Here is a 57,671-nt window from a genome sequence, read left to right on the forward strand (position 1 = left end):
TTCCTGAAGCAAGAGAAGCGTTGAATCGTGGCGTAATATTTGATGTGGGCCATGGTACTTCCAGTTTTAGTTTTGCCACGATGCGACATGCACTCAAGCAGGGTATCAAACCAAAAACGATTAGTACCGATATTTATTGCCACAATGTTGATGGCCCTGTACACAGCATGGCGATCACAATGACCAAATTAGTTGCGCTTGGAATCTCCCTAGAGGAAGTAATTGAAATGTCAACAGCAGCACCAGCACGTATTCTGAACCAAGCTAACCAACTAGGAACGCTTCAAGAAGGTACAATTGCTGATTTGACAATCATGAAGCTTGTTGATGAACCAATTACTCTTATCGATTCTGAAAAAGAGGAGTTGGTAACACCACAATATATAAAACCGGTGATGACCGTAAAAACAGGGAAGGTATTTACATGCACATGCTAAACCAAGTTGTAGAAGAGGTTAACAATGTTTCACCTATTGAGGATTCTGAGTTAGATTCTTTTATGAATCTATTGCAGGTAGTTAAAGAAGAGACTGAACAAATTAATTTGGAGATATCCGTAGATCGTTGGACTTTAATAGGAGTGCATTTGCTAGCATTTACACGACGTATCCGTAACAAAGAAACGTTACCACCGATTGATCCTGCAATGCTAGAAGAAAGCAATCAAGATTTTAAAGCGATTTCAAAAAAAGTACTACAGATCTACGGTGATCAATATAACACTGAGATTGAACCGATCGAGGTTTTCCTCATGCAGGTTCATCTAGAGACAGCAAAAGCTCTACAACAAGAAGCCTAGGAGGTAATGAATCATGAGTAAACAAGTTAAAGTAGTAATCGGGGATCGTTTGGGCAAAGGACAAAACATTGCAAAAGGTATTGAAGCTGCTGGTGGGATCGCGATTCTAATCCCAGGCGTAGGTGCAGATATGAAAGTAGGAGACACGATGAAAAAAGAAGAAGCAGACTTCGGACTTTCTTTCTGCGGTAGCGGTGGAGCAGGCGCTGTAACTGCAAAAACAAAATACGGCTATGACATCGAATTTGGTCTTCGCTCTGTAGATGCAGGGATCACAGCTCTTCGTAACGGTAAAAAAGTAATCGGTTTTGGATTCATGGATATAGAAGAACTAGGAAGACGCATGACTGAAGAGTATATCAAACTTCAAGGCTAGGAGGAAATCAAGATGAGAGAGTTCGATCAAACAATGACACTTACAGGAGTAGGTGAAACCAAAGAAGCTGCATTTAACCAAGTGTTTAGTCAAATCAAGAACAAAGTATCAAGAGAAAGCAATGATATTATTTTCCGAATAGAACCAGTGGATATAGAGGTGCTGTCTGCTTCTGTTCTTACCTATAAAGAAAGATTTCTTGGTATCTTTTTCCCACGGACTCGCACTCGGTATACTGTCAAGGCTCGTGTATCTGTACGTCTTTGTGCCGTCGAACTCTCTAAAATTGATTTCAAGGAAGAACAACGATCTACAGCAGATAAAATGCTGGGACTGAAGAAGAAAGCAAAAACCCAGTAATAGAAATGAGGGAAAGAGATGGGTATTACTTTAGCCATCGTATTAAAATCCATTATTATTGGTGCCTTGGTTGGTTTTGGTGTTGGAGCCGGAGCCGCTCGTATGTTCCACGCACCTAATGTTCAAGGTATGGGAGCTTTTCGTACATTTGGAGAGCTAAATGCATGTGAAGGAGATCCAATTTCTCACTTCTCGTTCGGTTTAGGATTCCTGTTTAACGCATGGGCATCTGTAGTAGGTGCTGGTGCCTTGACACAAGACGTTGATCACCGTATTATCCCGAACTGGGCTGCTGCAGCTTTGTTATGGAAAAATCGTGATGTTACGAAAACTCTACATGATCCGAAAAAAATGGCGTTTGCTGGTGCAATTGTAGGTATATTTGTTGTTACATTGCTTAACTCTACTGCATCAAGCGTTCCAGCATCAATGCAAAGCGTGGCTACACAAGTACTTGTTCCTGCAGCAAACTGGCTGATCAATCCTATCATGCCGATCGTATTCTGGATTGCAGCGATGGATGCTGGAAGACGTACAGGTATCTGGTCTACTGTTCTTGGTGGAATTGGTCACCTGATCATGGGTAACGCTGTTCCAGGTATCGTTCTTGGTATTTTGATTGGTAAAGGTGTAGATGACAGCGGTTGGAACAGAATTACGAAAACTCTCGTTATTGCTGTTGTAATCCTTTATGTACTAAGCGGATTCTTCCGTGGTTTCGATGTAAACTTACTGCATAGCTTTTACCTAGATATTCCTCAATGGTTAATTGACTTGCACGCATTCTTTGGATCTGAGGTGAAGTAAGATGACTGATCAATCTATCAAAAATCAAGGTTTCTGGTTATCTGAGTGGGCTTTCCCAATCTTTGTTGCTACACTTTGTTCTGGTATATTTGCCGGTACACATATGTACTATGTATACCATGTAGGGGCATTTAATGATATTGCCATTGTTGCGATGCTGGAAGCAGGTATTAAAGGTGGAAGCTACGGAGCTGCCGCAGCGTTTGGTGCAAGTTTCTTGTTTGCTCGAATTCTGGAAGGTCCACTGGTTGGTATCCTGGATATAGGTGGTTCCTTACAGACAGGTATTGGTATCGGTGTTCCTGCTCTCCTTCTTAGTGCAGGTATCACGGGTCCAATCGAAAACTTCGGACTTTCTTTGATCGTTGGAGCCATTTGTGGTCTATTAATTGGTTTGATTATCATTTTGATTCGTCGTTACACGGTAGCAGGTGCGAACTCTACGTTCGGGGCTGATGTGATGATGGGAGCAGGTAATGCATCAGGACGTTACCTAGGCCCACTGATTGTTATTACTGCAATCATGGCTTCCATTCCTGTAGGTATCGGGGCAACCATAGGGGCAGCAATTTTTTATGCTTACAAAAAACCAATTGCTGGTGGCGCAATCATTGGCGCAATGATTATGGGAGCACTTTTCCCAATTCAAATTGTATAGATAGATAGAAAGGGTGGAGAAAGTGTCCATATATCAAAAATTCGGCTTAAAGCAAGTAATTAATGCGAGTGGAAAAATGACGGCGCTGGGAGCAAGCGCCGTCCACCCTGAAATAGCAGAAGCAATGGGTAAAGCTGCCATGGATTATGTTGATATCTCTGAACTGATGGCAGAAGCAGGCAGACGTATTGCCAAAGCTACGGGAGCAGAAGGTGGATGCCCAACACTAGGAGCTTCAGCAGGTATCGCCATTTCAACTGCAGCTGTTATTGCAGGAACAAACTTGGTTGATATAGAAAGAATGCCTCATTCAGAAGGCTTGGCTAATGAAATCATCATTCAAAAAGGACACTCCGTTCATTTTGGTGGTGCAGTTCATCAGATGATTGCAATTGGTGGCGGGAAAGTAGTAGAAGCAGGTCACGCTAACCAAGTTGAACGTGCTCATATCGAGGGTGCTATCACTTCAAACACTGCTGCTCTTTTGTATGTTAAGTCGCATCATGCTGTCCAAAAGGGAATGCAATCATTTTTGAGTATGCTTGAAATCGCACATGCAAACAAGCTGCCACTAATCGTAGATGCGGCAGCTGAAGAAGATTTGCACTACTACATCGCACAAGGTGCCGATTTGGTTATCTATAGCGGTGGTAAGGCAATTGAAGGGCCAACTTCTGGACTAATTTGTGGTAAGGCAAAATACACTCAAGCATGTCATGCACAATTCAAAGGTGTTGGTCGTGCGATGAAAGTAGGTAAAGAAGCGATTATGGGGCTGCTTACTGCTCTTGAACGCTATGAGAATAAAGAGTCTACAGGGGAAGAGCAAAAGAGAAAAATGAACGAATTGCTCCAGGCATTGGCAGACGTTCCTGGTGTTCAGGGACGAATCGTGCAGGATGAAGCAGGTCGCGAAATATATCGCGCTCATTTAACGATTGATCCTGAAGTGGCAAAGCTAACTGCGAAAGAATTGATTTCCGAATTAGAAAGCGGTAATCCGGCAATCTATACACGTAATCACTATTCGAATCTTGGAATTATCAGTATTGATCCAAGACCACTTTTAGTAGGGCAAGAACAAATCATTGCACAACGGTTGCAAGAACTTTTGAAATAGATGACTGGAGGTCATATTCGAATGAAAGCACAAGTCCGTATTAATCTATTAGCTAAAGATGCAGAGAATGCTACACAAATTCAAGAAGTTTTGGAAGGTAAAGCTTTGGTTGGTGTAATGGTAAAACCTTTCCCGACAATTGAAGAAGCGGTGAAAAAAGTTGAGGAATTCCATGAGGCCAATATCCCTGTCTCCGTTGGTTTGGGGGCAGCTGATCCAACACAATGGAAAAAAGTAGCTCAGGTAGCAGTGCTTACGAAACCAGTTCACGTTAATCAGGTTTTCCCTGCCGCTGGCTATACGATTGGTCTATTGGAACAAGCTGGTGCAGAAACCATTTTCGTAAACGCCGTTATTGAACCGAGCGGTACTCCAGGTAAAGTATACGTAACGACTGGTGAGAAAAGCCAACAATATAAAGAGGCAATCTCATGTGAAGCAGCCGCAGCATTGATGAAGGATTCCGGTGTAGTTTCTGTTAAGTTCTTTCCATTGAACAATCGTTTGGATGAGTTAGTACCTATGGTAAAAGCTGCAGTAGCTCAAGGCATTACATGTTTTGAACCATCAGGTGGTATTACGATAGAGAATATGGCTGAGATCGTTGGTATTTGTGAAGAGCATGGTTCTACGGAAGTGATCCCTCACATCTATACATCTATCGTCGATAAAGAGACAGGATTAACTCGCATTGAAGATGTAAAAGCAATTAAAGAAAATCTTAGCAAATACTGGAACTAAGGGTAGTTCATAGGGAATAGCAAGAAATTTGCCTACAAAAAGCTGTTAAACACCGAAGTCATCTTCTTGTGTTTGACAGCCTTTTTGGCTTATCTAATCATACCTAATGCTTCAAAAATAAAAGCATTACATCAAAAAAATACGCTTTCCCATATAAATTGGAAAGGCGTATTTACTGTTAGGACTCTTTTTCGAATTGGAATGAACGTGCAATATAAATGACTGGTGTCGAAGCAGCAGATACGATGAATTTAATTAAGTAGGTCGTAATCAAAATATCAAACCATACATCCATTGGGAACTTGCCTAGGAATGCGATGGTACAGAAGATCAACGTATCAACAAATTGACTAACCACTGTGCTTCCATTATTACGAATCCAAAGTTGATCAGGGCGTGGTGCAACTTTTTTCAACCAGGTAAAAAGCCTAACATCAAGAAATTGGCTAATATAGTAAGAGACCAAGCTACCAAGTGCCAAGCGCGGCATGAATTCAAAAATAGTTGCCAATGCGTCATGTGCTATATCAGATGGTTGTGGTTCAAATAATAGCACCATTTGCATGATGATAGTAGCAGCAAATAACGTAAAAAATCCGAACCAAACGCCTTCTTTAGCAGACTTTTCTCCGTATTTTTCATTCAGAAGGTCTGTACATAGATAAATGGAAGCATACATCGTATTCCCTAAAGTCATTGCGAAACCAAACATCTCAATCGTTTTTACAACCTGGATATTAGCCAATATGGTTGCAAAACCAATCCAGGCGTAGATACCCATTTTACCAAATGAGCGGTAACAAATTAGAAACAGAGTAAAATTGACCAGTACAAAGCCGATCCCAAGCCAAAAATTATACATGTTGTCCTCCTAGTTTTGATAACGCGGGAGTTTTTCGAACCGCGAGAATCTATGAAGTTGTCACAATTAAGAATTGTAACTAATTTAACAGATTGTCGCAATTCTTTTTTACGTACTTTAATCAAATCATAAGCAGGAGTAGGTATAACTGTTATGGCTAGTTTTGGGTTACTTGCTTTGTTTCATGCAAAGATGTTTATGTATGGACAGATCCAGACGTTGATGCAGCAGATAGCCATACACGACCTGCAGACTCTTCCAAGCGAATGGGTACATCAAAAAATGACTGGAGTAACTTTTGGCTAAGCAACTCATTACGTGTACCTTGAGCAAACACACCACCGTTTTTTAAGAGTAATACATGTTCAAAACAAGGTAGTAGTTCTTCAATGTGATGGGTAACATAGATAAGGGTTGGGCAATTTTCTTGCTCGGTAAGTTCTTCAATCATCTTCAAAAAGTCTTCTCGAGCAATAAAATCTAAGCCTGTTGTGGGCTCGTCTAAAATGAGTAGGCGAGGAGTAGGCATCAATGCACGTGCAAGTAACACTCGTTGTTTTTCACCTTGAGAAAGAGTAGCATACGAACGAGTTCCTAGATGTGCGATTTTAAATTGTTCTAACAGCTCACGTGCTCGCTCGCGTTCCTCTATTGTAATCTCCCCATACATTCTTAGTGCAGCATGCTTCCCGCTTACTACAATTTCTTCTGCATTTGCTTGGTCGTGTAGCTGTTCTTGTAAAGCACTACTTACCAGCCCAATTTCTTTGCGAAGTAGACGAAGGTCATTTTCACCAAAACGTTTGCCAAGTACGATGACTTCACCGGAAGTAGGATATTGATAGCCGGTAATAATTTTTAGCAGGGTAGACTTTCCCGAGCCATTTAAACCTAAGATGCATGTATGTTCTTTTTCACCAACTTGCCAATTTACAGTGGATAAGATAGGTTTCTGATCTCTACTCCAGGTCACATCTTTTACGGTAATCAATGGAGTACCCTCCTCGGATTTTTATATATGTTTCATTATTCCATATATTTCTGATGACGGAAACTAGGAAAATATTCGTGAAATCTAGTGAAAAAGCCATGTGAAATATAATTTTTACGAACAAAATATATTATTAACAAAAAAATGTTCGTTTTTAGGGTTGATTCTTTTCAGCCATGTCGTTATAATCAAAAAGGTTTTCTAATTAGCGTTCCAAGGAGGCAACTTTATGAGTTATGATGTAATCATTGTTGGAGCCGGACCTGCCGGAATTTTTACGGCATATGAACTTATTCACAAAAATCCTCAACTTCAAATTTTACTTGTCGAAAAAGGACATGATATATATTCTCGTCGTTGTCCCATCCTTGAGAAAAAAATTAGCAAATGTCCACCTGCAACTGGGCGAAAAGAATTCAGTGGATGTTTACCAGCCTGTTCCATTACGAATGGGTTTGGTGGAGCAGGTGCGTATTCAGATGGGAAATTTAACATCACAACCGAATTTGGCGGATGGATGACTGACTATTTAATGCCATCTGAAGTCCTGGAACTGATTAAATATGTAGATGAAATTAACTTACAACATGGTGCAACAACGAATATTACAGATCCAACCACGGATGAAGTTAGAGATATTGAACGTAAAGGTGCTGCGGTAGGACTGAAATTGCTTCGTGCGAATGTTCGTCATTTGGGAACGGAACAAAATCTGCAAATTTTACAAAGTATCTATGAAGAATTAAAAGAGAAGATCACCATGGTTTATAAACAAGAAGTAGCAGATATACTGGTTGAGAAAACAGAAGAGGGTAAGAAAATTACCGGTATCGTGACCAAGAAAGGTCAGGAGTACCACGCGAGAAAAGTTGTGGTTGCACCTGGTCGAGACGGTTCACAATGGTTTGGGGAAGTGTTAAAAAAACAAAGACTTCGTTTGAGTAACAATCAGGTTGACGTAGGAGTTCGAGTAGAAACGACCAATGTAGTCATGCAAGAAATTAACAAGCATTTATATGAAGGAAAGTTTTTATATAAATCTTCAACAGACCAGATCATTCGAAGCTTTTGTTCCAATCCAAGCGGTCATGTAGTAGTAGAAAACCACAGTGGGGTGATGGCGGCTAATGGTCATGCCTACAAAGATGAGAAGCTTGGATCGCAAAATACCAACTTTGCACTGTTGGTATCACACATCTTTACTGAGCCTTTTGACAAACCGAATGAATATGCTAAGGAAGTTTCAACCAGAGCAAATGATTTATCGAATGGATCTGTCATTGTTCAACGTTATGGAGATATTAAGCGGGGAAGACGCTCTACAGAGAAGCGTATTAAAGAAGGTTTTGTAGAACCTACTTTAAAGGAAGCAGTACCTGGGGATCTTGGACTCGTTCTTCCCTATAATACGATGAAAAGTTTAATTGAGATGGTAGAAGCCTTAGACCATGTGACACCGGGGATCGCTAGTGATCATACTTTGTTTTATGGGGTAGAAGCCAAGTTCTACTCTGCAAGGCCTCATCTTAGCAATAATTTTGAGACTGAGATCTCAGGTCTTTATGCTGGTGGAGACGGAGCTGGATTAACCCGTGGACTGGCTCAGGCAGGTGCGTGTGGCGTGCATATTGCCCGTCATATTCTTGTTAAACTGTAATAGTTTTAGGCAAGTAGTCTGGACAACATAATAGGATACGAGAAACCGCCTCGCTAATAGAGTGCGGTTTTTTGTGTGCATAGAATGCCATTTATAGAGAAAACTGTAAATACGAATTGATACAGATTAGGTGATAGGCATGCCTCAACATCCGTTTTTTGACCGCAGTTTTTCTAGAAGTAGCAAAGCACGTAACGCTGAACAGACTATACCATTTGTACAAAAATCACTAGAGAAGAATCTGCAGTGGATACAAGACGAATTTCATACTATGCCAGATCTTCAAATCAAACGTTTTATAACGAATCAGGGGATAAATGCTGCTGTTATTTATTTTGAAGAGATATCAGACAAAATGATGATCTTTAACGATATTATCAATCAATTGGTGCAGCAGGGTAGTTCTGTACAACAGATACAATCCTCTACTGTAATTGCAAATAAAGGAGAAAATACCTCGTCATTAATTGACGTGGAGCAGGCGGTGCTCAAAGGTAAAAGTACATTGTTTATTGAGGGGTTATCTTCAGCTTATGTCTTTGATACGGCTGATTTTCCGATTCGCAATATTGAAGAACCAAATGTGGAGCGTACAATTAAAGGGTCCCATGATGGTTTCGTAGAGAGTCATGGGAAAAATATTGCGTTATTACGCAAATACCTTCCATCTCGCCAGTTAAAGATAAAGCAGATGAAAGTGGGGAAACGAGGAGAGATTAAGGTATCTCTCATGTATTTGGAGGATGTAACCCGTCCAGAAATATTGCAGGAACTGGAAAGACGAATAAGTCAAATCGATATTGATGTAATTATTAATATTGGTGAATTACAGCAGCTGATTTCAGATAACAAATTTACGGTCTTACCGCAATTTTTGGAAACAGAAAGACCAGGTACAGCTGCTATGGAAATTCTGGATGGTCGTGTAGCCATTATTATGGATCGTTCACCCAGTGTTTTGATTGCACCCATACATTTTATTGGTTTTTTGAAAACGAAAGATGACTATAACATTAACTGGATCATAGCTTCCTTTGTACGGTTCCTTCGATATATATCCTTGGCGGTCGGGATTCTGTTACCAGCTTTTTATATCGCAACCATTTCTATGCATTTTGAAGTAATCCCGCTTAAATTGTTGTTATCCATAGGAGAATCAAGAGAACGGGTGCCATTTCCTCCTTTACTGGAAGCGTTACTTATGGAATTTGCTCTAGAAATGTTGCGTGAAGCAGGCCTTCGTCTGCCAACCTCTATTGGCCAAACCGTCAGTATTGTGGGGGGGATTGTTATCGGTCAGGCCGCTGTTCAGGCTGGTGTAGTGAGCAATATAATGGTTATTGTTGTTTCCTTAACCGCCATTTGCTCCTTTATCATTCCTTACTATGACATGTCAGCAGCAGTGCGAATTATTCGGTTTCCCATGATGCTCTTGGCTTATCTTTTCGGTTATGTGGGAATTTCAGTTGGGATAATGTTTCTTTTGATTCACATAATCAGTATGAATTCAATTGGTGTTCCATATGGCTTACCGGTAACTCCTATACGGCTTTATGATTGGAAGGATGCTTTTTTCAAACTTCCGCAGCGCTTTTTGACAACTCGGCCAGACAGTGCGAGACCAATTCAAAAAAGAAAAAGTCAACTAAGTAAGAGGGGGAGGTGAATCAATCTGTATGAGCCACATGCAAAGTAATAAAATATCTAACTTACAATTCACTTTGTTCATCGCCAGTACGCAAATTGGATTGGGTATTTTATATATTCCAAGAGATTTAATGCGTGTAGCCGGTACAGATGGGTGGGTATCTGTTATTTTGAGCTGGATTCTTGCTACTACAGCTAATCTAATCATCATTCAGTTGATGAAGCGGATACCGGGCCTGACCATTCGGACAGCTCTACAAAGATATTGTGGAAAATGGATAGGGGGCTTGTTTTATTTATTTATCATTGCATATTTGATCTTCTTCTCGTTTCTAATCGTTTCTGCTGCCGTTTTTATTGTCCAGGTTTGGATTCTACAACGAATTCCAGCTTATTACATTATGTTGTTATTGGTTGCTCCTATTTTTTATCTTTGTTGTAAAGGGGTAAAAATAATGGGAAGATACGTTGAGATTACAACGATGATATCAATCTGGATGCCATTTTTGTTGTTTATACCACTTTATCGCGGAAACCTACTCTATTTTCTACCACTAATTAAGGACGGACTTCTACCCATTTTAAAAGGGGTTGGAAGCACACTTTTTTTCTTCCTTGGCTTTGAGATGACGATGTTTTTATATCCTTATTTGGAAACGAAAGAGAAGGCATCTTTCAACGTTATTGTTGCCAATACCATTTCTATGTCTGTGCTAATGCTTGTTACGATAGTAAACTTTTCCTATTTTAGTCCCACGCAATTAATGGATACACTCTGGCCTACTTTAAGCCTGTTAAGAATAATTACGTTTCCATTTCTTGAGAGACTGGAGGTTATCTTTCTCTCCTTTTACCTCGTATCATTTTCAACGACTTGGGTGACATATACGTTTTTCTCCATCTACGGCTTAACTGGTTTATTTAAAAGAAGCTTATTACCAAAACATTTTTTCTATTTTCTAGCCTTATTTGTAATTAGTAGTTTCTTTTTCACTCTTAGTTATAACGATATCATGAGATACGTTAAGTACAGTAATATACTGGGTTTTTTTGTTGGTTATGTATTTCCTATTCTGTTCATTAGCTACCTTTACTTCTTTCAAGATCGTATTGACAGGCGGCGACAAACATGCGACCAAAAAAAATGATTTTGTTACTTACAATCCTTTCGCTTTTGCTGGTTTCATGTACCAAAACAGACATTGAAGATCAAACATTTTCACTCCTTAGTGGAATTGACAAAAAAGGAAACCAGCTCTATTTTTATAGCGTCGCGCCCGTTTTTCACGCAGAAGCCAAAAAAAAGATCGAGGAGTATGAAGTGAAATCGCATACCATGCGTACTGCACGCAATGAATTTGATTCTCGTGCAACTGCTTTGTCAATGGCCAACAAGCTACAGTTGTTTTTGGTCGGGAAAGGTTTGGTAAAGGAACATAATATTTTCGCTTTAATGGATGTATTGTACCGTGATGTAACTAGCGGAAGTAACGCACGTGTAGTTATGGTAGACGGTCCTGTCAAGGATGTCATCAAGTTTGCACCGGAAAACAGGCCACGACTTCCCATCTATTTAACTAAGCTAATTGATGCAGCTTATTTGCGGAACTTAACCCAGAGAGTGACACTGCTTGAATTCCAATGGCAAATGATAGAACCAGGAATCACTCCTTACATTACCGAAATTATGCTTGATAAGCAGGGCATTAAGCTAAAAGGAATTGCTTTGCTAAACAATCATGGTAAATATGTGAACTCGCTTGACTTGAATGAAAGTGTCATGCTTAGCATGCTTATGCGGAAAAAGCAAGGGACCTATTCATTAACCGTGCCAATCAAAAAAGGCGATGACAAAGTGATGAACAAATATATGTCAGCTACCTATACTAGTGTTAAAGATAAAGTGAAAGTCAGCATGAGAGAGGGGCATTTTCATTTTGACGTCGAGTTGAAGATGGATGCCAATATAACAGAAAGTATCCATCTTGTTACACGGGATAGAAATTACTTGCAGGTTGAGAAAAAGTTAAAAAAAATATTGGATAAGGACTTCAAGATCCTCATAAAAAAATTACAAAAGAATAAAGTTGATCCAATCGGTTATGGGTTGTACGCTCAAGCTTATCAGTATAAAAACTGGAAAAAAATAAAGGACCGGTGGCCTGAAGAATTCGCTAAAGCTACGTTTTCATTAAAAACCAATGTAAAATTCAAATACCCGGGGAGTGTCCAAGAATAAGTTTTTTACAGGCGGCGACAAACATGCGACGAAAAATAATGATTTTGTTGGTTACAATCCTTTCGCTCTCGTTGGTTTCATGTACCAATATCCAGAGAATAAACATTGAAGATCAAACATTTCAACTCATTAACGGAATTGACAAAAAAGGAAATCAACTCTATTTCTATAGCGTCGCACCCGTTTTTAGCAAAGAAGCCATAAAAAAGACCGAGGATTACGAAGAGAAATCGCATACTATGCGTACTTCACGCCAGGAATTCGATTCTCGTGTAACTGCCTTGTCAATAGCTGCCAAGCTGCAGGTGCTTTTGGTCGGGAAAGGTTTAGCAAAGGAATATAATGTTTATGAATTAATGGATGTATTGTACCGGGATGTAGGAAACGGGAGTAACGCACGCGTAGTTCTGGTAGATGGTCCTGTTAAGGATGTCATCAGCTTTTCACCGGAAAACAGGCCACGACTTCCCATCTTGTTAGTTAAGTTAATTGATGCAGCTTATTTTCGGAACTTAACCCAGAAAGTGACACTGCCTGAATTCCAATGGCAAATGACAGAACCAGGAATCACTCCTTTCGTGTCCGAAATAATGCTTGATAAGCAGGGCATCAGGTTAAAAGGAATGGCTTTGCTAAACAGTCATGGTAAATATGTGAACTCGCTTGATTTGACTGAAAGTATTATGTTTAGCATGCTTGTGCGGAAAAAGCAAGGGACCTATTCATTAACCGTGCCAATCAAGAAAGGCGATGACAAAGCAACGAATAAATATCTTTCAGCTACCTATGATAGTGTTAGAGATAAAGTGAAGGTTAGCATGAGAGATGGACATTTTCATTTTGATATTGAGTTGAAGATGGATGCCAATATAACAGAAAGTATCAATCTTGTTACAAGGGATAGAGATTACTTACAAATTAAGAAAAAGTTAGAAAAAATATTGGATAAGGACTTCAAGATCCTCATAAAAAAATTACAAAAGAATAAGGTTGATCCAATCGGTTATGGCTTGTACGCTCAAGCTTATCAGTATAAAGAATGGAAAAAAATAAAGGACCGATGGCCTAAAGAGTTTGCGAAAGCTACGTTTTCATTAAAAACAAATGTAAGGTTTAAATACCCGGGGAGTGTTCAGGAATAGGGACAAGTGAAAAGACATTTAGTTTACATAAAAATATTACAGTAAACCTAATGTCTACTGCATTATAAATAATAGTATAATCTGCAACTTTTTTTTCCTAACGAATGTCTATAGGATTGGTTGTGGAAGAAGAAGGAATTTTTCACACCACGCCATACATTCTGTTTGTATCCTTTACTATCTTATCCATTACTAGAAAAACATCTAGTGCATGCCTTATGCATATGGGGTGGTGCTCACAATGGATATAAGTGTATAGTAGCAATCTGGTTCGTATGGAACGGGAAACTCAGGTGATGTTGAATATAGATTTACATTACATCCCATGAATAACGTCAAACAGGACAGTCAAAGTACATGTGATGATGCGTCTTCTCCTTAAAGCCAACTACTGAATGGAGAGATAAGAAATAGTAAACCATCTACCTGATTCCCATATACATGTAGCCGTGCTGCCACCACAGCACGGCCTTTTTTTCTGTAATAGAAAGTATGAACTTCGTGGAGTTACTTTCTTTCTTCTTTCCTATTATTAATTGGGAGAACGTTCACTTTCCTTAAAAGAGGGTTCTTGTTTCTGAATCGATAGGGGATGGATCAAGTTTGTTTTGACTGGATATTGATTACGTATTGCAATTAATTCTGATACAGTAACGAAATGATATCCCTTCTTTTCTAACTCGGGTAGAATTTTTTCTAATGCATGTACGGTTTGTTCTCTACGACCCCCGAAATCATGAAATAGAACAATATCGCCGTTACGTGCATTTTTAATTACTTTATTTACTATTTTTGAGACGCCAGGATCGCTCCAATCACGCGTATCTTGGTGCCAAGACCACATTACGACAAGGTATCCCATTTCTTTTGCTGTTGCAATTACTTTTTGGCTGTAATAACCTCCAGGTGGTCGAAACAAGGTAGGCTTTGTTCCAGTAATATCTTGAATAATATTTTGTGTTTCCTGAATCTGTTTACGAATTTGATCTGTAGACAGATGTCGAAGGTCAGGATGGCTAAACGTATGGTTAGAAATTTCATGGTGCTGTAATGCCATTTGTTTGATAATCTCTGGATTTTTCTTTATCCGGTTACCCACAGTAAAAAATGTTGCGTGAGCATTATGCTTCTTTAATAAACTTAAAATTTGAGGAGTAATCTTCCTATCAGGACCGTCATCAAAGGTAAGGGCAATCACTTTTTTCTCAGTTGGAAGCTCCCAAACAACTTCCCCTTTTTTTTCATAATAATCTCTGTCCCTCGATTGGGAACCAACTTCAGAAGTTGGCAGCAATAGTAAGGCAATACAAATATGGAACATCATAACTATCTTTGGCTTCGAAAGCATGATCCTCTCCCTTTCTGATCGAGTTGAGCGATATTGTTAGGTTGTACAACTGTAGGGAAAAGTATGTTTGCCTGATTTCTTCCAAGCGTCACTCCAATATAGTTTGAAATAGTTTGGGAATTACAATAAAATGGTCATGAAATGCGGATGACAATTAGAATTGAATGAGGTAATAGTAAGTACAGGAGGAAGTATGTATAACCACGAAGCTGTAAACAGAGCAAAAACATATATCTTATCCAAAATTTCCAAACCTCCAACACTCGGGTTGGTATTGGGATCGGGTCTGGGTGATCTAGCTGAAGAAATAAAGGGCGCTTCCATTATTCCATATCAAGAGATCCCGCACTTTGTACGTTCCACTGTTGATTATCACGCAGGACAACTGGTAATCGGTGAACTGGAAGGGCTTACTGTTCTGGCGATGCAGGGGCGATTTCATTTGTATGAAGGATATAGTATGGATGAAGTCACTTTCCCGATACGTGTCATGAAAGCTCTTGGGGTCACTCACGTTATCATGACGAATGCTAGCGGAGGGCTTGAATGTACTCAGCAACCTGGAGATTTGATGCTAGTAGCCGATCATATTAATTTAATGGGAATGAACCCATTGATTGGTCCTAATCATAATCCGTTTGAGGAGCGTTTTCCCGATATGAGTCAAGCTTATTGTCCAAGGCTAAATGAACTGGCGAAAAATGTAGCGACCGAACAGCAAATTAATTTGCTGGAAGGGGTTTATGTCGCCTTCAATGGACCTAGCTTTGAGACACCAGCTGAGATAAGGATGGCACGTTTGCTCGGGGGACAAGCAGTTGGAATGTCAACCGTTCCAGAGGTAATTGTTGCTAATCATGTAGGGATAAAAGTGTTAGTGATTTCTTGTATATGCAATATGGCTGCAGGAATCCTGCCTCAACCCATTACGGCAGAAGAAGTATATGAAGCTGCTGGTAAAGCAAAGGATACGTTTGCGTCATTACTTCGAGGTGTCGTAAAACGTATCTCTTCCTAATCTGAATCTCAAAAACTAAAAATGAATGTTATTCAAAGTGTGATTTTGCTTTAATGAATAATGAGGGGAGATGTGATTACAGTGGCTGATTTTATTCAATCTGTAAAGTATGAGAATGGCAAACTTTATATTCTGGATCAAACCAAGTTACCGACTAGTAAGGAATTTCTGGAGATCGATCAAATAGAGGATGCTTGGGATGCGATTAAAGAATTAAAAGTGAGGGGAGCACCGGCTATCGGAATAGCTGCCGCATACGGTTTGCTAGTAGGTATTATGGATGCTCCAGAGAGTAGCTTTGAACAATTTTATCAGGTATTTACTGATAAAAAAGAATATTTGGCAACCTCTCGTCCGACAGCCGTGAACTTGTTTTGGGCACTAAATCGTATGGAAGAACGTGCAGTTCTAGAGAAGGAAAAGTCAGTTAAAGAGATCAAGGCATTACTGGTGCAAGAGGCTCACGCTATTCGGGATGAAGATGAAGAGACTTGTCGTTTAATTGGGGAACATGCTCTCCCATTATTTCAGGACGGAATGGGTGTTTTAACGCATTGTAATGCAGGTGGAATCGCTACAGCCCGTTATGGTACAGCCCTTGCTCCAATCTACCTGGCACAGCAAAAGGGAATGTCGTTAAAAGTATTCGCAGATGAAACCCGCCCTCTTCTTCAAGGAGCTCGCCTCACTGCTTGGGAACTACATGAAGCTGGAATTGATGTGACATTAATTACGGATAGTATGGCAGCGATGGTTATGTCCAAGGGCTTAATACAAGCAGTAATCGTAGGATGTGACCGGGTAGCTGCTAATGGAGATGTTGCCAATAAAATTGGTACCTATGGAGTTGCATTACTTGCTAAAGCACACAATATTCCTTTCTATGTGGCAGCCCCACTATCTACAATTGACATGAAAACACTCTCTGGAGGCCAGATACCGATAGAGGAACGCGATGGTGCTGAGATTATTGAAGGATTCGGCAAGAGGACAGCTCCGGCAGATGTTAAAGTGTATAACCCTGCGTTCGATGTCACTCCCCATGAATTAATAACGGCGATTATCACAGAAAAGGGTGTGAGTAGAGCACCTTACGACAAGTCGTTAGCAGAGCTATTTCACAAATAAATAAACCTAGAGTCGTCTTGTGACTTACGAAAATGAGAAGGAAGCAAGTATTAGCTTGCTTCTTTTTTCCTATGGGAAAATGAGTAGCAAAAAATGATGGATATTTGATAGACATGAAAATAAAATGTTAGCAAAATTACAGACAATATTAAAAAGTGTTGAAATGAAACTGGTACAAACTTTTATGAAAAAAACTTAGATAAAACCAGATTCTTGTGGTAGGATATAAAGTGCTCTGTTTAATTGGAGAAGTGTATAGGAGGGTAGGCGTTACATGGAAAACGTACAAAAAGGTAATATTTTTGCTAACAAATTTATCAGATATATCTTGCTGGCGGGTGTATTTGTACAAATTGGAACATGGGTTCGAAATTTCGCTATTTTATTATTCGTCATGGATTCTACACAAGGAAATTCAACAGCAGTATCCCTCATCTACGTTGCAGAATTCGCTCCTATCTTTCTGTTTTCATTTATAGGTGGAACATACGCAGATAGGTGGAGGCCCAAACGAACGATTGTATGGTGTGATATTTTGAGCGCAATATCCGTTTTTGCAGTATTATTTACGCTGATCTTCGGCTCTTGGAAAGCTGTTTTCTTCGTAACATTAGTCTCTGCGATCTTATCTCAATTTTCCCAACCTTCAATGATGAAGCTGTTTAAACAGCATGTACCACAAGATCAGTTACAAGCTGCTATGGCAATGTTTCAAACGCTGATGGCAATATTCATGATTATTGGTCCTGCAATTGGTACAATGATCTTCCAAAAGTATGGGATAACGGTATCAATTGCAGTAACAGGTATTTGTTTCTTGTTATCTGCGGCGGTGTTATACTTTTTACCAGCTGATCAAGCTCCAGTTCGTGAGCTAAAAGAAACAACCGTGCGAAAAGATATTATGGATGGTTTCAAGTATGTGAAGAACAGTTTCGCTCTTCGTATCATGGCAGGAGCCTTTTTGGCGGCTGGTTTAGCTGTAGGAATCTTGCAACCATTGGGTGTCTTCGTCGTAGTGGAACAATTGGGAATGGCAAAGGAGAACCTGCAATGGTTCCTTATGGTTAATGGTGGTGCCATGTTAGTAGGCGGAGCATTAGTCATGGGTCTTTCTCGGAAAATTTCCCCGCAGAAATTGCTTACGATCGGAATGGTAAGCAGTGCGATATCTGTAATAGGAATAAGTTTTTCAACCAGTTTCTTTATTGCGCTCTGTTTTCAATTTATTAATGGTTTACTCTTTCCGTGTATTAGTACGGGGATTAATACGATCATTCTCGGTTCTACAGACGAAGAATATGTAGGGCGCGTAAACGGGGTACTTAATCCACTCTTTATGGGGGGAATGGTGATCATGATGATCTTCTCAGGCTTGATCAAAGAGATGGGTTCCCTTCAACTTAGTTATCAGATGGCAGGCCTATTGTTTATTATAGGAGGTCTTCTTATCATACCGATGTATCGAGAAACGATTATTAAAAATGATTCTGTTACTACTACTTCTACAGCTACAAATGAGTAGAGTAGGCAGGAATAACCTACCGATTCATTAGCCATTTCACAGAAAAAGAGTGTTCGAAATGTGAATTTCACATAAACGAACACTCTTTTTCTGTGAAAAACGTCTCGACGACGTTTTTCATAAAATTGGATGTGACCGCTTGCGGTCCAACAAAACGGTCATGACCGTTTTGTTACGAATTCCTACATGTTCCACTCTAATTGACGCCCACCGACAATGTGGTAGTGAAGATGGAAAACAGTTTGCTGTCCATTTTTTCCAGTATTCGTAATGACACGGAAACCTTCTTCATCCAAATTCATTTCTTTTGCAATATGCTGAATGGCTAAGTGAAGATGTCCAATCAAATCCTTATCCTCAGCAGTGATTCCCATAACGGAAGGAATGTGTTTTTTAGGGATAATCAGAATATGTACAGGTGCCATAGGACTTATATCGTGAAAAGCATATACATGGTCATCCTCATATACTTTTTTGGATGGAATATCCCCATTAATAATTTTACAAAAAAGACAGTCCACGTATCATTACCCCTTCCAGATTGTGTTTACTTTCCATTGTAGACAAATCGTTTGCTCATGGCTAGTCTATAACCATAAATAGTAACAATATAAGAATATTTCCCTGGCAAGCGCATATTCCAACATTTTTCGTGTTAATATAATTGAGTGTCGAATAATATGCATGAAAACTATACATATAATACATAATTATTCATCTAATAATCTAAAGAATAACAAAGGAATATAAAGATTTCATAAATTTCTCCTTGAGATTTTTATAAAAATTCATATAAAATAGTATATAAATATAAATTAACAGATAGATAGGATGAAGAGAGAATGCTACAATACGACACATTACAACAAGAAAGCTTAAATCCGTACGAAATTGTTCAAGAACAAATTGAGAAAGCAGCAGCATTACTTAATCTTTCTCGAGAAGCGGTTGAGATTCTAAAAAAGCCGAAACGTGTACTTAGTGTAAATTTTCCAGTGAAAATGGATGATGGATCTGTTCGTGTCTTTGAAGGATATCGTTCCCAACATATTGATGCGTTAGGACCAACCAAAGGTGGAATTCGTTTTCATCCAGATGTTAACTTAGATGAAGTAAAAGCATTATCAATGTGGATGAGCTTTAAATGTGGTGTCGTTGAATTGCCTTATGGTGGCGGTAAAGGTGGAGTTATCTGTGATCCACACACATTTAGTGAAGGGGAGCTAGAGAGAATCAGTAGAGGTTTTATGGAAGCCATCTCTGATTTCGTCGGTCCTAATAAAGATATTCCTGCTCCAGATGTGTATACGAATGCAAAAATTATGGGCTGGATGATGGATACTTACAGCCGTTTGAAAGGCGAGGTTTCTCCTGGGGTTATTACTGGAAAACCAATCATCTTAGGAGGTTCCCTTGGTAGAAATGAAGCAACAGCTAGAGGTTGTGTTGTTACCATTATTGAGGCATTAAAACAAAAAGGTAAGGAGCCTACAAACGCTACTGTTGCCATCCAGGGATTTGGAAACGCAGGCCGTATTGCTGCGGAACTTCTTCATGAATTAGGTGCTAAAATTGTTGCAATCAGTGATTCCAAGGTAGCTTTGTATGCAGAAGAAGGTATTAATCTCCCGAAAGCAATTCAAGCAAAAGATATTGGAACACTTTCCGAATTGGAAGCTGTGACTAAAATTAATCATGCTGAATTGCTGGAGCTAGATGTAGACATATTGATTCCAGCTGCTCTGGAAAATGTGATTACAGCAGAAAATGCTGATCGAATTAAAGCTGAGATCATTGCAGAGGCTGCAAATGGACCAACAACTCCTGCGGCTGACTTGGTACTACGTGAAAATGGTAAACTGGTTATTCCAGATATCTTGTCCAATGCTGGTGGAGTTACCGTTTCATACTTTGAATGGGTACAAAACTTGATGAACTATTATTGGACCGAAAAAGAAGTAAACGATCGTTTAAATCATGTTATGGTTCGCTCTTACCATAATGTTTCTCGCTTGGCAGAGCAGTATCAAACAGATATGCGTACAGCTGCTTATATGCTTTCTTTACTTCGCATTACGGAAGCTATGAAAGCAAGAGGTTGGTGTAACTAATTATTTGGTAACATAGATATGAATCCCGCCGGCAGTTACGTGGCCGGCGGGTTTTTACTGTTCCCTCATTCCTGCAGGTGATTTATACTATGTATGCTGGGTAATTTGGCGTGAGCGCTTACACCAAACTTCCGCTTTCATCCTGATGTGTTTTCATCAATTTCTCTGATATCTGTAACGTAAATTGAGTGATAATCGTCTTTACATTATGACCTTTTCTCAGCAAGAACAAATGGTTCTACTGATAGATAGAAAAAGGAGGAACCAAATTACATGAATAAGATGTGCACATTTTCTGCAAGCTTATGGGCAATGTTGTTATCGGCAACAATTGTGACTGGTTGTCAAGCAGAAAACGAACCAACGCCTGAACAGCTTACAGAGAACACCAAGGCAGAACAACAAACAACCAGTGAAACGGATAAAAAGGAAGAACCATCTGCAACAGCACCTGATTCGAATGGTCAGACTGGTACCTCTACTCCTGCTGCGGGGATTTCAAGTAATCCTTCCAGCAATTCACCCAATCAATCTGGGGAGTCGGGCAGTTATAATCAAGTTAGTGCCCCCGAAAGTATCTCAGTTCTGGTTAACAAGCAAAACAAACTGCCTGACCAATACAAGCCTAAGGATTTAGTATATCCAGATGTCCCCTTTGTCTTTAGTGAAAAGATTGAGAAACGAATGATGAGAGCAGAAGCAGCAGGGGCGTTGGAAAAGATGTTCGCTGCGGCGAAACAAGATGGTGTAGCACTCGCAGGAGTGTCTGCCTATCGTTCAAATGCAACACAGACAGCTCTTTTTAATCGTTACGCCCAGAAAGATGGGATAGAAGCAGCACGTAAGTATTCAGCAGAGCCAGGACACAGTGAGCATGAAACAGGTTTATCCATAGATGTCTCAGGTAGTACAGGTGAATGTGCTGCACAGGATTGCTTCGGGGGAACAGAAGAAGCAATTTGGTTGGAGCAAAATTCTTGGAAACATGGTTTTGTCATTCGCTATCCAAAAGGAAAAGAAGCGATTACTGGCTATCAGTATGAACCATGGCATATACGTTATGTAGGTGAAGAGAATGCCAAAGCAATTCAGGATAGAGGGATTACATTGGAAGAATTTAGTGAATCACCTACTGCTTTCGCCCCATAATCAGTCAGAGGATGGACCTGTTGTCCACCATTATTTTCATTTTTTTACGTACAGATATCAGAACTGCCTTTCAAACAGATCTAGGTTTGAAGGGCAGTTCTTTTATAAGCTGATTTTGACTCTTTTGTATATATAAAAGTAGTTATGTGCATGTACCAAATTGTTCTCTTTCAGAGAAATACGAAAAAGTGAAACAAAAAGGTAGGGAAGAATGTCCTTATAGATAAGGCTTTTTGTGAAGGAGTGTATATTATGAAGAAAAGAACGAGCCAAATTGTTGCTTCATGTGTTGCAATCAGTATCATTACAGTAACACCTGGTTTATCTCATGCAGCAATTCCCAAGACAATAGAAATTCAAAAAACGATGCCAACACATGTTAAAAAATCATATGAAGCAATACAGAATCTGTTGCCGGATTTAGAATCCTTGAAACCTTCTAGCGTACGTTTGGTTCCATCTGACGATTTTCAAAAAGAAAATACTTGGCTTGTTCATGCAAGTGGGGGTACTAAACAATCGAACAGTGCAAGTGTAGAGATTAATGATAAGACTGGCGAAATATTGAGCCTGTCGATTTCACAGCCTGCTAATCAGTCTAAGGCGGAAGCGATTTCGGCTGAAAAAGCAAAGCAGAGTGCTCAAGAATTTGTAAGTGAAATGATGGGACAAAAGCTGGCAACCTATCGGCAAGAGCAACTTACCATCCCAAATAGCCAAAATGGCAGCCAATCGGTCACGTTTACACGTCTTATTAATGGCATTCCGTTCGACAACGATAAGATTATCGTCCAAGTATCAAATGAAGAGAAGGTCATCAGTGTAAATCGAACGACGAAGTTCGATCAAGATATACAGAGTAAACAGTTCCCTGATCCAACCAAGGTCATAACACATGAGAAGGCACAAAAAGCCGTTCAAAAAAATGCTTCCCTTTCACTTGTAGTAAATTCAGCTCAAGCTCAATTGGGTGATAAAGATAATACTGTGAGTAACACTGTAGACGAAAGCCAACCTGTTTTGAAATATGTTGCCAAGTATATTCCCATTATTGATGCCAGTACGGGAAAAGAAGTAGAGGGATATGGGAAACGAATAGAACGTGATTCCAAGTATTCTGTTTCAGGCAAAGGTGAAATCCCTATATTAGGAAATCAACAGGAAGCAGAAAAGATTATCGCTGAAATGGGGTTATCTACTGCGAAGAACACTTTCTCAGAAGGCACCGGTTTCTACCAGTGGAAAAGTGAAGATGGTAAGCATCAAATCGTTCTTCAGTTTGATCCGATCAGTAAAAAGCTCAGCCAAGTGAGTACCATTCAAAACAAACCTACAGAATCAACAGATGAAAAACTGTTACGTGAACAAGAAGCGATAGGAAAAGCTCTTTCCTTCCTTGATAATTATGTAGATTCTAAGCAAAAAAATCTGCAGCTTTATTCTGTATCAACAAATGAAGAAGCAGTTCCAGATTGGGTAGACCAGGAGAAATTACAGACTGCCATAGCGAAACCTGATGTGTATTATCTGTTATTCCGTGTAGTAGATAATAATATCCCTGTAGAAAACTCAGCTTATCGAGTATCAATTGATGCAAAAACAGGTGCAATTACTGGTTTTACTTTTCAACCATTACACACACCAGTTACGAGTAACCTGCAAATGAACCGGATTCTTTCTACGGATAAAGCAACTGATCAATTCGTTAAGAACTTAGAAATGGAATTGGTGTATGTTTGGGAGAGCTATCAAGATCAAAAAGCACCAGCACCTGTCTTACAATATCGATTAAAAGGCTATGATAAGAACGCCTATATAGATGCATATACAGGTGAGTTTATTCAAACTTCACAAGTGAAGTAGAAGTTGCCTGACATACCTAATAAAAGTGGCAAGCGATATCCGTCAACATATCTGACAGATATTCGCTTGCCATTTTTTACGACCATTTCTCTTTGAAATTCCCAACGATTCGTTTAATCGGGGAGACGGTGATAAACGCTTTAGGATCAGCTTTCAAAACGATTTTTTTAAGGCATGGCCATTGGTGCTTCACAATTACGCACATTAGCACTTGTTTTTTTGAATGAGTATAAGCGCCGCTTGCATCCCACAAGGTAACGCCCCGGCCTACTACTGATTGTGTGATGACGTCTGCCACTTCTTCACCATTGCGAGTAATAATGGTTACGGAGATGCGGTCCACATGATTCAAGATCAAATCTACTGTTTTCGCACCAACATACATCGAAATGATGGTGTACATAGCTAGCTCAGGAGTTCCATAATAGGAGGATGCCAAGACAATAAAACCGTTAATGGCTAAACTAAAAATCCCAATCGGAATTTGAAATGAACGGGCTACAATGCGTCCTAGTATATCAGTTCCTCCTGTGGAGCCTCCAAAGCGCATGACAATTCCAACCCCAGCATTAGCAATACATCCCCCAAAAATTGCTCCTAATAGCGCATTATCTGTCCAGATCTTTTCTTGTGGAATGATTGATAAAAAATAGGAAAGAATTATAACTGCAAATATTGTGTAAACAAGAAATTTCTTCCCGATTTTAAAGTATCCCAAAATAAGAAGAGGAACATTTAAAAGGAAATACAATACTCCGATTGGCATACCTGTAAGTCGGTATAACAAGGTACTAATACCAGTAATTCCGCCTGGTAACAAATGGTGTGCAGAGATTAAAGCATTTGCTCCAAATGCAAATATAAGACAGCCAACTGTAATCCCTGCAAGTTCGCCAATTATTTTTTTGATGTCTAGGTTAACATTTTTCTTTTGTGTGCTTGCTTCTGTTTGTGTACTCATAAGATGAACTCGACTCTTTTCTCCATACTGTTTTACTTTTTATGAAAATGTTTATATTTATATGTAAACAGCATTTCTGCCAAGATGATTGTAACGAATGATTTTCGAACAATCAATATGTGTGCTCGTAGGAATGGGTCAATGCGTTGAACTTTGTAAGAACTGACCAGAAGGAAATGTGTATAGAACCATCTGTTTGACTCCAAGCTTTCTGTATGACATCATATTTGAAAGGGGGTTTTACCTAGCGGTAACGTCAATGAGTTCCTTCTACAGATATTATAATTAGAAACTCAGTATACGCAATGTTAAATACTTACATAAAAGCGTTAATTTGGTGGGGAATAGTCGGTTTTTTTGTTAGTAGTATAGCAAGATCTACTAAAGCTTTGACCACCCATGTTATGATTTGCTAATGTAAGAAATTAAAAGAGAGAACTTAATTGGAGGTGAACTCCTTAATTCATTATTGAATTAAGGAAAACGGTTGGAGATATTTAATTTGCTCATGATTGCCTTACTGATTGCTTTGACAGCATTTTTCGTAGCTGCAGAGTTTGCAATCGTAAAAGTGCGAACGAGTAGAATTGATCAGTTAGTAGCAGAAAAAAAGTCTGGTGCGTTAGCAGCAAAAAAGGTTATATCTAATCTGGATGAATATTTATCAGCTTGTCAATTAGGGATAACGATTACGGCCCTGATTCTTGGTATGATAGGTGAGCCTTTTGTACATCATCTTTTAACACCGGTCTTTGAGAAAATGAATTTTCCACCTACAGCTGCTAGTGCGATTTCTTTCATTACAGCACTGGCTGTCGTAACATTTTTACACGTAGTTCTAGGGGAGCTTGCACCAAAAACATTAGCAATCCAAAAAGCAGAACAGGTAACTCTATCTTTATCTAAACCGTTGATTATTTTTTATCGTGTGATGTATCCATTTATTTGGGTTTTAAATGGGTCTGCTCAAAAATTTGCAGGACTCTTTGGACTGAAACCCGCTTCAGAACATGAGCTTGCCCACACAGAAGAGGAATTACGTTTGATTCTTTCTGAAAGCTACCATAGCGGTGAAATTAATATGGCAGAATTCAAATATGTTAATAATATCTTTGAGTTCGACAATCGAATTGCCAAAGAGATCATGGTACCACGTACAGAAATGACTGGTCTTTATCTGGATGACCCGATCTCAGAACATATTAAAATCTTGCGAACTGAAAAGTACACTCGTTATCCTGTCTTTGGTGAAGACAAAGACGATGTAGTTGGAATGGTCAATGTAAAAGACTTCTTTATTAATAGTCTTGGCGAGAGTGAGCTTGAAATAACGAGTATAAAACAATTTGCCCGCCCGGTTCTAAAAGTAATTGAAACCATGGCAATTCACGATTTGCTATTGCAAATGCAGAAAAAACGCATTCAGATGGCAATATTATACGATGAGTACGGTGGTACTGCCGGTTTGGTTACGTTAGAGGATATCATCGAGGAAATCATTGGTGAAGTGCGAGATGAATACGATGATGACGAGCGTCCGCGCATTCAAGATATCGGTAAGGACCATAAAATTGTTGATGGTAAAGTGTTGATTAGTGAAATCAATGATATATTTGGTCTTCATATCAGTGATCAAGAGGTTGATACGATAGCTGGTTGGATCTTGATGCAAAATCCTGATTTGAAAAAAAGCGTGCCGATTACTTATGATGGATTTGAATTCCGTATTCTGGAAAAAGAGGTAAATCACATCAAGAGTATTGAAATCAAGCCTGCTCCGAGTATGGAAGAAGCAGAGGAGCTTATCGAAAAAGAGTAAGTAATGACGCTGTATGTATAGTAAAAGAGGAGGTGAAAACCTCCTCTTTTTTAGTTATCTTGGAAAGTATAATTGAATTTTGATGATAAAACATGTAACATGGAAGAGATTAATATCGCTTATTTATCTAGAGTGAACTTTTGTAATGATACTGACATCCAGTGGGATGATCATTCAGAGTCTTACATATGTTATGCATGAGCCCTTATGGCTGCATATACAGAAGAAAGGTAAGCTCTCATTCCTCCAATCGGAAAGAGAGCTTTTCCATACTTATACGGATATAAAGGAGTTAGTAAAAATGAGTGTAACCATGGACAAAGTCGTTGCTCTTGCCAAACACAGAGGATTTGTTTTCCCAGGTTCCGAAATCTATGGGGGTCTAGCTAATACGTGGGATTATGGTCCACTTGGTGTTGAATTAAAAAACAATATTAAAAAAGCTTGGTGGAAAAAATTTATTCAGGAATCTCCCTATAATGTTGGACTGGATGCTGCTATTCTAATGAACCCAAAAGCATGGGTAGCTTCTGGTCATGTGGGTAACTTCAACGATCCGATGATTGACTGTAAAAAATGTAAGGCTCGTCATCGTGCTGATAAACTTATTGAAGAAAAATTAGCTGAGAAAGACATAGAGCTAGTTGTTGATGGTCTTCCATTTGAAAAAATGCAAGAATTAATTCAGGAACATGCTATTGTATGTCCGGATTGTGGAAGCAAGGAATTCACTGAAATTCGCCAGTTCAATCTGATGTTTAAAACGTTCCAAGGTGTAACGGAATCATCTGCTAACGAAATTTTCCTTCGTCCAGAAACGGCTCAAGGTATTTTTGTTAACTTTAAAAATGTACAGCGCACGATGCGTAAAAAGCTACCATTTGGTATCGGACAAGTCGGAAAGAGCTTCCGAAACGAGATTACCCCTGGTAACTTTACATTCCGTACACGTGAATTTGAACAAATGGAGCTTGAGTTTTTCTGTAAGCCAGGAGAAGACCTGAAATGGTTCGAGTTCTGGCGTAACTACTGCTTCCAGTGGCTTCTTGACCTAGGTGTTAAGGAAGAAAACATTCGCCTGCGTGATCATAATGCTGATGAATTGTCTCACTACAGTGCAGGAACCAGCGATATTGAATACAAATTCCCATTTGGCTGGGGAGAACTATGGGGTATTGCTGACCGTACCGATTATGACTTGAAGCAACATATGGAGCATTCCGGTGAGGACTTTAACTACCTAGATCCAGAAACGAATGAGCGCTATGTACCTTATTGTATCGAACCTTCTTTGGGAGCGGATCGTGTAACACTTTCTTTTCTTATTGATGCGTTTGAAGAACAAGAGCTAGAAGGTGGAGACAGCCGTACAGTTCTGCGTTTCCATCCAGCATTGGCACCATATAAGGCAGCCATTTTCCCATTGTCTAAAAAGCTGTCTGAACCTGCAACAAAAGTATTTGCTGATCTGGCAAAACACTTCGCAGTTGATTATGATGAAGCAGGTTCAATCGGTAAACGATACCGTCGTCATGATGAAATCGGTACTCCTTTGTGCATCACATATGATTTTGAATCTGAGCAAGATGGTATGGTAACGGTTCGAGATCGTGATTCAATGGAACAAACACGTGTAGCTATTGCAGATTTGAAACAATTCATTGAGGATAAAATCTCATTCTAATAAGAAGAAGCAGGGTGATCTATTGAGGTCATCCTGCTTTTATATGTAAGGGAGAGCTTATATGGATATGAAAATTTTTGAATCAAATGATGCACGATTCATTCACGAATTGATGGTGCAAGCATTTATAGAATATAAAGATGAAGAAACTGTACATAAACCAAATGGTAGTAATATAAAAGTCGTTTCTATGAAGAAACAGCTCTTATGAATAGAACCTATGTAATAAAGAAGTAAATTGGCTGAGCAGTTACATTCTTATGGGAAAAGTAAGAATTTTTTCTCATTAGCTGTGTTACAATTATTACATAAGGATATAAGAATGTAATGGATTTGTTATTGGTTTTCCATTTCTATTCCGTAATTTTCTTTTATAATATTCAGTATGATCGGTATCATAATCGGAAAGGAAGGATTACGATGTCAACACAATTATCACTGTTATCTGGCCCGATTTTATTATGTATCGCTATGTTGGGCTTCTGGATTTCCACGGTTACCGTAAAAAGATCGTTGCTCGCTCCTGCAACTACTACTGAAATGACAACAACCTTTGAGACGAATGATCATATAAAGCTGTTGAAAAAAATGGATGATGAAACGTTTGAAGAAGCAACGCTGAAAGCAGAAAAAAATCGCAAAAAAAGAAAAATAAAATAAAATTTGTGAAAGTAAAAAGCATGCTTACAGATAAATGTGTAGCATGTTTTTTGATTTTTAAGAAACAATATTTAAAATACTATATAATTGTTATATTATGTAAAGGGAGGTGTTGCTAATGAAAAAGAGTTTATGGTTAGTACTGATACTTATTTTCACTGTTGCAGGATGTTCCTATCAGCCGCAGGATGATGAAGTAAAACGTCTTGCTGAGTCCATGAAAAAAATTCAATATGAAGTAAATGATTTCACTGCTATTAATGATGATCTACAAGAAATGAAAAAGCGGAATGACAGTATTCGTCCGTATTTTACAGAAAAGGCATTTTATATATTTACTAATAATAATGAGGTTATTTTGCCAATTAAAGTAGCAGAGAAACAAAAAGCAAACATAGAAGTTGTCTCGATATCTCTTACATACGCATCTCAGATCAATGAAGAATTTACTTATACGTACGATTTGGTACTTAGATTGTCTTACCCTGAAGGTAAGCCTTCCAAGGAAATCAAGGCACAAGGTCAAATGGATGTAACGTTTGAAGAAAATCGATGGAAGATATCACGGGATTGGGACGGCTTCCCACTGATGCAAGAATATAACCCATAGTAGCTTTCGGACGGTGATAAAGGGAGCATCTCCAGAATGGAGCTGCTCTTTTTTCACAGAGATATTCCGTAACGGTACTTTGGAGTCATCATGCAAGTAATTTAGAAAGAATGTGATCTCTTTTGTATTCAATCGGTCAAGTATCAGAAATAACGGGAATCTCTACTCAAACGCTTCGTGCCTGGGAGAAGAGATATGAAATAATTTCTCCCAGGCGTACTAAAAGCGGCTATCGGTTATATTCCAAAGAACAGATTGATGAACTAAATTGGCTCACCTATCAAATGAATCTTCATGGAATAACGATATCCCAGGCAATTGAGTTGCGAAAAGTAATGCAGCAGCCAGAGTCAGAACAACATATTCCAGTCACCTTTATGGAGCTGCCAGCAATTGAATCGGCATGTCAGGAAATCATACAATCCATGCATAAATTATTGGTTGAACTACGCATACAGGAATTAACGAAGAAAATCGAGACTACTCTCCAAACATATGGTGATGATATATTCTTTTATCAAATTATTATTCCTTTTATGAAACAAGTAGGTACCTGTTGGCAGAATGGTGAACTCACGGTTTGTCACGAGCATCTGCTCTCACAACTCGTTATGCAGAAATTGTATACAACGTTTTCGCTATATCCAACCTCCCTAGAACAACCAAAAGTCTTAACTTATTGTGCAGAAACGGAGCAACATCAAATAGGATTATTGCTCTTCAGTTTATTTCTACGAAAAAGAGGTATATATGTAATCGATTTGGGTGGTAATACACCACACACAGAAGTTGATCATTTTTTACATTTACATCAGATTGATTGGATTTGTGTTTCTATTCAGCGTGTCGAGCAGGCACCTGTTGTATTGAATCTGATAGAGAAATGGATTAAGGAGTATCCACATTTGCAAGCAGTAATCGGCGGAAGCGGTACAACTCAACTGTGGTTGGAACCAGACAAGGTGGAGTACCTTCGAACGAAGGGAGTTCATCTCCTAACGGAAGATCCTGTAAATTGGCAAGAATGGTACCAGCAACAATTCATACAAAGTAAAGAGTAATTCCTAGATAATGGATGGCAACCCGTTCAGAAATGAAACGGGTTGTTTATATGATTATTTATGAAATAAGAAATTTATTTTACAATCATGTATAAGGTTTGTATAATTAGATAAATACTGATATTAATTATGGGAAGAAAACTGACATTCTATATATTGGCGCAAAGGTGATGGGGCATGAGGACATTTTTCAGAAAACCAGGTCTGTTCGGAAAAAAAGAGGAGAGAACGAATTCAATTACAGCAGCTACATTAGAAGAACCGACTGATTATGACGTGCACATTTCCTTGTACCATCCAGAATATAAGACACAATTGAAAATGATTGGATTAGGGATAGAAGATTTACGTATTGCTAAAATGATTCAACCAATTTTAATAGAGCACATTGATGATATTGTACATACCTTTTATCGAACAGTATTAGACGTACATAAACTGAAACAGATTATAGATAAGCACGGGAGTCTGGATCGATTAATAAAAAGCTTGGGACATCATTTGATCGGTATATTTGAAGGGAAAATTGACGAGGAATATCTACATAAACGATTCAGGGTTGCAGATGTTCATGTTCATATTGGACTGGAACCAAAATGGTACATTGCCGCTTTACAAAATGTCCAGTCTCATTTTACTACTATTATATTTAATCAATTGAATAATCAAGACGTGTTACTCAAAGCGATTCATGTCATATCGAAATTGTTTAATTTTGAACAGCAGGTTGTTCTAGAGGCGTATGAAAAAGAATACCGCAATAAAGAGCAAGCATATAAAGGGAAACAACAAATACAATTAAAAATGGCAGATATCAGCAAGGTTTTAGCAACTTTAAGTACGGAGACACAGACATCCCTTGAGCAGTTACTAGATAGCGGGCAAAAGATTACCTTTGGTGCTCGCCACAGTGCGGAGAAATCAAAAGAAACTCTTGTACTTGCAAGTGATGGTCAACAACGTGTGAAAGATCTGGAAAATCGCATTCAAGATATATCAAACAGCATGAGTCAGATGTCATCTGTTATTGAAAAACTTAACCAATCATCTGGTGAAATTCAGAAGATCGTAAAGCTTGTCCAGCAGATTGCTGGTCAAACCAACTTGCTCGCATTAAACTCAGCTATTGAAGCTGCTCGTGCGGGAGAGCATGGGAGAGGCTTTGCAGTTGTTTCACAAGAGGTTCGTAAATTATCCGAGCAGACAAGACAATCTGTAGCTGATGTCTCACTACTCATAAACCAATCTAATGAATACACGGGTCAAGTAATTGCTTCCATCAGAGAGATTCAACAGCTGGTGGTTAGAGGACAAGAAGAATCAGATCATACGGAGAAGGCCTTGAACCAGATTGTAACCTCTATGCAGGTTTCACTGGACGAAATAGAACAAGTAACGGATAGTATGAATCAGTTCATTGAGGATGTTGAAATGTTGAATACATCTTCACAGCAAGTCTCACATTCAGCTCTACAATTAAAAGAGCTTCAAGAAGAATTGAAGCAGTAGCAGGAGCAGCACTTTTCAAAAGAAATGATAAAAAAACTCTTGGTACTTCATAGAAGTGGCCAAGAGTTTTTTATTTGAACATACGAACTAGATACATGATAAGCGATAATACGATACTTAACAGAATACAGGTGACAATCGGAAAATAAAATTTTACGTTTTCCTTTTCGACGACGATATCACCAGGAAGTCTACCAAGAGGGAAGAAACGCCCTCCAACCTGCCAAAGTAAGCCGATTAGTAATAATGCACCGCCGATGATCATTAACGTTTTTCCCATGAGTGACTCCTTTTGTATGTGAAATGAGTGATCCAGCTGGATACTATTATACATTTTCTTAGCAAAGAAGGGGAGTAAGGTTATCTCGATGAAAATACGATTCTATTTCAGAAAATGCTTCCAATCTATGTATAAAAAATAACAATTTGGTTAATGAATGAAAAAATTGAGCATTAAGCACTATAGAAGTATTGCGGAATAGAAAAAGTAACCGTAAAATTTATATGATGGACATCAGGTATGAACAACTAAGGAGGAGTAAACGTGTTTTTTAAACCAAAGGATGACAAGCTATTTGATAAGATAGGACAGATCGTTCTCGTTTTAGGAGAGGCGACCAACTATTTTTCTAATTATGTGAAGTCAGACAATGTAACAATTGAGGTATTTGCATCTACCATGAAAGATTATGAGCATCAAGCAGATACATATATCCATGAAATTACCACCATACTTAATAAGGCATTTATTACACCAATTGAACGTGAAGACATTCAGGAGCTGGCTATTAAACTGGATGATGTGATGGATGGCATGGAAGAATTGGCTTCGCGCATGGAGATTTATCAGATTACCGAACGAGACGATTTTATTTTGGAGTTTACAGATATTCTTGTAGCAGCCTCTAATGAAATTGCTAACGCAACATCATTGTTGTTCCAACGTAACTTTTTAGCAATTGAGCCTCACATTATTAAAATCAAAGAGTTGGAATCTCAAGCAGATAAAGTGTTAAATAATTGTATTCGTCACGTGTTTAAAGAACAAAAGGACCCATTCCGTTTGATTCAGTATAAAGAAATTTATGAGATGTTCGAAGATGTAGCAGACAACTGCGAAGGTGTAGCTAATGCCCTCGAAACAGTTATTATGAGAAATGTGTAGGAAGAAGGAGTATCAGTGGACACCAGCTTTATCATATTAATTTTAATAATTGTTCTAGGGCTATCCTTTGACTTCATAAATGGATTTCACGATACAGCAAATACGATTGCCACATCTGTATCAACTCGTGCCCTGCAACCAACAACAGCGATTTTTCTAGCGGGTATTATGAATTTTTGTGGTGCGCTTCTTTTTACAGGAGTAGCTCAGACCATTACAAAAAACATTGTCGATCCCTTCAGTTTAGAGAATGGCTCGCTTGTTATTCTCGCTGCTTTACTAAGCGCAATTATTTGGAATTTGCTCACCTGGTTTTTTGGCATTCCGAGTAGTTCCTCTCACGCATTAGTGGGTAGTATCGCTGGAGCGGCTATTGCTTCTGCAGGCGTTGGAATCCTAAATTATTCAGGTTTTATCACGATTATTCAAGCACTAATTATTTCACCTGTGGTCGCATTTGGATTGGGATTTCTTATGATGAAGCTTTTTAAAATATTCTTTCAGCATGCCAATCTAATATCCACGAATAAGGGGTTCCGCCGTTTTCAGGTGGTAACGGCAGCTCTACAATCTTTTAGCCATGGAACGAATGATGCCCAAAAGACAATGGGGATTATGACGATGGCGCTGATAACAGCAGGCTATCAAACTACAACAGATATACCTCTCTGGGTTCGCGTCTGTGTAGCGTTAGCGATGGGATTTGGAACAATGATAGGTGGCTGGCGTATTATCAGAACTGTAGGTCGAAAAATAACAAAATTAAAACCGATTAATGGTGCAGCTGCTGATTTATCATCAGCCATTATCATCTTTGGTTTTACTAGTCTGAGGTTGCCAGTAAGTACAACACATGTCATCTCGTCTGCTATTATGGGCGTTGGTTCTGCTCAACGTTTTCGAGATGTAAAATGGGGAGTCGCCAGAAGAATTGTTGTAACCTGGGTTATTACTCTACCAATTACTGCGCTGACCGCTGGTTTGCTTTATTTACTAATCATACAGATCGGGTAGTACAAAACTACCATCACATTAGAAGAGACGGCACGGAATACGATGTATCTCACGAGTTTGAGATAATCTTGTTCCAGGCTGTTTTTTGTTTTACAAAATATATTTTTTAATGCTGGTTATATACCATTACTTGGTATAGAGTAGATGTATATGAAAATTATCAAAGGGAGAGTAGAAAATGGAAGGTAATAAAAGAATAAACACTTCATTACTTGCTGGCATCAGTTTGGTAATGGCGGTCACTTTTGTGCACCCTCTTTCATTTGGGTCTGACACATCAAGGGCTTATGCAGCGACAGCTAGCTCCAAGGTGAAATTGACTTCTTCTCAGGATGCGGAAAATAGAGTGAAACAATTAGTGACAATTCCAAAGGAGTACAAGCTAGCTAATTCGTCAGAAATTTTCGAAAAAGAAAGCGGTACATCATATTGGAGCCTTGACTTTGAGAAAGAATCTGATCGTAAAAGACATAGTGCGATCACAGTTGATATTTCAAAGGAAACTGGTGAATTATTACGTTATTGGGTTTTTGATAGGAATATGAAAGCAGAAAAAAAAGTGACACAAAATGAAGCGGAAGCTATCGCTCAAACATTTTTAGAGGGTGTCATTGGCGATAAAGGAAAAGAACTATCAAAAGCAAATGAGATGCATGTAATGGAGTCATTTAATGGACAAGATCATACATTCAACTATACTCGAATGGTTAATGGTGTTCCCTTTATCAGTAACGGAGTACACATTGTCGTCGATCAGGGAGGAAACATCACGAACTATACACTAAATTGGTATGAAGGGGATATTCCTGATAGTAAACCTACCATTTCGAAAGAACAAGCTGAGCAAAAGTTAAAAACATTGCTGGATCCAGAATTAGTCTATACATCAGTCGTTCCCTTTCAAGGTAATGGTGAACAAGCATATCAGCCAGTTTATCAATATTCGCCTACAAGTGTACAAGTAATGGATGCTCAAACTGGTGAAGGCCTGTCCATGAGGTTACCTAGTGCAGCTGGTGAGAAAAAATATGTACCAATCGGTAGTACAATCACATATCTAGATAAACCGGTAGGAAAGATAACCAAGCAAGACGCAGAAAAAATCGCTATTCAATATGCAGAACAGATAGAAAAAGGAGCGAAGTCTCAAGGTTCGCATGGAAGTGGCTCAAGTAATAGAAATGGGCTTGTCTATGAATCGTGGAGTTTTGAATTCATGTCCCCGAAAGATGACTCATCAAGTTTCACGATAAGTATCACTGATAGAGGAAAATTGAGGGGATATGACAAGAAAAAAGATCGTTATATCAAAAAGAAAAAATCAAATACATCTACTAAAAATGTGACGAGGGAAGTAGCAAAAGAAACGGCTACCTCCTTTTTAAAGAAAATATATCCTAAACATTTGGGACAAATCGTGCTTAGAGATGAAGAAATGGTTTATACACAAGAAGAGGACGAATATTCTTTTATGTTTGTCACGAGCCATGGTGAAATACCTATTCCTGAAAGTAGTTTTCACATTAGTGTGGATAAAGAAACAGGTGAACTGACAAGCTTTGATCAATGGGATGAAGAAGGGTTATTATTTGTTAAAGATGAGAAATTATATCCACCAGCAACCATAAATAAAGAGCAAGCTATCAAGGAAGAAATCAAACATAAAAAGGTAGTACTCACTTACAATATCATGTATCAAACAAAAAAAGATGAGATAGGGATCGAACCTGTTGTTAAACTTGGTTACCTTTATCTCGGAGAAAATGGTGAAGTAAATGCACATACGGGAAAATGGGAAACTTACTCTGAAAGGTATAAAAGTTTTAATCCACAGGATATAAGTGATCATGAGCAAGAAAATGCACTACAATTCGCTGCAGAAGAGGGGTATTTTACTCTTGAAGAAGGAAAGATTCTACCTGATAAAACTGTAACCCGCCAAGAAATGCTTTCTATTTTGTCTGCTGTTCAAGAAAAAGAACGATACTGGCGAGATGAAATGAGAACGTCCGCTAGTTATTCAGATATACCAAAGAGCCATCCTCTATTTGAAAAGGTAGCACGTGCCTCTAGTCTAGGAATACTTCCAGCTATGTCTAAGTTTGAGCCTGATAAGGAAATGACACGTTATGAAGCAATTGATTGGTTATTGCGAGCAAAATATATGTCGGACTTATTAACCAACCCTGAACTATACAAATCTCCATATCCTGACGTAACAGGAGAGCAGGTTCCAGCGATAACAATTGCATACGGTTTGGGTTACTTACATGAACCAGCAGGAAGCAATTTTAGCCCGAATAAACCGATAACCCGTGCAGAATTATCAGCGATTATTTTTACAATCATTCAAAACGATTAATAACATGAAAAGCTATCTCCTTTTTGTAAAAAAGCGGAGATAGCTTTTTTTCATTTACAGACCAAACATTCATTCGTACAATAGGAAGGAAGAAGGTGATCAGATGTTACGTAAAAAACAGCTACCTGAACTACTCAAAGCATGGAAGCAAAATGAACGAATGAAAGAAAATATCGTACAGTGGACGACCATTCCGCCACGTGAACCTAAAACGGTCTCTTTTCCAGTTGAAATGGATGAACGGATCATGCAAACTTTACAAAAACGAGGAATTTCTTCGTTATATACGCACCAGGAAACAGCTTTTCGCCATGTTGAGGAAGGAAAAAATATTGTTACAGTCACACCAACTGCCTCTGGGAAAAGTATGTGTTATCATCTCCCGGTATTACAAACATTGTCAAAGGACCCCAAAGCGCGTGCTTTATATTTATTTCCTACGAAAGCACTGGCGCAGGATCAAAAGAGTGAATTACATGAATTGGTGAATGAGACAGGGCTTACCATTAAAGCAGAAACCTATGACGGTGATACTCCTGCAAATATCAGGCAGATGGTGAGAACAGCAGGCAATATTGTCATCACCAATCCCGACATGCTGCATTCTGCAATTTTACCCCACCATACTAAATGGGTGGCCTTCTTTGAACATCTAAAGTTTGTAGTTATTGATGAGTTACATACGTACAGAGGAGTTTTTGGAAGCCATGTAGCGAATGTCATTCGAAGATTAAAGCGTATTTGTGCCTTTTATGGCAGCAATCCACGGTTTATCTGTACATCAGCTACTATTGCCAATCCTTTGGAATTAGCTGAGAGAATTACGGAAGAACCGATGGAGCTGGTAGATAATAATGGAGCGCCTACAGGTACCAAGCACTTCATCTTTTATAATCCACCCATTGTAAATCGTCAATTAAATATTAGGCGCAGTGCTACCTTGGAAGCAAGGGACATTGCTTCAGAGCTACTGGGGAATGGAATACAAACCATTCTGTTTGCTAGAAGCAGGGTTCGAGTTGAAATATTGCTAACCTATCTGCAAGAGTTGATTCGTAAAAAGCTAGGACCAAAATCGATTCAAGGATACCGTGGTGGATATTTGCCCCAGCAAAGAAGGCAGATTGAAAAAGGTTTGCGGCAAGGTGATATTCTGGGAGTAGTTAGTACGAATGCTTTAGAACTTGGGGTTGATATTGGCCAACTACAAGCATGTGTAATCACAGGCTATCCAGGTTCTGTCGCAAGCACTTGGCAGCAGGCGGGTCGAGCAGGTCGTAGGCAGGATGAATCTGTGGTCGTTTTAGTAGGAAGCAGTTCGCCGTTAGATCAATATGTGATCCAGCATCCTGAATACTTTTTAGACAGAAATCCTGAATCTGCCCGTATTAATCCCGATAATTTAATCATTTTGGTTGATCATCTGAAATGTGCTGCCTACGAGCTTCCTTTTAAAAAGGGTGACCAATTCGGACAGGCAGAAATCATTGAAATCCTGGATTTTTTAGTTGAAGAACAGATTCTACATCACTCACGGGGCAAGTACTTCTGGATGAATGACTCTTTTCCAGCTAACAATATCAGTCTGCGTTCTGCTGCTCAAGAGAACGTGGTCATTATTGATAGTACCGAGCGAGGGCAGGAAAAAGTGATAGGAGAGATGGATCGATTCAGTTCGATGACGCTTTTACATGAGGAAGCGATCTATTTGCATCAGGGCGTGCAATATCAGGTTGAAAAACTGGATTATGAAGAGAAAAAGGCATTTGTGCGTGAAGTTCAGGTAGATTATTATACAGATGCGAATCTAGCTGTACAGTTAAAAGTGCTGGAAGTGGATAAAATTCGAACCAAGCATGAAACCGATTTAGCCTACGGAGATGTAACGGTAAATGCAATGGCAACAATCTTTAAGAAAATAAAATTCGAGACACATGAGAATATTGGGTCAGGTCCGATTCATTTACCGGAAGAAGAATTACACACGAGTGCTTCCTGGATCAGCTTGCCTGAATCGATTTTGCAAACCATTGGTCACGAGGAGGTCGAGCGTGGTTTGACTGGAGCGGCACATGTGCTGCAACACGTTGCTCCCTTGCTTGTTATGTGTGATCGGAGTGACTTGCACGTTGTACCGCAGCGTAAAGCCGTTCACTCTGGAATGCCCACCATCTTTTTTTATGATCGTTATCCTGGTGGAATTGGACTCAGCGAACAAGTATACGAGCAAATGGAAAAGGTTCTCTTACAGGCAGAGCAGATGATTGCTTCATGCCCTTGTCACTCTGGCTGTCCATCTTGTATTGGGAATGTAGAAGAGAACGGCAAGGAATTAGCCTTGTCACTTTTACGGGTAGCTCAGGGAGGGACTATCGATGTCTCTTAAAAATAAATTGAACCGGATGAAAAAACAGCTTACCCACGTTGCACCCGAACGTGAGACTACACCTGTTGTAGAAGTTACCGAGGAAAAGGTAAGCACTCAGAAAGTACTAGATGATGTTGTTTTAAACGAACTACCAGTAGAAGAAGATCATAAGGATCATTTCTATTCAAAGAGAGATCAGGAAATACCACATTACGATAAATGGGATCTCTTACAGGCATCATCATTTTGGACGGAACATGATTATGTTATGGTCAGGGAAGTAAAATATCCCCTAGATCATTTGCACGGACGATATCGATTCGAAGAGTTATTTACAGTCATGGAAGAGTGGGAAGATGCTGGTCTATCACATCCCTTGTCATCATCAGGTAAACAACCAGGGGACCTGTTATTTTTTGATACAGAAACAACGGGGTTAAACGGTGGAGTGGGGAATACGATCTTTTTATTAGGGTACAGCAAGATCGAAAAAAATGAAGTAGTAGTCCGACAACATTTTTTGCCAGATCCATTTTCGGAGATTGCTCTTTACCAATCTTTTTTAGATGATGTACGAACCTCTAAGGATTTAGTTACCTACAATGGAAAGGCTTTTGATTGGCCGCAGGTTAAGACCAGACACACCCTTGTACGAGACGATGTTCCAGAATTACCTCTCTTTGGGCATATTGACCTTTTGCACGGTGCGAGAAGGCTGTGGAAGAATGAACTGGTTTCTTGTCGCCTTTCCATCGTTGAGCAAGAGAAATTGCATATCATTCGTGAACATGACGTTCCTGGATCGTTGGCGCCTATGCTATATTTCGATTATTTACGAGAGAAAGACCCTACTGAAATTGCTGGTGTACTTGTGCATAACGAAATTGACGTTCTTTCACTGATTACTTTATACACGCATATGTCTAAACTGGTTTTGGCAGGAGAGCGAAATCATTTTTCTTCCTTGGATGAAATCTTTGAGGTAGCTAGATGGTATGAGGCATTAGGGGCCTATGAAGAGGCTAAAAAGCATTATAAGGTGGTGGCAAAAAGCACACACCTTCTGCATAATAAGGCAAAAGCGGCTCTTGGCCATTTGTTTAAAAGAGAAAAAGATTGGGATCGTGCTCTATATTGCTTTGAAGCCGTAATTCGTGATAAATCATCATCCAATGAAGAAGTTTGTGTAGAAGCAGCGAAAATATGTGAACACCAGTTAAAAGATCTAAACAAGGCGCTTGTTTATACCCAAATGGCGTTTGAGCGCTGGCAGAAGAAAGGAAGCCTTCTTCGCCAAAAACAGAAGGTGGAACGAGACGCCTATGAGAAACGGATACAGCGGTTGAAACAAAAAATGGGTAAGTAAGCTACATGCTTTGCCAGATAAAAAGTGTTACGAGAAGTGGACCGTCCATGCAGGATTCGGTCCACTTATTATATTCCGTTACAGTTATGAAGCAGTTTGACGCTCTCTGCTATGTATTTTTAAACCTACTTCCTTCATAATGTGCTAAAGAACACCAGATTTGCAGAAGGGAGTTTATCAAGAAGATGAACAAGTGGTATCATCTTTCGGATGAATCAGAGAAATTGATAGAAAAGCTATTCACACCTCAAGTTGAAATAGGGAACATCTATACGAAACAGCACTATTTTGATGGCATTTTCAATGAGATCAAAATAATAAAAGAACCGGCGATACTTCCATACTTGTTATCTTTTATTTTGCAGGATTCTTCTGTATTTAAACGCTCAGGCTATGAGGCGTTATATACATTGGTCGAAGGAATTGTTGAGAATGATCATCGGAAATGGATTAAAATACAGGAGTTTTTGCATTCATCCATCCATTATTCCGATGAGAAATTATCAGGATGGAACGAAGTAAAACCAGAGAAAATCACGCAGTTTGCTTACCATACAAAAGAAGAAGTGTTACTACTGGGATTAGTAAGCTTCCATCGGAATGGCTATGTGCGTGAAGCTGCGGTTAAACTTTTGCATGAAAGCAAGCATACTGACGTGGTCCCCTTTTTATTATTACGTTTAAATGACCATGTGTCTCCGATTCGTTTTCAGGCATATAAAGCTCTTAAAAAGAGATTAACGAAAAATCATGCCCACATGTTTTTTCAATCCCTTCTACTAATCAATCATGTTCATGAGTTTAGTAGAGATAAATATACAGTGCTTCAAGCTGAAATCAACAGTTATTTGCATTCGTTAGATTGTCGTCCTGAGTTGTTAACCTGCATCACCTCTTCAGACATACATAATAGCAGAGCATGTGTTGACCTTGCACTCTCATTATCTGAGACACAGAGAGATGAGGTCATTTCACTCGCTATTCAATCTTCTGATGCAGAAGTTAGAAAAAAAATACTTCATAACGTAATGGTTATAAACCCGAAAAAATGGTTTAAAGAGATAGTAATGATGGTGGAGGATAGGAATAGTAGTATTAAACAGGAAGCATTGCTACTTTTGTGGCAATATGACCCTGAATTCTGTAAGCCCTATGTTATGGGAGCATTAGTTGATTCTAGTACATCTGTTCGAAGACTGGCACAATTTCTTCTGAGAGAGAAAACGGAGCAACCGATAAGTGCTTTCTATCGCCAAAAATTGCCTCATGCTAATCATAATGAACTATCATCCGTAATTGCAGGTTTAGGCGAAACGGGAGAAGCTCGGGATGCAGAACAATTAGCGGCATATTTGCACTATCCTGTTTTCAAAATACAGAGAGTGACCATCCAGGCTATTGAACGGTTGCATGCAGATGCGTATAAATCACTATTCCTAGAAAAAGTAGAGCATACAAGCAAAAAAGTATCTCGAACAGCAAAAGAAGCGGTTTTTAAGCTGGTGACCCCAGAGGATAAAGAATTACTAAAACAACAATTGGCACAGGCAACCATGTCTCACGTAAAGAAAAATATTGCTGAACTCCTTTATGCCTTACCGAGAAAAACAAGTTTGCGTACTCTATTGGAAGCCACGATGTCTACAGACAAAATTGCTAGGAATTATGTATTTCAACAGCTGAAAAGATGGCTAACACAATGGCAGCAAACGTTTTTTACCAGTTTTAGCGTAGATGAAATGGATGAAATTAGAGAGTTAATCACAATGTCACAGCAACAAAAGAGTTGGCCAAAAAGTTGTAAACACTTAGCAAATGAAAAAATCTTCCTGAAACCGATGCACCCAAAAAGATGACGTGCAAAACATACCAGCGAAGACGATTCCCTTGCTTTTTTCAATCGTTCGATTATGATATGATATGGTAAAGGAAAATTCACACGTCATGTGGGTTGATAACTGGTAGGTATCTGCTAAGTGTTACTCCACCATAGAGCAGCTGGTGCGGCATTTATTTGCGCTTGTTGTTTTATGGTGGTTTTTTATTTACGTGGGAATGTTTCGAAATATTTTTAATATAAGGAGGGTATGTGGTGAGCAGAGATATTCGCTTTCACATCAATGAAACGGAACACCATGCGCCAGAAGGTAAACGAATACTGGATTATTTATTAGAGCAAAAAATTGAGCATACGCATGTCTGTTATTCCCCTGTACTGGGTCCCATTCAAACCTGTGATACCTGTATGTGTGAGGTGGACGGTAAACTGGTACGTGCATGTTCAACCACACTAGAAGAAGGTATGAAGGTTGAACTAAAATCTGATCGTGCTAAGGCAGCTCAACATGAGGCGATGGACCGTATTTTACAAAATCATATGTTGTATTGCACTGTTTGTGATAACAATAATGGGAACTGTCGGGTACATAATACAGTTAACCAGATGCAAATCGAACATCAGGAGCGCCCGTACCGAGGAAAGTCTTACGAAAAGGATATGTCTAATCCCTTTTATCGTTATGACCCTGACCAATGTATTTTATGTGGACGTTGCGTAGAAGCTTGTCAGGACCTACAGGTAAATGAAACATTGACGATCGATTGGGAACGAGAGATGCCACGAGTCATCTGGGACGATGATAAATCGATTAATGATTCCTCCTGTGTATCATGTGGGCATTGTGTAACAGTTTGTCCTTGTAACGCCCTCATGGAAAAATCAATGTTAGGCGAAGCTGGCTTCATGACGAATCTGGGTAAAGATTTGAATGATTCCATGATTGAACTGGTCAAAGAGGTTGAGCCAGGATATAGCGGAATTCTGGCAATCTCCGAGGTGGAAGCGGCGATGCGTGAAACTCGAACCAACAGAACGAAGACCGTATGCACATTCTGTGGGGTAGGCTGTACATTTGAGGTATGGACGAAAGGCCGTCATATTCTCAAAATCGAGCCAAGTGAAGAAGCACCGGTAAACAGCGTCTCTACTTGTATTAAAGGGAAATTTGGTTGGGATTTTATCAATAGTGATCAGCGCCTCACTACACCATTAATTCGTCGTGGTGATGAGTTCGTTCCTACTACGTGGGAAGAGGCTTTTGACTATATTGCTAAAAGATTAGGGGCGATTCGAGAAGAATTTGGCGGGGATGCAATTGGTTTTGTAAGCTCTTCCAAAACTACGAATGAAGAAGCTTATCTTATGCAAAAGATAGCACGTCAGGTATTTGAAACGAATAATATCGATAACTGCTCGCGTTATTGTCAGTCTCCGGCTACAGATGGTCTTTTGTCAACGGTAGGTTACGGAGGAGACGCTGGGACAATTAAAGATATTGCACAAGCTGGCTTAATTATTATTATTGGGGCAAACCCAGCAGAAGGACATCCTGTTCTTGCAACCCGCGTGAAACGTGCTCAGAAGCTACATGGTCAAAAACTAATTGTATCTGACCTACGTAAAAACGAAATGGCTGAACGTTCTGATTTATATTTACATCCTAATCAGGGTACGGATTTTGTCTGGCTGACAGCAGTAGCGAAATACATGATCGATCAAGGCTGGCATAAACAAGATTTTATCAATGAACGTGTACATTATTTTGAAGAGTACAAACAGATGCTGGAAAAATATACGCTTGACTACGCTGTAGAGATTACAGGAATATCCAAAGAAGATTTAATAAAAACAGCGGAAATGATTCGTGACGCAGATGGTACTTGTGTGTTGTGGGGAATGGGTGTTACGCAGAACATCGCCGGCTCACATACCTCAGCGGCTATTTCGAATCTGCTCTTAGTTACAGCCAATTATGGGCGCCCAGGTGCAGGAGCATATCCGCTACGTGGTCATAATAACGTACAAGGATCTTGTGATATGGGTGCGCTTCCAAATTGGCTTCCTGGTTACCAACCGATCTCTGATGACGAGGCAAGAGCAAAATTTGAAAAAGAATACGGTGTGAAAATTTCTAGCAAACCAGGTTTAACGAACACAGATATGATTAGAGTTGCAGAATTAGGTCAGTTAAAAGCGATGTATCTGGTAGGAGAGGATATGGCATGGGTAGATACGAACTCCAACCATGTACAGGAAACATTGAGTAACCTTGACTTCTTTGTAGTTCAAGATATCTTCTTTACAAGAACGGCTCAATTTGCTGATGTTATCTTACCTGCGGCACCTTCCTTAGAAAAGGATGGAACATTCACCAATACCGAACGACGTATTCAACGTTTATACCAAGCGTTGCCACCTCTTGAAGGATGTAAACCAGACTGGTGGATTATTACGCAAATTGCTAACCGATTGGGAGCAAACTGGGAGTACCAGCACCCAGGTGAAATCATGGATGAAATTGCTCGCTTAAGTCCAATGTTCTCTGGTGTATCGTATGAGCGTCTTGAAGGATGGAAGAGTCAGGTATGGCCTGTTATGCCTGATGGAACGGATGAACCGCTTCTTTACCTAGAACGGTTCAACTTCCCGGATGGAAAAGCGCGCCTATCGATGGTGGAATATGTTCCTCCTGTAAAATATGCGCCGGAATATGATCTAATCGTTAATAATGGCCGTATGCTAGAGCATTTCCACGAGGGTAATCTGACGAACAAGTCAAAAGGAATTCAATATAAAGTGCCGGAAGTATTCGTAGAAATCTCTCCAGAACTAGCGAAGGAACGTAATGTAGAAAGCGGTGCACTCGTTCGTCTCGAATCTCCATATGGGGCAATCAAATTGCGTGCGCTTGTTACAGACCGCGTTCGAGGAAATGAACTGTACGTCCCGATGAACTCTGTAAGTAGTGATAATGCCGTCAATCTACTAACGGGTAATGCCGTCGATGTACGTACAAAGACACCAGCATATAAGCAGACACGTGTCTTGATGCAGGTTCTCGAAGATGACGGAAATAATCCGTTACCAAAACATAATCCGAGGAACAAAGTACGCAACCCACAGATTGGAGTTCAGGTGGAACGAAAATGGGCTCGTGAAGATTATGTCGCAATTGCGGATGTCAATGTTTCAGGAGGGAAGAACTGATGGCCCAAAGGTTAACAACCATAAACAATCCGTCACCTGGCGAGAAGGAATATAAAGATCTACATCTTGCCCAATTGAAAGAAGAAGTAGCACAGCATACAGATAGTTTACGTAAAACAATGGAGCTTATCGAGGAATTACACGAGTCTGGCTTGTTAGAAATCTTACAGGCTATGGTAAAATCCAAAGATAAAATGACGGGAATCGCTGTTGAACAGTTGCTTAGACCTAACGTTGTTACTTCCATCAACAATGTCATGGCATTAACAGGAGTATTAGGTAACATGGAACCGCAAATGACCCAAAAAATGGTCGCAAGTGTCTCGAAAGGCTTAAAAAAGGCCGGTGAGGGACTAGAAAAAGACGAAAGGGTCGGGATTATAGACCTCATGCGAGCATTGAAGGACCCAGATGTAAATCGCTCCGTTGCCTTTGGAATTAATTTGCTAAAAGGAATGGGTGAAGGGTTAAAAGAGCAGTCAGATAAAGGACACAACTAAACAGATTTAAGAAGAGAAGCGCTCTTTCCAAAATGGTAGGGTGCTTCTTTTTTCTAGTCTAATCCCCACTTCAACTAAAATGATTGACAGAAAAGAAACTATGCCCTATCATTAAAGACGAAACAACTGGTAATGACATCATGACAGTAGGGGGTGATGATGACGAAAATGATTGATAAAAAAAATCCGGTACCCATTTATTATCAACTGATGGATATTTTGATTGAAATGATGGAGAAGGGTCAGTTAAAAGAACATGATCAACTTCCATCAGAACGTGAGTTGTGTGAAACCTATGATGTGAGTAGGACGACGGTCAGGCAGGCCATGATGGAGCTTGAACATGATGGATATATCTACAAGCAACATGGAAAAGGTAGTTTTATTGCACCTAAAATAGTAAATCAGAACTTGAAGGGTTTTTACAGCTTCACGGAAGAGATGAAGAAGCTGGGGAAAACGCCCACATCCATTGTTAGCAGTTTTGAGATAATCGGTTGTGAAAAAAAGGTCTCCAAACAGTTGCATGTGGAACCTGAAGATCCTGTGTACAAGATTACGCGCTTACGGTTAGCTGATGGAGTACCCATGCTGTATGAAAAATCATATGTTCCTGTTAAATTTTTCCCAGATTTTCATAGAGAAGAGCTAGAGAAGAACGCCATGTACAATATATTTCGTGAAAAATACCAGCTTACTATTACGAAGGCGACCGAACGTTTTGCAGCTGTAAAGACAAGAGCAGAGGAAGCTGAAATGCTGAAAATATCTCAAGACATTCCCAGCATGATGATTGAGCGAACTACTTATGCACAGAATGAAATTATTGAGTACACAGTTGGTATCGCAAGGGGTGACAAGATCTCCTTTACGGTAGAATTGGAATAGATGAGAGTAGATACAAGAAGACGTATCTACTCTAATTATTAAAGTAACTGGTAATGACAACATGACATCACAATGTCGCATCATCATTATGTGATACCCTAAAATTCTAGCTATAGTTGTGTTTACAAACAGAGAGGAGTAGAAGAATGCTACTAGGAAAAGAAGAAACATACTGGAAAGAACATGGTGCCACTCATACTGCAAAGGAGATTGTACAGCAGCCACAGCTTTGGAGGGAAACCTTTGAAATTATCAAAAATCAATCAGGAGAAATTGATCAATTTTTTGAACGGATTTTCTCCAAACATGCAAGAGTTCGTGTGATTTTAACCGGAGCAGGAACATCAGCTTTTATCGGTGAAACGGTAACACCTTATCTATATACCATCACAGATGAAACAAAGATGCAGATTGAAAGCATTCCAACCACAAGTATCGTTTCGAATCCGATGAACTACCTGAAACATGATGAGCCAACAATCATCATTTCGTTTGCACGCTCAGGTAACAGTCCGGAGAGCGTTGCAACGATTAATTTAGGGGAGCAAATTGTATCCGACATCTATCATATTTTTGTGACTTGCAATCCAGAAGGCAGTCTGGCCAAGTGGGCAGAGAATAGAGACAATGCACTTGTTTTGATGATGCCAAGTAAATCGAATGACAAGGGATTTGCCATGACAGGAAGCTTCACTTGCATGATGCTAGGCGTCCTTTTAACCTTTGAAAGAAATCGTTTGGAGAATATGGAAGATATCATTTCCTATATCATCAGCAGAGGTGAAGAGGTTATAGGCAAAAAAGAATCGCTTTTAGATCCACTTGCCGAGTCATCCTTTAGCAGATTAGTCTATCTTGGTTCTGGTGCTTTGGGAGGATTGGCTCGTGAAGCCACCCTTAAACTGCTAGAGTTGACTGGCGGAAATATTCCGATCATGTTTGACACCCCACTTGGTTTCCGCCATGGTCCAAAATCCATTATTGATGAGGAAACAGTAGTGATTGTCATGTTGTCAAATGACCGTTATACCAGAAAATATGATCTCGATATCCTACGAGAAATCCGTCAGGAAAAAACAAAAGCATTGGTCGCTATTTCTGATGTGTTTGATCCGCAAGCAGAATCTATGTCTGATTTGTTTTTATGCCTGCAAGAGCCTGGGAATAATAATGAGTTAGATAGTATCAATGATTGCTATCTGGCAATCCCGGTTATTCTGTTTGCACAAATACTAGCTTTAAAGAAATCGCTTGCACTTGGCATTTCCCCTGATAATCCGTGCCCAAGCGGAAGTGTCAACCGGGTTGTGCAAGGAGTAACCATTTACGATTATGAAAAGTAAGAGAGGCTAGGTGAGGTAATGTCTCAACCAAATATTTTGCTAACAAGAATTGATAACAGACTCATTCACGGTCAAGTAGGTGTAACATGGGTGAACCATCTTGGCGCTAACTTGATTCTGGTTGCTAACGATGCAGTGTCAACAGACCCAGTTCAGCAAAACTTAATGGAGATGGTTGTACCTGATACCATTGCAACTCGTTTTTTCAGTATCCAAAAAACAATCGAGGTTATACACAAAGCCTCCCCTCGTCAAAAGATATTTCTGGTTGTAAAAGATCCGCAAGATCTAGAGAAACTGGTGAAGGGAGGAGTGCCTATTAAACAGGTAAACGTTGGAAACATGCACTTCGCTGAAGGCAAAGTACAGATTTCCTCAACTGTATCTGTGGATGAGGATGATAAACGAGCTTTTAGAGAGTTGGCTGCTTTGGGAGTCGAACTGGACGTTCGAAGAGTACCGGACGAGCGAGGACAAAACATAGTAGAACTAATCTATTAGTAGGGGGAAATCTGCATGTTATTGGAAGCGCTATTAATTGCATTATGGGCAGGAATTGCCGGTGTCGACCTGTTTAACGGTTTGACACATATACACAGACCGTTAGTAACTGGTTTGGTTGTTGGTTTAATTCTTGGTGACTTGCAAACAGGATTAATTGCTGGTGCTACTTTGGAAATGGTCTGGATGGGGATGGTACCACTTGCTGGAGCTCAGCCGCCTAACGTTGTTATCGGGGGTGTCATAGGTGTTGCCTTCGCAATTCTGACCCAGCAGGACCCTAACATTTCAGTTGGGATTGCCGTTCCGTTCGCTGTAGCTGTACAGGGTGCGATTACACTTCTCTTTACGGTCTTCTCACCATTGATGCATAAAGCAGATGTATTCGCAGAGAACGCCGATGTGAAAGGAATCGAACGCATCAACTATATGGGAATGACGTTTCTATTTTTCTTCTATGCAATCATTGCTTTTCTCCCTATCTATTTTGGTGCAGATTCAGCCAAAACGATCGTCGAATCCTTACCTGAATGGGTGATTGGTGGTCTTTCAGTAGCAGGGGGCATGATGCCAGCAATCGGTTTTGCTATGCTGCTAAAGATTATGCTGAAAAAAGAATACATCGCCTTTTTCCTGATTGGATTTGTTCTTGTTATCTACTTGAAACTCCCAATTCTTGCGGTTGCTATCCTTGGTGCTGCAATCGCCATGTACGATTTTTATATGCAAAAGGATAAGGGAACAGGTAATGGCGGCGGTAATTCTCGTGTAGAGGAGGAGTTTGCAGATGGAATCTAATGTAGTGGGATATGAAGATAAGAGCACAGAAAAAGTATTGACCAAAAAGGATCTCAATAAAATGGCGATGCGTTCGTTGCTACTGCAAGCTTCTTTTAACTATGAACGGATGCAGGCAGGTGGATGGCTATATTCCTTATTACCTGGGTTGCAAAAAATTCATAAAAATAAAAATGATCTTTCCAAATCAATGAAACAACATTTAGAGTTTTTTAACACTCATCCCTTCCTCGTAACGTTTATCATGGGAATCATGATGGCTATGGAACAAAACAAGGAAGATCAAGATACCATTCGCGGGATCAAGATTGCAATGATGGGTCCGCTTGGAGGTATTGGGGATGCCCTTTTCTGGCTAACCTTGCTGCCAATTACCGCAGGGATCGGTGCTTCTATGGCAATGCAAGGCAGTTTTGCCGGACCTTTGGTTTTCCTAATCGGATTTAATATCGTACATTTCGGTCTTCGTTTCTTACTCATGAATTACGGCTACAATACGGGTGTAAGTGCGATCACAACGTTAAAAGAAAATACAAAATATGTTTCCCGTGCCGCTTCCATTCTTGGGTTGGCCGTAGTGGGTGGATTGATCGCATCCTACGTTAACTTAAACATCAAGTTTGTAGGAAATGTGGGCGGAAAAGAATTGCCTATCCAGACAGATATTCTTGATAAAATCATGCCTGGACTGTTGCCACTTACTTATACACTGTTCATGTACTATATGCTAAAACGCGGTTGGTCACCTGTAAAACTAATCGGTATCACAGTTGTTATTGGGATACTAGGCCGCTTCACTGGTATCTTGTAAGGGGTTTCATGCATGGAATTTAGCAACATTCGGAGGTAAACCAAATGATTGGAATTGTTATTACAGGACACAATCACTTTGCATCTGGATTGAAAAGCGCACTCGATTTGGTAGTGGGTCAACAAGAAAATTTGATTGCGGTTGATTTTGAAAAAGGGGATTCAACAGAAATTCTTCAGGAGAAGCTTCGTTCAGCTATTTTAGAAGTAAACAGCGGAGACGGTGTTATGTGCTTAACTGACCTTGCTGGTGGATCTCCTTTTAACAACAGTTCGCTCTTGGCACACGAACTGGGAAACGTTCAGGTTATTGGAGGTACCAATATTCCGATGTTAATCAGTCTTGTCTTTGAACGGGAGAAAACGCTGACGGATTTCGCCCAATCAGCGGTCGCTCACGGTCTGGATGGGGTAAAATTGTTTGAATTGAAATCTAAAGCGAAGGATATTTCTGATGAAGACGGCATCTAAGCCTTCCCATTACAATATCAAGGCAAGCTCCTTCGTTTTGGATAACGGGGTATTTGATACCGGTTATCTGGAGATAAGAGATGGGCGGTTTGGCGAATACTCGCCTTCCGTCCCTTTATCAGGAGAGATTGTCGATTTGGGCGAAAGCATCATAGCACCAGGACTGGTCGATATCCACATCCACGGGTTTGCTGGTCACGACGTAATGGATAACAACATTGAAGCATTGCAAAACATTTCCAAGTTTCTTCCTATGTGCGGTGTGACAAGTTTTTTACCAACAACGCTCACCTCATCTACAGAAGAGCTTACCCTATCCTTGGCAACCGTCGCAAAAACCATGCGGCAAGGAGTTTATGGAGCAAAGATAGCAGGCGCTTTCTTGGAAGGCCCCTTTTTTACGGAGAAGTATAAAGGGGCGCAAAATCCAGCCTATTTTAAAAATCCTTCATCTGAAGATCTCCATGACTGGCTAATGGCTTCTGAAGGGCAATTGATACGAATTGCCCTCGCTCCTGAACGAGAAGGTACCATGACGTTTATCCGTTATGCGAAGGAGAATGGCGTTGAAGTGTGCTTGGGACACACGGATGCAAGCTTTGCTTGCTGCAACGAGGCGATTCAAAACGGGGCTAATTCGTTTGTCCATACCTTTAACGGCATGAAGGGACTTCATCACCGTGAACCTGGGGTGGTTGGTGCTGTTCTTGTAAACGATGATGCCTACGCGGAATTGATTGCGGATGGCCATCATGTTCATCCGGCGGCGATTGAGGCGCTTATTCGTTGCAAGGGAAAAGAGAAGGTTGTGCTCATCAGTGATTGTATGCGGGCAGGCGGCTTGGAGGACGGCACTTACTTGCTCGGGGAGTTCCCTGTAAGAGTGAAAGATGGGGTGGCAACCACAGAGTCTGGCTCGCTTGCCGGAAGTACGCTCAAGCTCTTGGATGGTGTTAAAAACATCATGAACTGGACAGATACGTCTCTCTTGGATGCCTTTCATATGGCTTCCAAAAATCCGGCTGCATGCATAGGAAAAGAAGATCGAATTGGCAGTATACGAGAAGGAAAAGATGCTGATTTTCTAGTTCTGGACCAACAATTTGAATTGAAGATGACCTTTATCAACGGAGAGATTAAATATAAAAGATAATCATCAGGAGGGAAAACCATGGCTTTGTTATCAACTCGGAAAATGCTGTTGGATGCTCAAGAAAAGGGATATGCGGTACCTGCTTTTAATATTCATAATCTAGAAACAATGAAAATAGTTGTGGAAACTGCTGCAGAATTACGTTCACCTGTAATACTAGCAGGAACTCCAGGAACGTTTGGATATGCCGGAGAGGAATATCTTGTCTCTATGGTGAAAGAAGCGATGAATAAGTATCAAATTCCGATTTCTCTTCATCTTGATCACCATGAAAATATAGAAGATATTAAACGGCGCGTTTCGCTAGGAATTCATTCTGTTATGATCGATGCCTCTCATCATGAATTTGAAGAGAATGTTCGTATTGTTAAAGCAGTCGTAGAGTATGCACATTGGCGGGATGCCACAGTGGAAGCAGAACTTGGACAATTAAGCGGCATTGAAGATGATCTAATTGTGGATGAAAAGGATGCCAAATATACCAATCCGAAGCAGGCGAAAGAATTCGTAGAGCGTACAGGAATCGATTCTCTCGCAGTTGCCATCGGAACAGCACATGGAATGTACATCGGTGAACCTAAGCTTGATTTGGAGCGATTGGTTGATATTCGTAAAGAAGTGGATATCCCGCTGGTACTGCATGGTGCGTCTGGATTATCGGATGATCTTGTTTGCGAAACCATCCGCCTAGGTATTTGTAAAGTAAACATAGCAACCGAGTTGAAACTGGCTTTTGTAAAAGGATTAAGAAGCCATCTGTCAGAGCAGCCTGACGCCAACGATCCAAGAAAATACTTTGCTGATGCCATTCATGAAATGAAACAGGTTATTTCAGATAAAATCATGATGTGCGGAAGTGATGGGAAAGCCTAAGGGGGCGAAGGTTATGATTCTGACTGTTACTTGTAATCCCTCTATAGATTGTCGTTACAACCTGCCTTCGTTTCAAAAAAATGGTGTTCATCGGAGCAAGCAACTCCAACGTACAGCTGGAGGGAAAGGCTTAAACGTTTCTCGCGTGCTTCATCTCTTAGGAAACAGCTTTATGTCAACAGGTTTTTTGGGTGGAACGAACGGTAATTGGATTTTGAATGAATTAAATCAAATGGGAATCCAGCACCAATTTGTCCCCATACAAGAAGAAACTAGATCCTGCTTGGCTATTTTAACCGAAGAACCATCACAAACCGAAATCCTTGAACAGGGACCCCGAATTTCACAAGAGGAAAAAAACGTATTTCTTAACGTTTTTGAGAGCTTGCTCGAAAAAGCAGAATGGATTTCAGCATCTGGAAGCCTTCCATTAGGACTAGGCTCTGATTTTTACCTTGAACTAGGGAAACTGGTGCGACAAAAAGGGAAAAAATTCATACTTGATTCAAGCGGTGAGTCGCTGGAAATGGGAATAATGGCTCAACCCTTTTTGATCAAACCAAATCGTGAAGAATTTGCTTCTATGTTTCAAGAAGAGATGCACAATTTGGAGCAAGTCGCGAAGAGGGCCAGAGAGCTGTGTCACAGAGGAGTACAAAACGTCCTAGTATCTCTTGGTGGTGACGGAGCGTTACTTGTTACGGATTCAACCATCCTTAAGGCTGATATTCCGGCCATTCGTGTTGTGAATCCAGTCGGATCAGGTGATGCAATGATTGCCGGATGCCTGCATGCATTCGCGAACGAAGGCAGTATAGACGAAGCATTGCGATATGGTTGCGCCACCGGCATGGCTAATGCACTTGAAGAAGAAACGGGCAAGGTAGACCCAGATCTTGTAAAAGATTTGGCATCAAAAGTAGTGATTCGTACTCTGTAGATGTATGGAAAATAAATTAGGACGGGCTGTTGCATGTAAAAACAGTCCGTCCTTTTGGTTGTGTGCTACATATGGCAACACTAATCTCAGAGGAGAAGAACCTAGCAAAAAGGCTCTCTCAAAAGCCCGTTCATTTTTCTGCCTGACAGAGTAGTTTCAAGCAAAATGTTATGGGCAAATGAACAGAAAGGAATTATCGGATAGTCTACATGGGAAACACAATTGTAAAACCTCAGTACACATAACTAACAAAAATTTGATGAAAACTACTTTAGGAAATAATCCCCTTACATTTTTCTTGTTACCATCAATTCATAGGTTATTGAAAAACCTTATAACAAAAGGATTTTCAGTTTAATACAAAAAATATTCGTAATTATACAACTTTTTTCAATCCTACTGACAAAAATTAATGCTTATGGTAAGGTAACGACAATCCATCGTAAAAGGAATTATGTCCGTATCGGGTGGACACAATCAGCTCGAAGAAAGGTCGTGACTTGATGAAAAAAATGGGCCTATTACCTAAGATCATTATCGCCATTATCCTAGGGGTGGTAATCGGTTCCATTTCACCAGAACCGGTAGTTAAAGTATTGGCTACATTCAGTGGTATCTTTGGCAATTTTCTAGGTTTTATCATCCCTTTGATTATTATTGGCTTTATTGCTCCTGGTATTGGGGAATTGGGAAAAGGGGCTGGAAAGCTTTTAGGAATAACAACTGCTTTTTCATATGGCTCTACGATTATTGCAGGTGGGATTGCCTATGCAGTAGGTAGCTATCTGTTTCCCAAAATGCTAACAGTAGGTCAGTTATCCAGTTTCGTAAATAATCCAGAAGAAGCCTTAACCCAACCTTACTTTGTAATCGATATGCCACCAATTATGGGTGTAATGACTGCACTGTTATTTGCTTTTACCATTGGATTAGGATCGGCTGCAATTAAAGGGGCATCCTTACAAAAAGTGATGATCGATGTACGAGATATTGTCGAAAAATGTATTTCTGCTATCATTATTCCTTTATTACCTATACACATCATGTCCGTTTTTAGTAATTTAACCTATGGTGGTCAGGTACAGACTATTATTTCTGTTTTCTTTAAAGTGTTTATGGTCATCATTGCTCTGCATATCATTTATATTCTCATGCAATATGCATTAGCCAGCACTGTTTCTAAGACGAGTTTTCTTTCTATGCTAAAGAATATGCTACCGGTATATATGACAGCCATTGGTACGCAGTCATCTGCAGCTACCATTCCTGTTACATTAAGACAGGTTAAAGAAAATAAGGTAAGTAATCAAATTGCTGATTTCGTAGTCCCTTTATGTGCGACCATCCATCTTTCTGGCAGTACCATTACCTTGGTTTCTTGCTCGATGGCAGTAATGATGTTGAACGGTATGTCTACTTCAGTCGCAGTAATGCTCCCATTTATCCTGATGCTGGGGATTACAATGGTAGCTGCACCTGGAGTACCGGGTGGTGCGGTAATGGCAGCCATAGGACTTTTGGAAACCATGCTAGGGTTCACTCCAACTCTTACATCTCTCATGATTGCCTTGTATTTGGCGCAAGACAGTTTTGGTACAGCTTGTAATGTCACAGGTGACGGTGCAATTGCAGTACTAACAGATCGTTTTAGCGGCGGTAATAAGAAAGAACATATGGAAACAAGTAAGCAGTCAATCTTAGAAGTTTAAATGTAAGAAAGACCCAGTATCTTGTAGGTACTGGGTTTTTCTTGTAAAGGGAAATCCCACAGCTACAAGGATTTTATGCTGTGGGATTTTATTTGCCTGATTACGATCAGTTACAGTGCAGGGATTTCCAGTCGCTTTTGCTGCGTCCTCTTCATTAACATGAAGATTCTTCCCAAAGTAAATGATAGTTGCATCAATCATTTAGAAATCAAGCGAGATGTTATTCTCTTTTTCTTTCCTAGCCAGTTTTGGATTCCAAATGGTGCATACAATAAGAAAAAGACCCCAAGTGCAATCAATTCCAACCAGATAATATAACCAGGATAAGGTCCTAGCAAATCAAGTAAAGTAGGGTAATGTGGCTTATGAGATAAAAACATATAGTTAGCTCCTACCCATTTATTCACAGCAAATACGCATAAAGCTAATATTTGAAGCCAGCCAAATGATTTCCATACAGACCGCATAGTCGGGCGATATCCTTTAATCCAAGTCATATAAAGGCAGGCAAGTACGATAGCAATGTGTGTTATAAAAAACTGAAAGAATCGGAAATATGGATAGGGAAAATCAAGTACGGGTGTCAATAGTGCTTGGGTTGCTCCTCCTAGTCCCCAGAAAAAAACAATTTCATAGATACGATAACTCTTCGTCAATAACATGATTATGCAAAGGAGAGCAGAAATACTGCATAATTCGAGCGGAAGCGTATCAACAGGAGAAAAAATCCCATTTGCAAAATACCAATAATGAAGCGAGCCTTCCGATAGAATGAGTAATAATGCAAGTACGAGACGCCCCCATTGAAAAGATTCAGAAGCACGTTTATATGCGTACATCAGGATAATGACAAGGACAGTAATAAGTAGCATGATAAGATGAGAGACGGAGTAGTGTATAAATGGATCTCCCTCAATAAAGGAACCGAAATATTGCGGCATCTTCTAACACTCCTTTGAATTGAACAGCCATACATTTCCAGTATAAGAGTTATTCACGAAAAATTCTATGAACAAATCTTCACTTTTTGTCCACGTTCAAGTTGTAAACATCAAGTGACAATAATTCCTGAGATGCTATGATGGAAAGTAATCATTCTTTTTGGCATCAGATTGTAAGGGAGAAGGAGTCATTTATGGCGAAAAAATTCGTAATTTTTGGAGCAATCCTGGCAATGCTTGCTGTAGCGTTTGGAGCATTTGGCGCACATATTTTGAAAGACATTTTAACTGCAGATCAATTGGCTAACTGGGAAACAGCTGTAAAATATCAAATGTACCATGCATTAGGGGTGTTGTTCATTGGGCTGTTTGTTTCACGTAAGGGTGAGAGTTCAGCATTAAAATGGGCAGGGAACTTGTTAGTTGCAGGGACAATCATCTTCTCTGGAAGTTTATACGTACTATGCTTAACAGGAATTGGAATGTTAGGTGCAATTACACCAATTGGGGGAACTTTCATGATTATCGGTTGGATCATGGTTGTTATTGCCGCAAAAAACCAACTGTAAGCTCCTGGCTAAATGAATTTTTCACCAAGCTCTGTCGAATAATGACAGAGCTTATTTTCGCTGATTAACAGGTATATTTGCTACAGTATGTCTCGTAAGAAATTGAACGCATGATGGTGTATAATGTCAAAATATTTCATGAGTACGAAACTTTTTTGTGAAAAGAACGTAAATATTATGGTAAATTATTCATTTCTAATATAGCGTTAAGGAGGTTACCATGAGCCAAACAAAAAAAATGGTGTCTGGTGTTGCTTCAATCGCACTGGTGTCCATGGGATTGGCTGGTTGTTCTGATTCTGCTTCGGCAACACAACCACCGTTACCGCAGGATTCCGGCTGTAGCGATTGGGAGTATGACTGGAATGATGGGGTATATGAGTGTGATGATAGCAGTTCTAGTCATTATAGAAGTTATTATCACGGGGGTAAATATTACGCTAGTAAAAGCTCGTTACACGACAGTTCATCTTATAAACAGTACAAAAACAGCAGTAGTTTCAAAAGCTCTACCGGAAAAGGCGGCTTTGGTAGCAGTAGCTCCTTTGGTGGATAATGAATAGGGTTTTGATAGTAGGTAATTGATTTGAGTCCAAAACAGGAGTGATTGATAGTGAATTTATACCTTAATTTTGCCATGTATGCCGGAACAGCCTTTTTAATGCTAATGATCGGAATGTTTATCTTTATCTTTAGTACAACAAAAGTAAGGGAATTACACCAAATTAGCAAGAATAACCAGGCAGCAGCTTTAACACTCGGAGGAAAAGTGTTAGGGCTTGCATTCGTACTCGGTTCTGCCGTTGCTAACTCGATCAACCTACTAGATATGGTCATCTGGGGATTTATTGGAATTGCAGCACAGATATTATTCTTTTATCTTGCAGAAATTTTTACGATTCGTTTCAGTATCAGGGAAGCAATTGAGAACAATAATACCGCTGTAGGCATAATTTTGATGATGATGTCCTTGTCGGTTGGCTGGGTCATTGCCCAATGTCTTACATA

54 protein-coding genes (2 of these 54 running past the window's edge) are annotated in these 57,671 nt (G+C 39.7%); 47 read left to right on the forward strand and 7 right to left on the reverse strand.

What is annotated here, in order from left to right:
• The 8 genes in view from LM917_RS09585 to LM917_RS09620 are tightly spaced (at most 22 nt apart) and all read left to right on the forward strand, a layout consistent with a single transcriptional unit that may run on beyond the window.
• On the forward strand, positions 1–437 hold the end of the coding sequence (locus LM917_RS09585) for an amidohydrolase/deacetylase family metallohydrolase (protein WP_232697283.1). The gene continues 703 nt to the left of window position 1, outside the view; only the last 437 of its 1,140 coding nucleotides appear in the window; its start codon lies off the left edge, out of view; its stop codon occupies positions 435–437.
• Positions 425–799 carry a PRD domain-containing protein gene (locus tag LM917_RS09590; protein ID WP_232697284.1) on the forward strand — a complete coding sequence of 125 codons (375 nt, stop codon included), beginning with the start codon at positions 425–427 and terminating at the stop codon, positions 797–799. Before LM917_RS09585 ends, LM917_RS09590 begins: the two co-directional genes overlap by 13 nt.
• A 13-nt stretch (positions 800–812) precedes the next feature.
• Positions 813–1,175: an SFCGS family glycine-rich protein gene (locus tag LM917_RS09595; RefSeq protein WP_232697285.1), complete on the forward strand. Its 363-nt coding sequence runs from the start codon at positions 813–815 to the stop codon at positions 1,173–1,175.
• A gap of 12 nt (positions 1,176–1,187) precedes the next feature.
• Entirely contained in the window at positions 1,188–1,535 is a 348-nt protein-coding gene (locus LM917_RS09600) for a DUF4312 family protein (protein WP_232697286.1), read from the forward strand.
• An 18-nt stretch (positions 1,536–1,553) separates the two neighbouring features.
• Positions 1,554–2,342, forward strand: coding sequence for a DUF4311 domain-containing protein (locus tag LM917_RS09605; protein ID WP_232697287.1), 789 nt, complete (start codon positions 1,554–1,556; stop codon positions 2,340–2,342).
• 1 nt (position 2,343) lies between these two features.
• Positions 2,344–3,000 carry a DUF4310 family protein gene (locus tag LM917_RS09610; protein WP_232697288.1) on the forward strand — a complete coding sequence of 219 codons (657 nt, stop codon included), beginning with the start codon at positions 2,344–2,346 and terminating at the stop codon, positions 2,998–3,000.
• A gap of 22 nt (positions 3,001–3,022) precedes the next feature.
• A complete protein-coding gene (locus LM917_RS09615) occupies positions 3,023–4,120 on the forward strand; it encodes a DgaE family pyridoxal phosphate-dependent ammonia lyase (protein ID WP_232697289.1) in 1,098 nt (365 codons plus the stop codon).
• 21 nt (positions 4,121–4,141) lie between these two features.
• The gene (locus LM917_RS09620; protein ID WP_232697290.1) at positions 4,142–4,861 is read left to right on the forward strand and encodes a KDGP aldolase; all 720 of its coding nucleotides are present in this window, start codon (positions 4,142–4,144) and stop codon (positions 4,859–4,861) included.
• Positions 4,862–5,039: 178 nt separating this feature from the next.
• Here LM917_RS09620 and LM917_RS09625 read toward each other — a convergent pair whose 3' ends face one another.
• Both LM917_RS09625 and LM917_RS09630 read right to left on the reverse strand, forming a co-directional pair.
• The gene (locus LM917_RS09625) at positions 5,040–5,723 is read right to left on the reverse strand and encodes a queuosine precursor transporter (RefSeq protein ID WP_232697291.1); all 684 of its coding nucleotides are present in this window, start codon (positions 5,721–5,723) and stop codon (positions 5,040–5,042) included.
• 196 nt (positions 5,724–5,919) lie between these two features.
• On the reverse strand, positions 5,920–6,714 hold the full coding sequence (locus LM917_RS09630; RefSeq protein WP_232697292.1) for an ABC transporter ATP-binding protein: 795 nt from the start codon (positions 6,712–6,714) through the stop codon (positions 5,920–5,922).
• Between the two features lie 229 nt (positions 6,715–6,943).
• On the opposite strand from LM917_RS09630, the gene LM917_RS09635 reads away from it, so the two are divergent.
• The 5 genes from LM917_RS09635 (at position 6,944) to LM917_RS09655 (ending at position 13,399) form a co-directional block, all read left to right on the forward strand.
• Positions 6,944–8,371 (forward strand): NAD(P)/FAD-dependent oxidoreductase, encoded by a 1,428-nt coding sequence (locus LM917_RS09635; RefSeq protein WP_232697293.1) that lies wholly within the window; start codon positions 6,944–6,946, stop codon positions 8,369–8,371.
• 139 nt (positions 8,372–8,510) lie between these two features.
• On the forward strand, positions 8,511–10,037 hold the full coding sequence (locus LM917_RS09640) for a spore germination protein (protein WP_232697294.1): 1,527 nt from the start codon (positions 8,511–8,513) through the stop codon (positions 10,035–10,037).
• A 10-nt stretch (positions 10,038–10,047) separates the two neighbouring features.
• Complete coding sequence (locus tag LM917_RS09645) at positions 10,048–11,166, forward strand: GerAB/ArcD/ProY family transporter (protein ID WP_232697295.1); 1,119 nt, start codon at positions 10,048–10,050, stop codon at positions 11,164–11,166.
• Positions 11,148–12,257, forward strand: a complete 1,110-nt coding sequence (locus LM917_RS09650; RefSeq protein WP_232697296.1) for a Ger(x)C family spore germination protein — start codon at positions 11,148–11,150, stop codon at positions 12,255–12,257. The genes LM917_RS09645 and LM917_RS09650 overlap by 19 nt, the downstream gene beginning before the upstream one ends.
• 23 nt (positions 12,258–12,280) lie before the next feature.
• Positions 12,281–13,399 (forward strand): Ger(x)C family spore germination protein, encoded by a 1,119-nt coding sequence (locus tag LM917_RS09655; protein WP_232697297.1) that lies wholly within the window; start codon positions 12,281–12,283, stop codon positions 13,397–13,399.
• 532 nt (positions 13,400–13,931) lie between these two features.
• On the opposite strand, the gene LM917_RS09660 is transcribed toward LM917_RS09655, so the two are convergent.
• Complete coding sequence (locus tag LM917_RS09660) at positions 13,932–14,747, reverse strand: polysaccharide deacetylase family protein (RefSeq protein WP_232697298.1); 816 nt, start codon at positions 14,745–14,747, stop codon at positions 13,932–13,934.
• Positions 14,748–14,940: 193 nt separating this feature from the next.
• Here LM917_RS09660 and LM917_RS09665 point away from each other — a divergent pair, with 193 nt between their 5' ends.
• The 3 genes from LM917_RS09665 to LM917_RS09675 all read left to right on the forward strand — a co-directional run bounded on the left by LM917_RS09665 (position 14,941) and on the right by LM917_RS09675 (position 18,418).
• Positions 14,941–15,765 carry a purine-nucleoside phosphorylase gene (locus LM917_RS09665; RefSeq protein WP_232697299.1) on the forward strand — a complete coding sequence of 275 codons (825 nt, stop codon included), beginning with the start codon at positions 14,941–14,943 and terminating at the stop codon, positions 15,763–15,765.
• A gap of 60 nt (positions 15,766–15,825) precedes the next feature.
• Positions 15,826–16,893 carry an S-methyl-5-thioribose-1-phosphate isomerase gene (gene mtnA / locus LM917_RS09670; protein ID WP_232697300.1) on the forward strand — a complete coding sequence of 356 codons (1,068 nt, stop codon included), beginning with the start codon at positions 15,826–15,828 and terminating at the stop codon, positions 16,891–16,893.
• 274 nt (positions 16,894–17,167) lie between these two features.
• Positions 17,168–18,418, forward strand: coding sequence for an MFS transporter (locus LM917_RS09675; protein WP_232697301.1), 1,251 nt, complete (start codon positions 17,168–17,170; stop codon positions 18,416–18,418).
• A 182-nt stretch (positions 18,419–18,600) separates the two neighbouring features.
• Here LM917_RS09675 and LM917_RS09680 read toward each other — a convergent pair whose 3' ends face one another.
• Entirely contained in the window at positions 18,601–18,939 is a 339-nt protein-coding gene (locus tag LM917_RS09680; protein ID WP_232697302.1) for a histidine triad nucleotide-binding protein, read from the reverse strand.
• 321 nt (positions 18,940–19,260) lie between these two features.
• On the opposite strand from LM917_RS09680, the gene LM917_RS09685 reads away from it, so the two are divergent.
• The 3 genes from LM917_RS09685 to LM917_RS09695 all read left to right on the forward strand — a co-directional run bounded on the left by LM917_RS09685 (position 19,261) and on the right by LM917_RS09695 (position 23,541).
• Complete coding sequence (locus LM917_RS09685) at positions 19,261–20,529, forward strand: Glu/Leu/Phe/Val family dehydrogenase (RefSeq protein WP_232697303.1); 1,269 nt, start codon at positions 19,261–19,263, stop codon at positions 20,527–20,529.
• 273 nt (positions 20,530–20,802) lie between these two features.
• Complete coding sequence (locus LM917_RS09690) at positions 20,803–21,678, forward strand: M15 family metallopeptidase (RefSeq protein WP_232697304.1); 876 nt, start codon at positions 20,803–20,805, stop codon at positions 21,676–21,678.
• A gap of 252 nt (positions 21,679–21,930) precedes the next feature.
• Positions 21,931–23,541: a YcdB/YcdC domain-containing protein gene (locus LM917_RS09695; RefSeq protein ID WP_232697305.1), complete on the forward strand. Its 1,611-nt coding sequence runs from the start codon at positions 21,931–21,933 to the stop codon at positions 23,539–23,541.
• Between the two features lie 76 nt (positions 23,542–23,617).
• On the opposite strand, the gene LM917_RS09700 is transcribed toward LM917_RS09695, so the two are convergent.
• Positions 23,618–24,502, reverse strand: a complete 885-nt coding sequence (locus LM917_RS09700) for a YitT family protein (protein WP_232697306.1) — start codon at positions 24,500–24,502, stop codon at positions 23,618–23,620.
• A gap of 487 nt (positions 24,503–24,989) precedes the next feature.
• Here LM917_RS09700 and LM917_RS09705 point away from each other — a divergent pair, with 487 nt between their 5' ends.
• The 7 genes from LM917_RS09705 (at position 24,990) to LM917_RS09735 (ending at position 31,845) form a co-directional block, all read left to right on the forward strand.
• Positions 24,990–26,321, forward strand: a complete 1,332-nt coding sequence (locus LM917_RS09705) for a hemolysin family protein (RefSeq protein ID WP_232697307.1) — start codon at positions 24,990–24,992, stop codon at positions 26,319–26,321.
• A 301-nt stretch (positions 26,322–26,622) separates the two neighbouring features.
• Positions 26,623–28,005, forward strand: coding sequence for a glycine--tRNA ligase (locus LM917_RS09710; RefSeq protein WP_232697308.1), 1,383 nt, complete (start codon positions 26,623–26,625; stop codon positions 28,003–28,005).
• A gap of 61 nt (positions 28,006–28,066) precedes the next feature.
• Positions 28,067–28,216 (forward strand): hypothetical protein, encoded by a 150-nt coding sequence (locus tag LM917_RS09715; protein ID WP_232697309.1) that lies wholly within the window; start codon positions 28,067–28,069, stop codon positions 28,214–28,216.
• 209 nt (positions 28,217–28,425) lie between these two features.
• Positions 28,426–28,665: a hypothetical protein gene (locus LM917_RS09720; protein WP_232697310.1), complete on the forward strand. Its 240-nt coding sequence runs from the start codon at positions 28,426–28,428 to the stop codon at positions 28,663–28,665.
• Between the two features lie 118 nt (positions 28,666–28,783).
• Positions 28,784–29,275, forward strand: coding sequence for a hypothetical protein (locus LM917_RS09725; RefSeq protein WP_232697311.1), 492 nt, complete (start codon positions 28,784–28,786; stop codon positions 29,273–29,275).
• A gap of 122 nt (positions 29,276–29,397) precedes the next feature.
• The gene (locus LM917_RS09730) at positions 29,398–30,336 is read left to right on the forward strand and encodes a MerR family transcriptional regulator (RefSeq protein WP_232697312.1); all 939 of its coding nucleotides are present in this window, start codon (positions 29,398–29,400) and stop codon (positions 30,334–30,336) included.
• Between the two features lie 177 nt (positions 30,337–30,513).
• On the forward strand, positions 30,514–31,845 hold the full coding sequence (locus tag LM917_RS09735; RefSeq protein ID WP_232697313.1) for a globin-coupled sensor protein: 1,332 nt from the start codon (positions 30,514–30,516) through the stop codon (positions 31,843–31,845).
• 70 nt (positions 31,846–31,915) lie between these two features.
• Here the strand turns inward: LM917_RS09735 and LM917_RS09740 are convergent, their stop codons facing one another.
• The gene (locus LM917_RS09740; RefSeq protein WP_232697314.1) at positions 31,916–32,125 is read right to left on the reverse strand and encodes a DUF2905 domain-containing protein; all 210 of its coding nucleotides are present in this window, start codon (positions 32,123–32,125) and stop codon (positions 31,916–31,918) included.
• A gap of 264 nt (positions 32,126–32,389) precedes the next feature.
• Between LM917_RS09740 and LM917_RS09745 the strand changes: the two genes are divergently transcribed.
• From LM917_RS09745 to LM917_RS09830, 18 genes are all read left to right on the forward strand, one after another.
• Positions 32,390–33,010: a DUF47 domain-containing protein gene (locus LM917_RS09745; protein WP_232697315.1), complete on the forward strand. Its 621-nt coding sequence runs from the start codon at positions 32,390–32,392 to the stop codon at positions 33,008–33,010.
• Between the two features lie 15 nt (positions 33,011–33,025).
• Positions 33,026–34,024: an inorganic phosphate transporter gene (locus LM917_RS09750; protein WP_232697316.1), complete on the forward strand. Its 999-nt coding sequence runs from the start codon at positions 33,026–33,028 to the stop codon at positions 34,022–34,024.
• A gap of 178 nt (positions 34,025–34,202) precedes the next feature.
• Positions 34,203–36,386: a YcdB/YcdC domain-containing protein gene (locus tag LM917_RS09755; RefSeq protein ID WP_232697317.1), complete on the forward strand. Its 2,184-nt coding sequence runs from the start codon at positions 34,203–34,205 to the stop codon at positions 36,384–36,386.
• A 103-nt stretch (positions 36,387–36,489) separates the two neighbouring features.
• Positions 36,490–38,772 (forward strand): DEAD/DEAH box helicase, encoded by a 2,283-nt coding sequence (locus LM917_RS09760; protein WP_232697318.1) that lies wholly within the window; start codon positions 36,490–36,492, stop codon positions 38,770–38,772.
• Entirely contained in the window at positions 38,762–40,120 is a 1,359-nt protein-coding gene (locus LM917_RS09765) for a ribonuclease H-like domain-containing protein (protein WP_232697319.1), read from the forward strand. Before LM917_RS09760 ends, LM917_RS09765 begins: the two co-directional genes overlap by 11 nt.
• A 185-nt stretch (positions 40,121–40,305) precedes the next feature.
• Positions 40,306–41,976, forward strand: coding sequence for a HEAT repeat domain-containing protein (locus LM917_RS09770; RefSeq protein WP_232697320.1), 1,671 nt, complete (start codon positions 40,306–40,308; stop codon positions 41,974–41,976).
• Between the two features lie 233 nt (positions 41,977–42,209).
• Complete coding sequence (fdhF, locus tag LM917_RS09775) at positions 42,210–45,167, forward strand: formate dehydrogenase subunit alpha (RefSeq protein ID WP_373688775.1); 2,958 nt, start codon at positions 42,210–42,212, stop codon at positions 45,165–45,167.
• Positions 45,167–45,667 (forward strand): helical membrane plugin domain-containing protein, encoded by a 501-nt coding sequence (locus LM917_RS09780; RefSeq protein WP_232697322.1) that lies wholly within the window; start codon positions 45,167–45,169, stop codon positions 45,665–45,667. Before fdhF ends, LM917_RS09780 begins: the two co-directional genes overlap by 1 nt.
• A 159-nt stretch (positions 45,668–45,826) precedes the next feature.
• Complete coding sequence (locus LM917_RS09785; RefSeq protein ID WP_232697323.1) at positions 45,827–46,555, forward strand: GntR family transcriptional regulator; 729 nt, start codon at positions 45,827–45,829, stop codon at positions 46,553–46,555.
• A gap of 146 nt (positions 46,556–46,701) precedes the next feature.
• Positions 46,702–47,898 (forward strand): SIS domain-containing protein, encoded by a 1,197-nt coding sequence (locus tag LM917_RS09790; RefSeq protein ID WP_232697324.1) that lies wholly within the window; start codon positions 46,702–46,704, stop codon positions 47,896–47,898.
• 18 nt (positions 47,899–47,916) lie between these two features.
• Positions 47,917–48,399: a PTS N-acetylgalactosamine transporter subunit IIB gene (agaV, locus tag LM917_RS09795; RefSeq protein WP_232697325.1), complete on the forward strand. Its 483-nt coding sequence runs from the start codon at positions 47,917–47,919 to the stop codon at positions 48,397–48,399.
• 15 nt (positions 48,400–48,414) lie between these two features.
• Positions 48,415–49,197, forward strand: a complete 783-nt coding sequence (agaW, locus tag LM917_RS09800) for a PTS N-acetylgalactosamine transporter subunit IIC (protein WP_232697326.1) — start codon at positions 48,415–48,417, stop codon at positions 49,195–49,197.
• Entirely contained in the window at positions 49,187–50,008 is an 822-nt protein-coding gene (locus LM917_RS09805) for a PTS system mannose/fructose/sorbose family transporter subunit IID (RefSeq protein ID WP_232697327.1), read from the forward strand. The genes agaW and LM917_RS09805 overlap by 11 nt, the downstream gene beginning before the upstream one ends.
• A gap of 44 nt (positions 50,009–50,052) precedes the next feature.
• Positions 50,053–50,478, forward strand: coding sequence for a PTS galactosamine/N-acetylgalactosamine transporter subunit IIA (agaF, locus tag LM917_RS09810; protein WP_232697328.1), 426 nt, complete (start codon positions 50,053–50,055; stop codon positions 50,476–50,478).
• Positions 50,462–51,631, forward strand: coding sequence for an N-acetylglucosamine-6-phosphate deacetylase (nagA, locus tag LM917_RS09815; RefSeq protein ID WP_232697329.1), 1,170 nt, complete (start codon positions 50,462–50,464; stop codon positions 51,629–51,631). Before agaF ends, nagA begins: the two co-directional genes overlap by 17 nt.
• Before the next feature lie 18 nt (positions 51,632–51,649).
• Entirely contained in the window at positions 51,650–52,504 is an 855-nt protein-coding gene (locus LM917_RS09820; RefSeq protein ID WP_232697330.1) for a tagatose bisphosphate family class II aldolase, read from the forward strand.
• A 13-nt stretch (positions 52,505–52,517) separates the two neighbouring features.
• The gene (gene pfkB, locus LM917_RS09825; RefSeq protein ID WP_232697331.1) at positions 52,518–53,444 is read left to right on the forward strand and encodes a 1-phosphofructokinase; all 927 of its coding nucleotides are present in this window, start codon (positions 52,518–52,520) and stop codon (positions 53,442–53,444) included.
• Positions 53,445–53,947: 503 nt separating this feature from the next.
• On the forward strand, positions 53,948–55,153 hold the full coding sequence (locus LM917_RS09830; protein WP_232697332.1) for a dicarboxylate/amino acid:cation symporter: 1,206 nt from the start codon (positions 53,948–53,950) through the stop codon (positions 55,151–55,153).
• Positions 55,154–55,350: 197 nt separating this feature from the next.
• Here the strand turns inward: LM917_RS09830 and LM917_RS09835 are convergent, their stop codons facing one another.
• On the reverse strand, positions 55,351–56,094 hold the full coding sequence (locus LM917_RS09835) for a YwaF family protein (RefSeq protein WP_232697333.1): 744 nt from the start codon (positions 56,092–56,094) through the stop codon (positions 55,351–55,353).
• 194 nt (positions 56,095–56,288) lie between these two features.
• On the opposite strand from LM917_RS09835, the gene LM917_RS09840 reads away from it, so the two are divergent.
• The 3 genes from LM917_RS09840 to LM917_RS09850 all read left to right on the forward strand — a co-directional run.
• On the forward strand, positions 56,289–56,663 hold the full coding sequence (locus LM917_RS09840; protein ID WP_232697334.1) for a DUF423 domain-containing protein: 375 nt from the start codon (positions 56,289–56,291) through the stop codon (positions 56,661–56,663).
• 251 nt (positions 56,664–56,914) lie between these two features.
• The gene (locus LM917_RS09845) at positions 56,915–57,226 is read left to right on the forward strand and encodes a hypothetical protein (RefSeq protein ID WP_232697335.1); all 312 of its coding nucleotides are present in this window, start codon (positions 56,915–56,917) and stop codon (positions 57,224–57,226) included.
• A 50-nt stretch (positions 57,227–57,276) separates the two neighbouring features.
• Positions 57,277–57,671: the 5' portion of a DUF350 domain-containing protein gene (locus LM917_RS09850; protein WP_444876690.1), read on the forward strand. It continues 4 nt past the right edge of the window; 395 of the gene's 399 nt are visible here — the first part of the coding sequence; the start codon lies at positions 57,277–57,279; its stop codon lies off the right edge, out of view.

The organism is Brevibacillus daliensis (assembly GCF_021245735.1).
In the GTDB taxonomy this organism is placed as follows: Bacteria; Bacillota; Bacilli; order Brevibacillales; family Brevibacillaceae; genus Brevibacillus_B; species Brevibacillus_B daliensis.

What these genes read in the sequence shown, in the direction of transcription:
- LM917_RS09590 (WP_232697284.1), top strand. Translation starts at nt 425, where the DNA reads ATGCACATGCTAAACCAAGTTGTAGAAGAGGTTAACAATGTTTCACCT.
- LM917_RS09595 (WP_232697285.1), top strand. Translation starts at nt 813, where the DNA reads ATGAGTAAACAAGTTAAAGTAGTAATCGGGGATCGTTTGGGCAAAGGA.
- LM917_RS09600 (WP_232697286.1), top strand. Translation starts at nt 1,188, where the DNA reads ATGAGAGAGTTCGATCAAACAATGACACTTACAGGAGTAGGTGAAACC.
- LM917_RS09605 (WP_232697287.1), top strand. Translation starts at nt 1,554, where the DNA reads ATGGGTATTACTTTAGCCATCGTATTAAAATCCATTATTATTGGTGCC.
- LM917_RS09610 (WP_232697288.1), top strand. Translation starts at nt 2,344, where the DNA reads ATGACTGATCAATCTATCAAAAATCAAGGTTTCTGGTTATCTGAGTGG.
- LM917_RS09620 (WP_232697290.1), top strand. Translation starts at nt 4,142, where the DNA reads ATGAAAGCACAAGTCCGTATTAATCTATTAGCTAAAGATGCAGAGAAT.
- LM917_RS09625 (WP_232697291.1), bottom strand. Translation starts at nt 5,723, where the DNA reads ATGTATAATTTTTGGCTTGGGATCGGCTTTGTACTGGTCAATTTTACT.
- LM917_RS09635 (WP_232697293.1), top strand. Translation starts at nt 6,944, where the DNA reads ATGAGTTATGATGTAATCATTGTTGGAGCCGGACCTGCCGGAATTTTT.
- LM917_RS09640 (WP_232697294.1), top strand. Translation starts at nt 8,511, where the DNA reads ATGCCTCAACATCCGTTTTTTGACCGCAGTTTTTCTAGAAGTAGCAAA.
- LM917_RS09645 (WP_232697295.1), top strand. Translation starts at nt 10,048, where the DNA reads ATGAGCCACATGCAAAGTAATAAAATATCTAACTTACAATTCACTTTG.
- LM917_RS09650 (WP_232697296.1), top strand. Translation starts at nt 11,148, where the DNA reads ATGCGACCAAAAAAAATGATTTTGTTACTTACAATCCTTTCGCTTTTG.
- LM917_RS09655 (WP_232697297.1), top strand. Translation starts at nt 12,281, where the DNA reads ATGCGACGAAAAATAATGATTTTGTTGGTTACAATCCTTTCGCTCTCG.
- LM917_RS09660 (WP_232697298.1), bottom strand. Translation starts at nt 14,747, where the DNA reads ATGCTTTCGAAGCCAAAGATAGTTATGATGTTCCATATTTGTATTGCC.
- LM917_RS09665 (WP_232697299.1), top strand. Translation starts at nt 14,941, where the DNA reads ATGTATAACCACGAAGCTGTAAACAGAGCAAAAACATATATCTTATCC.
- mtnA (WP_232697300.1), top strand. Translation starts at nt 15,826, where the DNA reads ATGAGGGGAGATGTGATTACAGTGGCTGATTTTATTCAATCTGTAAAG.
- LM917_RS09675 (WP_232697301.1), top strand. Translation starts at nt 17,168, where the DNA reads ATGGAAAACGTACAAAAAGGTAATATTTTTGCTAACAAATTTATCAGA.
- LM917_RS09685 (WP_232697303.1), top strand. Translation starts at nt 19,261, where the DNA reads ATGCTACAATACGACACATTACAACAAGAAAGCTTAAATCCGTACGAA.
- LM917_RS09690 (WP_232697304.1), top strand. Translation starts at nt 20,803, where the DNA reads ATGAATAAGATGTGCACATTTTCTGCAAGCTTATGGGCAATGTTGTTA.
- LM917_RS09695 (WP_232697305.1), top strand. Translation starts at nt 21,931, where the DNA reads ATGAAGAAAAGAACGAGCCAAATTGTTGCTTCATGTGTTGCAATCAGT.
- LM917_RS09700 (WP_232697306.1), bottom strand. Translation starts at nt 24,502, where the DNA reads ATGAGTACACAAACAGAAGCAAGCACACAAAAGAAAAATGTTAACCTA.
- LM917_RS09710 (WP_232697308.1), top strand. Translation starts at nt 26,623, where the DNA reads ATGAGTGTAACCATGGACAAAGTCGTTGCTCTTGCCAAACACAGAGGA.
- LM917_RS09715 (WP_232697309.1), top strand. Translation starts at nt 28,067, where the DNA reads ATGGATATGAAAATTTTTGAATCAAATGATGCACGATTCATTCACGAA.
- LM917_RS09720 (WP_232697310.1), top strand. Translation starts at nt 28,426, where the DNA reads ATGTCAACACAATTATCACTGTTATCTGGCCCGATTTTATTATGTATC.
- LM917_RS09725 (WP_232697311.1), top strand. Translation starts at nt 28,784, where the DNA reads ATGAAAAAGAGTTTATGGTTAGTACTGATACTTATTTTCACTGTTGCA.
- LM917_RS09735 (WP_232697313.1), top strand. Translation starts at nt 30,514, where the DNA reads ATGAGGACATTTTTCAGAAAACCAGGTCTGTTCGGAAAAAAAGAGGAG.
- LM917_RS09740 (WP_232697314.1), bottom strand. Translation starts at nt 32,125, where the DNA reads ATGGGAAAAACGTTAATGATCATCGGCGGTGCATTATTACTAATCGGC.
- LM917_RS09755 (WP_232697317.1), top strand. Translation starts at nt 34,203, where the DNA reads ATGGAAGGTAATAAAAGAATAAACACTTCATTACTTGCTGGCATCAGT.
- LM917_RS09760 (WP_232697318.1), top strand. Translation starts at nt 36,490, where the DNA reads ATGTTACGTAAAAAACAGCTACCTGAACTACTCAAAGCATGGAAGCAA.
- LM917_RS09765 (WP_232697319.1), top strand. Translation starts at nt 38,762, where the DNA reads ATGTCTCTTAAAAATAAATTGAACCGGATGAAAAAACAGCTTACCCAC.
- LM917_RS09770 (WP_232697320.1), top strand. Translation starts at nt 40,306, where the DNA reads ATGAACAAGTGGTATCATCTTTCGGATGAATCAGAGAAATTGATAGAA.
- LM917_RS09780 (WP_232697322.1), top strand. Translation starts at nt 45,167, where the DNA reads ATGGCCCAAAGGTTAACAACCATAAACAATCCGTCACCTGGCGAGAAG.
- LM917_RS09785 (WP_232697323.1), top strand. Translation starts at nt 45,827, where the DNA reads ATGACGAAAATGATTGATAAAAAAAATCCGGTACCCATTTATTATCAA.
- LM917_RS09790 (WP_232697324.1), top strand. Translation starts at nt 46,702, where the DNA reads ATGCTACTAGGAAAAGAAGAAACATACTGGAAAGAACATGGTGCCACT.
- agaV (WP_232697325.1), top strand. Translation starts at nt 47,917, where the DNA reads ATGTCTCAACCAAATATTTTGCTAACAAGAATTGATAACAGACTCATT.
- agaW (WP_232697326.1), top strand. Translation starts at nt 48,415, where the DNA reads ATGTTATTGGAAGCGCTATTAATTGCATTATGGGCAGGAATTGCCGGT.
- LM917_RS09805 (WP_232697327.1), top strand. Translation starts at nt 49,187, where the DNA reads ATGGAATCTAATGTAGTGGGATATGAAGATAAGAGCACAGAAAAAGTA.
- agaF (WP_232697328.1), top strand. Translation starts at nt 50,053, where the DNA reads ATGATTGGAATTGTTATTACAGGACACAATCACTTTGCATCTGGATTG.
- nagA (WP_232697329.1), top strand. Translation starts at nt 50,462, where the DNA reads ATGAAGACGGCATCTAAGCCTTCCCATTACAATATCAAGGCAAGCTCC.
- LM917_RS09820 (WP_232697330.1), top strand. Translation starts at nt 51,650, where the DNA reads ATGGCTTTGTTATCAACTCGGAAAATGCTGTTGGATGCTCAAGAAAAG.
- pfkB (WP_232697331.1), top strand. Translation starts at nt 52,518, where the DNA reads ATGATTCTGACTGTTACTTGTAATCCCTCTATAGATTGTCGTTACAAC.
- LM917_RS09830 (WP_232697332.1), top strand. Translation starts at nt 53,948, where the DNA reads ATGAAAAAAATGGGCCTATTACCTAAGATCATTATCGCCATTATCCTA.
- LM917_RS09835 (WP_232697333.1), bottom strand. Translation starts at nt 56,094, where the DNA reads ATGCCGCAATATTTCGGTTCCTTTATTGAGGGAGATCCATTTATACAC.
- LM917_RS09840 (WP_232697334.1), top strand. Translation starts at nt 56,289, where the DNA reads ATGGCGAAAAAATTCGTAATTTTTGGAGCAATCCTGGCAATGCTTGCT.